Annotated in this window: 59 protein-coding genes; 23 read left to right on the top strand and 36 right to left on the bottom strand. The window is 69.1% G+C overall.

What is annotated here, in order from left to right; all coding sequences use genetic code 11:
- From VG899_03490 to VG899_03480, 3 genes are all read right to left on the bottom strand, one after another.
- Nucleotides 1-1,188: sigma-70 family RNA polymerase sigma factor (locus VG899_03490; GenBank protein ID HWA65417.1), on the bottom strand; the 1,188-nt coding region annotated here is incomplete at its 3' end.
- A gap of 77 nt (nucleotides 1,189-1,265) precedes the next feature.
- The gene (locus VG899_03485; protein HWA65416.1) at nucleotides 1,266-1,643 is read right to left on the bottom strand and encodes a YciI family protein; all 378 of its coding nucleotides are present in this window, start codon (nucleotides 1,641-1,643) and stop codon (nucleotides 1,266-1,268) included.
- A 96-nt stretch (nucleotides 1,644-1,739) separates the two neighbouring features.
- Nucleotides 1,740-2,210, bottom strand: a complete 471-nt coding sequence (locus VG899_03480; GenBank protein ID HWA65415.1) for a lysozyme inhibitor LprI family protein — start codon at nucleotides 2,208-2,210, stop codon at nucleotides 1,740-1,742.
- A gap of 44 nt (nucleotides 2,211-2,254) precedes the next feature.
- On the opposite strand from VG899_03480, the gene VG899_03475 reads away from it, so the two are divergent.
- Nucleotides 2,255-2,833 (top strand): HhH-GPD-type base excision DNA repair protein, encoded by a 579-nt coding sequence (locus tag VG899_03475; GenBank protein HWA65414.1) that lies wholly within the window; start codon nucleotides 2,255-2,257, stop codon nucleotides 2,831-2,833.
- Here the strand turns inward: VG899_03475 and VG899_03470 are convergent.
- From VG899_03470 to tatA, 8 genes are all read right to left on the bottom strand, one after another.
- The gene (locus tag VG899_03470; protein ID HWA65413.1) at nucleotides 2,830-3,837 is read right to left on the bottom strand and encodes a glycosyl hydrolase family 18 protein; all 1,008 of its coding nucleotides are present in this window, start codon (nucleotides 3,835-3,837) and stop codon (nucleotides 2,830-2,832) included. The two genes, VG899_03475 and VG899_03470, sit on opposite strands and share 4 nt — an antisense overlap.
- Nucleotides 3,838-3,847: 10 nt before the next feature.
- On the bottom strand, nucleotides 3,848-4,267 hold the full coding sequence (locus VG899_03465) for a hypothetical protein (GenBank protein HWA65412.1): 420 nt from the start codon (nucleotides 4,265-4,267) through the stop codon (nucleotides 3,848-3,850).
- 46 nt (nucleotides 4,268-4,313) lie between these two features.
- Nucleotides 4,314-4,706, bottom strand: coding sequence for a cupredoxin domain-containing protein (locus tag VG899_03460; protein ID HWA65411.1), 393 nt, complete (start codon nucleotides 4,704-4,706; stop codon nucleotides 4,314-4,316).
- A gap of 11 nt (nucleotides 4,707-4,717) precedes the next feature.
- Nucleotides 4,718-5,458, bottom strand: a complete 741-nt coding sequence (locus tag VG899_03455) for a ferritin-like domain-containing protein (GenBank protein HWA65410.1) — start codon at nucleotides 5,456-5,458, stop codon at nucleotides 4,718-4,720.
- A 50-nt stretch (nucleotides 5,459-5,508) separates the two neighbouring features.
- Entirely contained in the window at nucleotides 5,509-6,213 is a 705-nt protein-coding gene (locus VG899_03450; GenBank protein ID HWA65409.1) for a ferritin-like domain-containing protein, read from the bottom strand.
- 63 nt (nucleotides 6,214-6,276) lie between these two features.
- Nucleotides 6,277-6,522 (bottom strand): sec-independent translocase, encoded by a 246-nt coding sequence (locus VG899_03445; protein HWA65408.1) that lies wholly within the window; start codon nucleotides 6,520-6,522, stop codon nucleotides 6,277-6,279.
- The gene (gene tatC, locus VG899_03440) at nucleotides 6,516-7,304 is read right to left on the bottom strand and encodes a twin-arginine translocase subunit TatC (protein HWA65407.1); all 789 of its coding nucleotides are present in this window, start codon (nucleotides 7,302-7,304) and stop codon (nucleotides 6,516-6,518) included. The genes VG899_03445 and tatC overlap by 7 nt, the downstream gene beginning before the upstream one ends.
- Before the next feature lie 7 nt (nucleotides 7,305-7,311).
- Nucleotides 7,312-7,503, bottom strand: coding sequence for a Sec-independent protein translocase subunit TatA (gene tatA, locus VG899_03435; GenBank protein ID HWA65406.1), 192 nt, complete (start codon nucleotides 7,501-7,503; stop codon nucleotides 7,312-7,314).
- Between the two features lie 181 nt (nucleotides 7,504-7,684).
- On the opposite strand from tatA, the gene VG899_03430 reads away from it, so the two are divergent.
- The 11 genes from VG899_03430 (at nucleotide 7,685) to VG899_03380 (ending at nucleotide 19,613) form a co-directional block, all read left to right on the top strand.
- Nucleotides 7,685-9,574: a primary-amine oxidase gene (locus VG899_03430; protein ID HWA65405.1), complete on the top strand. Its 1,890-nt coding sequence runs from the start codon at nucleotides 7,685-7,687 to the stop codon at nucleotides 9,572-9,574.
- Between the two features lie 130 nt (nucleotides 9,575-9,704).
- A complete protein-coding gene (locus tag VG899_03425; GenBank protein ID HWA65404.1) occupies nucleotides 9,705-9,929 on the top strand; it encodes a DUF2630 family protein in 225 nt (74 codons plus the stop codon).
- A 53-nt stretch (nucleotides 9,930-9,982) separates the two neighbouring features.
- Nucleotides 9,983-10,594: a helix-turn-helix domain-containing protein gene (locus VG899_03420; protein HWA65403.1), complete on the top strand. Its 612-nt coding sequence runs from the start codon at nucleotides 9,983-9,985 to the stop codon at nucleotides 10,592-10,594.
- A gap of 49 nt (nucleotides 10,595-10,643) precedes the next feature.
- Nucleotides 10,644-11,399 carry a hypothetical protein gene (locus VG899_03415; GenBank protein ID HWA65402.1) on the top strand — a complete coding sequence of 252 codons (756 nt, stop codon included), beginning with the start codon at nucleotides 10,644-10,646 and terminating at the stop codon, nucleotides 11,397-11,399.
- A complete protein-coding gene (locus VG899_03410; GenBank protein HWA65401.1) occupies nucleotides 11,396-12,151 on the top strand; it encodes a hypothetical protein in 756 nt (251 codons plus the stop codon). Before VG899_03415 ends, VG899_03410 begins: the two co-directional genes overlap by 4 nt.
- Nucleotides 12,148-12,735: a cytochrome c oxidase subunit 3 gene (locus VG899_03405; protein HWA65400.1), complete on the top strand. Its 588-nt coding sequence runs from the start codon at nucleotides 12,148-12,150 to the stop codon at nucleotides 12,733-12,735. Before VG899_03410 ends, VG899_03405 begins: the two co-directional genes overlap by 4 nt.
- Nucleotides 12,736-12,738: 3 nt before the next feature.
- Nucleotides 12,739-13,035: a cytochrome C oxidase subunit IV family protein gene (locus tag VG899_03400; protein HWA65399.1), complete on the top strand. Its 297-nt coding sequence runs from the start codon at nucleotides 12,739-12,741 to the stop codon at nucleotides 13,033-13,035.
- A 97-nt stretch (nucleotides 13,036-13,132) separates the two neighbouring features.
- Entirely contained in the window at nucleotides 13,133-14,725 is a 1,593-nt protein-coding gene (locus tag VG899_03395) for a hypothetical protein (GenBank protein ID HWA65398.1), read from the top strand.
- A gap of 3 nt (nucleotides 14,726-14,728) precedes the next feature.
- Nucleotides 14,729-17,488, top strand: coding sequence for a branched-chain amino acid ABC transporter permease/ATP-binding protein (locus tag VG899_03390; protein ID HWA65397.1), 2,760 nt, complete (start codon nucleotides 14,729-14,731; stop codon nucleotides 17,486-17,488).
- A complete protein-coding gene (locus tag VG899_03385; protein HWA65396.1) occupies nucleotides 17,485-18,279 on the top strand; it encodes an ABC transporter ATP-binding protein in 795 nt (264 codons plus the stop codon). Before VG899_03390 ends, VG899_03385 begins: the two co-directional genes overlap by 4 nt.
- Entirely contained in the window at nucleotides 18,276-19,613 is a 1,338-nt protein-coding gene (locus tag VG899_03380) for an alpha/beta hydrolase family protein (protein ID HWA65395.1), read from the top strand. The genes VG899_03385 and VG899_03380 overlap by 4 nt, the downstream gene beginning before the upstream one ends.
- Here VG899_03380 and VG899_03375 read toward each other — a convergent pair.
- From VG899_03375 to VG899_03280, 20 genes are all read right to left on the bottom strand, one after another.
- On the bottom strand, nucleotides 19,597-20,316 hold the full coding sequence (locus tag VG899_03375; protein HWA65394.1) for a TetR/AcrR family transcriptional regulator: 720 nt from the start codon (nucleotides 20,314-20,316) through the stop codon (nucleotides 19,597-19,599). The genes VG899_03380 and VG899_03375 overlap by 17 nt on opposite strands.
- Nucleotides 20,313-21,509 carry a thiolase family protein gene (locus tag VG899_03370; protein HWA65393.1) on the bottom strand — a complete coding sequence of 399 codons (1,197 nt, stop codon included), beginning with the start codon at nucleotides 21,507-21,509 and terminating at the stop codon, nucleotides 20,313-20,315. Before VG899_03370 ends, VG899_03375 begins: the two co-directional genes overlap by 4 nt.
- Nucleotides 21,506-21,916: an OB-fold domain-containing protein gene (locus VG899_03365; protein ID HWA65392.1), complete on the bottom strand. Its 411-nt coding sequence runs from the start codon at nucleotides 21,914-21,916 to the stop codon at nucleotides 21,506-21,508. The genes VG899_03370 and VG899_03365 overlap by 4 nt, the downstream gene beginning before the upstream one ends.
- On the bottom strand, nucleotides 21,913-23,124 hold the full coding sequence (locus VG899_03360) for a CoA transferase (GenBank protein ID HWA65391.1): 1,212 nt from the start codon (nucleotides 23,122-23,124) through the stop codon (nucleotides 21,913-21,915). Before VG899_03360 ends, VG899_03365 begins: the two co-directional genes overlap by 4 nt.
- Nucleotides 23,117-24,586 (bottom strand): AMP-binding protein, encoded by a 1,470-nt coding sequence (locus tag VG899_03355; GenBank protein ID HWA65390.1) that lies wholly within the window; start codon nucleotides 24,584-24,586, stop codon nucleotides 23,117-23,119. Before VG899_03355 ends, VG899_03360 begins: the two co-directional genes overlap by 8 nt.
- A gap of 4 nt (nucleotides 24,587-24,590) precedes the next feature.
- Nucleotides 24,591-25,031, bottom strand: a complete 441-nt coding sequence (locus VG899_03350) for a nitroreductase family deazaflavin-dependent oxidoreductase (protein HWA65389.1) — start codon at nucleotides 25,029-25,031, stop codon at nucleotides 24,591-24,593.
- Between the two features lie 8 nt (nucleotides 25,032-25,039).
- Nucleotides 25,040-26,281 (bottom strand): cytochrome P450, encoded by a 1,242-nt coding sequence (locus VG899_03345; protein HWA65388.1) that lies wholly within the window; start codon nucleotides 26,279-26,281, stop codon nucleotides 25,040-25,042.
- The gene (locus VG899_03340) at nucleotides 26,278-27,078 is read right to left on the bottom strand and encodes an SDR family oxidoreductase (GenBank protein ID HWA65387.1); all 801 of its coding nucleotides are present in this window, start codon (nucleotides 27,076-27,078) and stop codon (nucleotides 26,278-26,280) included. The genes VG899_03345 and VG899_03340 overlap by 4 nt, the downstream gene beginning before the upstream one ends.
- On the bottom strand, nucleotides 27,075-27,272 hold the full coding sequence (locus VG899_03335) for a ferredoxin (GenBank protein ID HWA65386.1): 198 nt from the start codon (nucleotides 27,270-27,272) through the stop codon (nucleotides 27,075-27,077). Before VG899_03335 ends, VG899_03340 begins: the two co-directional genes overlap by 4 nt.
- Nucleotides 27,265-28,476, bottom strand: coding sequence for an amidohydrolase family protein (locus VG899_03330; protein HWA65385.1), 1,212 nt, complete (start codon nucleotides 28,474-28,476; stop codon nucleotides 27,265-27,267). Before VG899_03330 ends, VG899_03335 begins: the two co-directional genes overlap by 8 nt.
- A gap of 22 nt (nucleotides 28,477-28,498) precedes the next feature.
- The gene (locus tag VG899_03325) at nucleotides 28,499-29,962 is read right to left on the bottom strand and encodes an aldehyde dehydrogenase family protein (protein ID HWA65384.1); all 1,464 of its coding nucleotides are present in this window, start codon (nucleotides 29,960-29,962) and stop codon (nucleotides 28,499-28,501) included.
- An 84-nt stretch (nucleotides 29,963-30,046) separates the two neighbouring features.
- A complete protein-coding gene (locus tag VG899_03320) occupies nucleotides 30,047-31,111 on the bottom strand; it encodes a PHB depolymerase family esterase (protein ID HWA65383.1) in 1,065 nt (354 codons plus the stop codon).
- A 13-nt stretch (nucleotides 31,112-31,124) separates the two neighbouring features.
- Nucleotides 31,125-31,970 (bottom strand): oxygenase MpaB family protein, encoded by an 846-nt coding sequence (locus VG899_03315; GenBank protein HWA65382.1) that lies wholly within the window; start codon nucleotides 31,968-31,970, stop codon nucleotides 31,125-31,127.
- On the bottom strand, nucleotides 31,967-35,632 hold the full coding sequence (locus VG899_03310; GenBank protein HWA65381.1) for an ATP-binding cassette domain-containing protein: 3,666 nt from the start codon (nucleotides 35,630-35,632) through the stop codon (nucleotides 31,967-31,969). The genes VG899_03315 and VG899_03310 overlap by 4 nt, the downstream gene beginning before the upstream one ends.
- Complete coding sequence (locus VG899_03305) at nucleotides 35,629-37,317, bottom strand: hypothetical protein (protein ID HWA65380.1); 1,689 nt, start codon at nucleotides 37,315-37,317, stop codon at nucleotides 35,629-35,631. The genes VG899_03310 and VG899_03305 overlap by 4 nt, the downstream gene beginning before the upstream one ends.
- Nucleotides 37,310-38,719 (bottom strand): hypothetical protein, encoded by a 1,410-nt coding sequence (locus VG899_03300; protein HWA65379.1) that lies wholly within the window; start codon nucleotides 38,717-38,719, stop codon nucleotides 37,310-37,312. Before VG899_03300 ends, VG899_03305 begins: the two co-directional genes overlap by 8 nt.
- Entirely contained in the window at nucleotides 38,716-39,363 is a 648-nt protein-coding gene (locus VG899_03295) for a helix-turn-helix domain-containing protein (GenBank protein HWA65378.1), read from the bottom strand. The genes VG899_03300 and VG899_03295 overlap by 4 nt, the downstream gene beginning before the upstream one ends.
- Entirely contained in the window at nucleotides 39,360-40,937 is a 1,578-nt protein-coding gene (locus VG899_03290) for a long-chain-fatty-acid--CoA ligase (protein HWA65377.1), read from the bottom strand. Before VG899_03290 ends, VG899_03295 begins: the two co-directional genes overlap by 4 nt.
- Before the next feature lie 51 nt (nucleotides 40,938-40,988).
- Nucleotides 40,989-41,378, bottom strand: a complete 390-nt coding sequence (locus VG899_03285) for a hypothetical protein (protein HWA65376.1) — start codon at nucleotides 41,376-41,378, stop codon at nucleotides 40,989-40,991.
- A 10-nt stretch (nucleotides 41,379-41,388) separates the two neighbouring features.
- Nucleotides 41,389-42,315, bottom strand: coding sequence for a hypothetical protein (locus tag VG899_03280; GenBank protein HWA65375.1), 927 nt, complete (start codon nucleotides 42,313-42,315; stop codon nucleotides 41,389-41,391).
- A 28-nt stretch (nucleotides 42,316-42,343) separates the two neighbouring features.
- Between VG899_03280 and VG899_03275 the strand changes: the two genes are divergently transcribed.
- Nucleotides 42,344-43,297, top strand: a complete 954-nt coding sequence (locus VG899_03275) for a hypothetical protein (GenBank protein ID HWA65374.1) — start codon at nucleotides 42,344-42,346, stop codon at nucleotides 43,295-43,297.
- Nucleotides 43,298-43,362: 65 nt separating this feature from the next.
- Here the strand turns inward: VG899_03275 and VG899_03270 are convergent, their stop codons facing one another.
- Both VG899_03270 and VG899_03265 read right to left on the bottom strand, forming a co-directional pair.
- A complete protein-coding gene (locus tag VG899_03270) occupies nucleotides 43,363-44,163 on the bottom strand; it encodes an alpha/beta hydrolase (GenBank protein ID HWA65373.1) in 801 nt (266 codons plus the stop codon).
- A 38-nt stretch (nucleotides 44,164-44,201) separates the two neighbouring features.
- Nucleotides 44,202-45,104: an acyl-CoA thioesterase domain-containing protein gene (locus VG899_03265; GenBank protein ID HWA65372.1), complete on the bottom strand. Its 903-nt coding sequence runs from the start codon at nucleotides 45,102-45,104 to the stop codon at nucleotides 44,202-44,204.
- Between the two features lie 44 nt (nucleotides 45,105-45,148).
- Here VG899_03265 and VG899_03260 point away from each other — a divergent pair, with 44 nt between their 5' ends.
- From VG899_03260 to VG899_03250, 3 genes are read left to right on the top strand one after another with little or no spacing between them, the layout of a single operon-like run.
- Complete coding sequence (locus tag VG899_03260) at nucleotides 45,149-46,357, top strand: acetyl-CoA C-acetyltransferase (protein HWA65371.1); 1,209 nt, start codon at nucleotides 45,149-45,151, stop codon at nucleotides 46,355-46,357.
- A gap of 12 nt (nucleotides 46,358-46,369) precedes the next feature.
- Nucleotides 46,370-47,563, top strand: a complete 1,194-nt coding sequence (locus VG899_03255; protein ID HWA65370.1) for a CoA transferase — start codon at nucleotides 46,370-46,372, stop codon at nucleotides 47,561-47,563.
- Between the two features lie 28 nt (nucleotides 47,564-47,591).
- Nucleotides 47,592-49,079 carry an MFS transporter gene (locus VG899_03250; protein ID HWA65369.1) on the top strand — a complete coding sequence of 496 codons (1,488 nt, stop codon included), beginning with the start codon at nucleotides 47,592-47,594 and terminating at the stop codon, nucleotides 49,077-49,079.
- Here VG899_03250 and VG899_03245 read toward each other — a convergent pair.
- Nucleotides 49,066-49,968, bottom strand: coding sequence for an SDR family oxidoreductase (locus VG899_03245; GenBank protein HWA65368.1), 903 nt, complete (start codon nucleotides 49,966-49,968; stop codon nucleotides 49,066-49,068). The genes VG899_03250 and VG899_03245 overlap by 14 nt on opposite strands.
- Nucleotides 49,969-50,150: 182 nt before the next feature.
- On the opposite strand from VG899_03245, the gene VG899_03240 reads away from it, so the two are divergent.
- The 7 genes from VG899_03240 to VG899_03210 are packed head-to-tail and all read left to right on the top strand — an operon-like array spanning nucleotide 50,151 to nucleotide 54,607.
- Complete coding sequence (locus VG899_03240) at nucleotides 50,151-50,684, top strand: Na+/H+ antiporter subunit E (protein HWA65367.1); 534 nt, start codon at nucleotides 50,151-50,153, stop codon at nucleotides 50,682-50,684.
- Entirely contained in the window at nucleotides 50,677-50,937 is a 261-nt protein-coding gene (locus tag VG899_03235; GenBank protein HWA65366.1) for a monovalent cation/H+ antiporter complex subunit F, read from the top strand. Before VG899_03240 ends, VG899_03235 begins: the two co-directional genes overlap by 8 nt.
- Nucleotides 50,934-51,272 (top strand): monovalent cation/H(+) antiporter subunit G, encoded by a 339-nt coding sequence (gene mnhG, locus VG899_03230; protein HWA65365.1) that lies wholly within the window; start codon nucleotides 50,934-50,936, stop codon nucleotides 51,270-51,272. Before VG899_03235 ends, mnhG begins: the two co-directional genes overlap by 4 nt.
- Nucleotides 51,269-51,559: a DUF4040 domain-containing protein gene (locus VG899_03225; GenBank protein HWA65364.1), complete on the top strand. Its 291-nt coding sequence runs from the start codon at nucleotides 51,269-51,271 to the stop codon at nucleotides 51,557-51,559. The genes mnhG and VG899_03225 overlap by 4 nt, the downstream gene beginning before the upstream one ends.
- The gene (locus VG899_03220; protein HWA65363.1) at nucleotides 51,556-52,485 is read left to right on the top strand and encodes an MnhB domain-containing protein; all 930 of its coding nucleotides are present in this window, start codon (nucleotides 51,556-51,558) and stop codon (nucleotides 52,483-52,485) included. Before VG899_03225 ends, VG899_03220 begins: the two co-directional genes overlap by 4 nt.
- A complete protein-coding gene (locus VG899_03215; protein ID HWA65362.1) occupies nucleotides 52,482-52,847 on the top strand; it encodes a sodium:proton antiporter in 366 nt (121 codons plus the stop codon). Before VG899_03220 ends, VG899_03215 begins: the two co-directional genes overlap by 4 nt.
- Before the next feature lie 5 nt (nucleotides 52,848-52,852).
- Nucleotides 52,853-54,607 carry a proton-conducting transporter membrane subunit gene (locus VG899_03210; GenBank protein HWA65361.1) on the top strand — a complete coding sequence of 585 codons (1,755 nt, stop codon included), beginning with the start codon at nucleotides 52,853-52,855 and terminating at the stop codon, nucleotides 54,605-54,607.
- Between the two features lie 14 nt (nucleotides 54,608-54,621).
- Here VG899_03210 and VG899_03205 read toward each other — a convergent pair whose 3' ends face one another.
- Both VG899_03205 and VG899_03200 read right to left on the bottom strand, forming a co-directional pair.
- Entirely contained in the window at nucleotides 54,622-55,203 is a 582-nt protein-coding gene (locus VG899_03205) for an AAA family ATPase (protein ID HWA65360.1), read from the bottom strand.
- A partial coding sequence (locus tag VG899_03200; GenBank protein ID HWA65359.1) for a hypothetical protein occupies nucleotides 55,200-55,436 on the bottom strand: 237 nt, incomplete at its 5' end. The genes VG899_03200 and VG899_03205, both read right to left, overlap by 4 nt.

Here is a 55,436-nt window from a genome sequence, read left to right as displayed (position 1 = left end):
GAACGCGCTCGCCGCTTCGGCGTACTGACCGGACAGTTCGAGGAGGTCGCCGCGCACACTCGGGATGAGCGGCGATCCGGCCAGCGACGTCGCGTCCACGTCACGCAGGATCGCGAGGCCCGCAGCAGGTCCTGCGGCGCGCCCGTGTGCGACGGCTCGGTTCACCTCGACCACCGGACCAGGGGCCGCCTGCGCCAGCTTGTCGTAGAGCGCCGCGATGCGACTCCAGTCGGTGTCCTGCGCCCGCGGCGCGCGCACGTGTTGCGACGCGATCGAGGCCTGCAGGAAGTACTTGCCGACCGGACGGCCGCGAGCGGCGAGCGTCTCCGCCTGCCGCAGCGCGGCGAGGCCGCGCCGAATGAGCAACGGGTCCCATCGCGTGCGGTCCTGAGCTTCGAGCAGGACCGGCTGACCGCGCTCGTCGAGGCGGGCAGCCATCCGCGAGTTCTGGATCTCGAGCAAGGCCTGGAGCCCCCACACCTCGGGCTCGTCGGGCGCCAGCATCGACAGCATCCGCGCCAACCGCGTCGCCTCGATCGTCAGATCCGGACGCATCCAGTCCTCGCCGGCGGTGACCGAGTAGCCCTCGTTGAAGATCAGGTAGATCACTGCCATGACGTCGTCGAGCCGCCGGGTGCGGTCCGCGCCGGTCGGCAGCTCGAAGGTCGCGCCCGCATCGGACAACGTCTTCTTCGCGCGGGAGATGCGCTGACCGATTGCGGCGTCGTTGGCGAGCAGGCCGCGGGCGATCTCGCTAGTCGTCAGGCCGCCCACCAGCCGCAGCGTGAGAGCCGCGCGCGACTGCGGGCTCAACGACGGGTGACAGCACAAGAAGATGAGCCGCAGCGCGTCGTCCTCGATGTAGTCGACCTGGCTGTCGAGATCGCGCATCAGCTCCTGCTCTCCCTGCAGCTGGGAGTGACCGAGCTCCGCGGTCTTGCGGCGAAGGTTCTCCGCACGGCGGAAGCCGTCGATCGCACGGCGCTTTGCGGTGGTCATCAGCCAGGCCGCCGGGTTTGCCGGCACACCTTCGCGAGGCCACTGCTCGAGAGCGGCGAGCAGCGCGTCCTGGCCGAGATCCTCGGCCAGGTCGATGTCGCGGGTCATCCGGGTCAAGGCACCGACGAGCCGTGCCGACTCGGCTCGCCATACGGCGATGATCGTCTGCTCGGTCGCCTCTGCCGGCACGAAGCCAGCCTAGGGACGGCTGCCCGAGGGCCGCCGCAGTCACCAGGGTGTGCGGCGGCCCTCACGCCGGTTTGCGCTCAGGCGTCAGCGGCTTCCGGAGGAGCGTCTGAGATCTGACGCATGGTCGCGACCATCGAGCACTCCGGCCAGTGCTTCGCGTGCAGCTCGGCGAACTCGCGCTGGCCGGCGATGGCCTCCTCGACCGTGTCGTACTGCAGGATGGCCCACCCGCCGACGACCTCTTTGGCCTCGGCGTAGGGGCCGTCGACGCGCGTCGTCTCGCCGTTGCGTACCACGAAGTTGACGGCGTCCTCGGTGCCGTACAGGCCCCCGCCGTCGAGGAACACGCCCTTCGCGGCCTGCTCGGCGATGTAGACGTCCATCGCGTCGAACAGCGCTTGCGGCGGTGCCCCGATGCCCTCTTCCATCCGCACGAATCCCATGAATCGCGGCATGTCGACCAGTCCTCCGTCTGTGAGTTTGCTGTTTCGCGGGTACGTCGAACGGGTGCACGGCTCTTCGACATCGAGATGCGAAGTTTTTCGGCGAGGTCAGGGGCTTGTGGATCCGGTAATGGCGTGGAGCGCGGTCAGCTCCTTATTGTCCTGTGTGACTTCGCAGTTCGCGTAGGCGACCGGGGCCAGCGTGCCGCCGGCGTACTTCTGCATCGCCTTGGTGCAGGCGGCGGATCGGGCGGCGATCCACGCCGTCAGCGACTGCACGACCTGCTGCTGCTCGGCGCCGGTCTGCACGCCGGCATAGACCTCGCGGGCGGTCGAGCTGACCTGTGCGTCGAGGGCGACGATTCGATGCTCGGCGCAGCCCTCCAGCGCGAGGGTGGTCTTCGCCGGCGACGGGCACGGCAGCAGCGTGAACTTCTCGGGGATCGTGGGCAGCGCTGCCGCGGCAGGCGGTGCGGTCGACGGGACCGGCGGGTTCCCGCCGCTCGAGCTGGACGCGCACCCCGCGGCGGCAAGGCCGGCGATGAGCAGGACGGCGGGGCCGCTGGCGGCGATACGCATTGCTCCATGATGCGCGCGGCACGATCGGTCTCTACGGTGAGCGCATGCCTGAGTTGTGCCTCGCGCAGCGTCCCGACGCGGACGCGCTGCTCTCACGCGATCCGCTCGCGCTGCTGATCGGGATGGTGCTCGACCAGCAGATGCCACTGGAATGGGCGTTCACCGGCCCGTTGACCCTCACCGAGCGACTCGGCCACGGCCTCGACGTGAAGGAGCTCGCCGACTTCGACCCCGAGGCGCTGGCGAAGATCTTCGCGACTCCGCCGGCGATTCACCGGTTCCCCGGCTCGATGGCCGGCCGAGTCCAGCAGCTGTGCCGGCTGATCGTCACCGACTACGACGGCGACCCGGCGGGCATCTGGACCGGCGCCAAGAACGGCGACGAGCTCCGCAAGCGGGTCGAGGCGCTGCCTGGATTCGGCGCCCACAAAGCGAAGATCTTCGTCGCGCTGCTCGGCAAGCAGTACGGCGTGACGCCCCGCGGCTGGCGCGACGCGGCTGGCGACTTCGGCAAGAAGGGCACGCTGCTGTCAGTGGCAGACATCACCGACGGCGCGACGCTGCTGAAGGTGCGGGAGGGGAAGAAGGCCGCGAAGGCGGCAGCGAAGGTCACGAAGGCCTAGAGCCGCAGCGGGTCTGAGTCGCCGAGGTCCCACACCGCGAGACCGTGCAGGTGCTGCGCCCGGGCCAGCGCCACCCGGAGCCGGAAGGAGCGAGCGTCGGCCCACCACAGCGTCGAGCCGTCCGACAGCTCTGCGGTCCACTCGCCGACCGACGGGTCGAACGTTGCGGTGGCGCGGTCCGCGGCGACCAACCGCCTCGCCTGCGCGTCACTGAGCTGCACGTTGCGATGCGGCCGCCACGCGTAGCCGTAGCCGGCTTGACCGAGGTCGATTTGTCGCGCCGGCACCTCCGCACGCAGGGCGGCGAGGCCCTTGCGCTGCCAGGCCAACGCTCCGACCGGCCCCGGCTGGTCCTCCCAGGTGCCGTGCTCGTCGTAGGCCATGAGGATCACTCGGGCGCCCGATCGCGCGATGCCGGCAAGGTCGTACCCACGGTTGCGGTACTCGGAGTCGGTGAGGGAGTTCGAGATACAAACGCTGATCGATGCCGCCCCGGGTAGCTCCGACCGCAGTGCGTCGAGCAAGCCGACCAGGCCTGCCGCGTCGCCCGCCGACAACGACTCGAGGTCGATCGAGACGCCATCCCAGCCCTGACGCCGGACGTCCCCCGCCAGCTCGGCCGCGACCTGAGCGACGTTGTCCCTGCTGGTGAGCAGCCGCCGCGCGATCCTCGGCGAGAAGTCGTTGATGCGGTCGTCCCAGTTGCTGACCAGGAACTCGGCGCGCAACCCGTCGTGGTGGGCCACCCGCATCGACGCGAGCGCCTTCGCGTCCGGGGGGTGAACGCCGGTGCCGTCAGCGGCCAGCGCAACCCCGTCGACGCCCACCGTGGTGATCGCAGCGGCGCTGCGCGTGATCAGTGAGTTCGGGTCGCCAACCTCCTGAAAGGCAGTCACCGCCGGCCTGTCCGCCGTGGATGCCACAGCGGCGGGCGCGACCGACGCGAACGCGAGCAACGACGCTGCGGCGCTGGCGACGCCCCACCGATGCAGCGCGGGCCTCATCCGCTCGAGGCTACGGTCGGCGGGCGATCAGCATCGCTCGAAGGAAGCCGATCAGCGCCGCGACCGCGGCAGCCGCCTCGGCGTACGCCGACAGAGTCTTCTGACCGAACCAGACCGGCTCGTACATGTTCGGGATCGGGCCGAGCGCCCCGACGTCGACGTAGCGGTAGAGCATCACGCCGCCGAACGCTGACGCCGCGACGAGGAACGCGACGAGGTAGCTCGCTTGGCGCCACGGTCCCACGAGCAGCGCGGCCGCGACGAGCAGGGCAACCGCCGACTCGATCCGGAAGACATCACCTTGCGACAGCGTTCCGCCTATCGGGTCGTAACGGCTTGCAAAGTTCAGGTGAACGACCGCGTCGACCACCAGGCCGGCCGCGGCCAGCAGTCGCAGCACGATGTCGATCGGTCCGTCGTAGCGCCTCATCATCTTGAGTTCACGACCTCTGGCTCGATCCGGTTCACGGCACCCGCTACCGGCGGACGACGATCTCGCCGTGCATGTACTGGTGGATGTCGCAGAGGTAGTCGTAAGTCCCCGGCGTGGTGAACACGTGGCGGTAGGTCTGGCCGTGGTTCAGGTCGCCTGAGTCGAAGCCACCCGAGCTCGATCCCGTCGCGGTGTGCGTGACGCTGTCCTCGTTGGTGAACGTCACCGTCGTGCCGCGCGCCACCGAGATGCACGCGGGACGGAAGGTGAAGCCCACGATCGTGACCTTCGCGGCCGACCCGCTGACCGTCACGCAGGATGACCCGGGTCCGGCGGCGTCCCCGCCGGAGTTCGCTGAGCTACATCCCGCGAGCGCGCTGGCCAGCGCGAGCAGGGTGATAACCACAGCAGGGCGCCGGACCCGGGTCATCGTCATGGTGGCGGCCCCTACGCCGTCAGCGCAGACGGTTGGACCGCGCCGGTGATGCCGATGTCGGAGTTGGGCACCGGGTACTGTCCGAGCACGAACGACAGGATCGAGGCGTGCATCGCCTCGACCGGCGCGATCGACGCCGCCGTCGCGATGCCGCCCGGGTCGGTCACGTTCGCCGCCGCGAAGACGTAGGTCTGCGCCGCGGTGTTCTCGAGCCCGAGCGCGACCTTCGCCACGTCCGGCAGGGTCTTCGCCGACTTGAGCGCCGACACCGCCTGCGGAGCGATCGTCAACGGTGTGCCGCTGACCTGCGGGAGGCCGGCGCTGCGGAGCACTCCGTTCCATGCCGCGGCGTGGTCGCTGTGCTGCTTCTGGACCACTGTGGCGAACTGCGCGATCGCCGGCGGGACCTTGCCGTACACGCCCTTGCCGGCGTTGGCCAGCACGAGTCCGTAGCCCGCGACGGCAAGGTTTTCCAACGCGGCCGCGAGTGCGACGACCTTCAGATCGCCGCTGTACGGCGACGAACCGCTGGGCGAGCTCGTCGACCCCTTCGCTGCCGAGCTGCCGGCACTGCTCGAGCCGCCGCATGCCGCCAAGGCGCCCGCACCCACCACCGCGAACGAGCCGAGCAGGAAGTTGCGCCGGCTCGCGGGTGCCTGCGCGACCGACGCGAGCCGCTCGGTGAGCGCGGCCATGTTGTCGCGGACCTGGCCCATCGACTCCTCGTGCAGCCCGTCGAGGTCGCGAGTCATTCCCGCGAGCTCGCGATCCGAGACCGCGATTTGGTTCCTCGCACGCCGGTTCACTTGACGGCTCCTTCACTGGCCGGGGAGGCCGACTTGGTCGGGTAGAAGGCGTCGGGGAAGCCGACGCTGCCGGCCGCCTTCGGCAGCTTGCCGAGGTTCGGCGGAAGCGCGATCAGCTGCGGTGCGCCACCGGCAAGGAGGGCCTGGACCGCAAGGAGAATCGCCTTGTGCTGGGCCTCGACGCCGGCGACGCCCGCAAACAGCTGCCGGAGATCGCCGGTGGAGACCTGCGACACGTTCTTGGTGTAGGTCTGCGCCGCAACGTCTTCGAGAGCGATGGCCAGTCCGACGACAGCCCCGGCGTTGGTCAGCTTCGGCTTCTGGGAGTTGACGTAAGCGAGGTACTTCGGGTCCGGACTGTTCTGCGGCTTGCCACCGAGGTTGGTGACCGCCGCGTTGAAGCCCTCTGCGTGGTCCTGGTGCTGCTTCATCGTCATCTGGGCGAACGCCTTGACCACACCGTTCGCCGACGATCCACCGATGAACGGCAGGCCGAGTGCGACGCCGTACGTCGCGACGGCCAGGTTCTCGATCGAAGCCGCGGTCTGCAGGACGGCAACGTCGTTGCCGGATGACGAAGCCTTGGCTGCAGCCACATAGTCGTCGAGCTGAAGACGGCTCTCGCGCATCGCGTCCGCATGGAGGTCTTGCGACTCTTCCATGAGGCTCGACATCGCGGCGCCGTCGATGGAATCTGACACCGTGCCTCCTAGTCGACTGTCCCGATAGGAACACTGTGGATTCGTCGCCGAGAGGGAATCGGATCAACCGTCTTTGAAGACGTGCTCCTCGACGAGCCGGCGCGGATGCAGTGATTCGAGGTCGAGGTCGGCGAGCTCAGGGCCGAGCTCGCTCGCCAGCTCAGCCTTCGCGTTGTGTGCGAGCTGCCGGAGCTGCCGGAGCAAGCGGCCCGCCTCCGCGGCCGCCTTCGGTAGTCGCTCGGGACCGAAGACCAGCAAGCCGATCACGGCGAGCAACAGCACTTCCGGCAGCCCGACGTTGCTCAGCATTCGGCCGCGACTCGTCGGTCGTGCAGCGAGGCGACGAGGACCGCGACACCGAAGAGCAGGCACATCGGGACGGCCAGTGCGGACATCGTGAACGGGTCCTGGCTCGGCGTTGCGACTGCCGCGAACACAAAGATGCCGAAGAGCACGCCGCGGCTGGCCTTCCGCAGCCGCTGCGCTGACACCGCTCCGATGCGGTTGAGCATGACGACCACGAGCGGGAGCTCGAACGACACCGCGAAGACGAGCACCATCGCGACGACGAACGAGAGATAGCTGGAGAAGCTCAGCAACGCGGTCACACCGCCGTGCGCGAACCCGAGCAGGAAGTGCAGCCCCTTGCCCAGCGTCAGCCACGCGAACGCGCTCCCCAACGCGAAGAGGGTGATCGACGCGACCACGAAGGAGACGGCGTAGCGCCGCTCGTGCGCATAGAGCCCGGGGGTGATGAAACGCCAGGCCTGGAACAGCCACACCGGAGATGCGAGGACGACTCCGGCGTACAGCGAGAGCTTCAGCGTCACCGTGAACGCATCGAGCACGCCGAAAGCAACGAGGGTGCACCGGTCACCGACCAGCCGGTCGCTCGACGGCAGGCCGCAGTACGGGCGTTCGATCGCATGCAACAGCGTGGCGTGAAACACGTACGCGAGAGCGGTCGCGGCTGCGACGGCGGCCAGCGAGACGAAGACCCGATGGCGCGCCTCTCGCAGATGCTGCTCGAGCGACATCCGCCCGTCGGGGCTGGAGTGGACGCCAGCCCGCGCCGGACGGGGCAGTCTCATCGAGAGGTCAGTGCGCCTCGACGGACGGAGCCGCCGCGACCGGTGCGGGCGTCTCGTCGTGCAGCGCGTGCAGCTCGCTCTTCATGATGCGCGCCGACTTGCCAAGCGATCGTGCCGCCTCCGGCAGCCGTTTGGCCCCGAACAGCACCACGAAGACAGCCGCGAGGATCAGCAGATGCCAGGGACCGAACTCACCCATCACGTACCTCCTGTTGCGGGCCAGCGCAGTCGCGGCCTCGCTGACGTCTTCGTCGGCGCATTACGTTCGGATCACTTTGAGGGGGGCGGTCCTCGGCACGCCCTGGGGGTCGCTGCGCGCCGCCGCGGGAGATGGGATCCTGTGCCGTGCCGAACATGACACGCACGTCAGGAAACTGCCGATGACCTTCGAAGCCCCAGCCGCCGCGCCGCACCCCCTCGACCCGCTGACCGTCGACGAAGTTCGCGCCGCAACCGCGGTCTGGCGCGCGGACGCCCGGATCCCCGCCGACACGATCGTCCACGTCGCCGCGCTGTTCGAGCCAGACAAGGACGAGCTCGCGGCGCACTCGCCGGGATCCCCGGTGGATCGCCGCGTGCAGTACCTGCTGCGCTCGCCGAGCAGCCGGGTCGCCTACGTGGTCGTCGTGTCCGCCACGCGCGGCGAGATCACCAGCTTCGAGGAGGTGCTCGACTCACACCCGCCGTACGGCGCGATGGAGCTCTACGCCGCTGGCGAGGCGGCCCGCAACGATCCGCGGTTCATCGCCGCCTGCGCCGCCCGTGGCGTCGAGGACATGAGCAGCGTGCAGATCGACCCGTGGCCCGCCGGCCGGTTCGACGAGCCATGGGAGCTGCTCGCCGACGGCACGACCCGAAGGATCGCCCGCGCGGTCGCGTACTGGCGCGCGGACCGCACCGACAACGGGTACGCGCACCCGCTCGACGGACTGGTCGCGACGATCGACCTCGACACCGTTGAGGTGATCGACGTGCTCGACGTCGACGCCCGCGAAGTGCCGCGGACGCAGAGCCGGTACGACGGCGAACATGCCCGTACGCCGCGGGGATCGGCCAAGCCGATCGAGATCACGCAGCCGCACGGGACGTCGTTCACCCTCGAGACCAACCACGTGTCGTGGGAGGGCTGGAGCTTCCGCTTCACCATGCATCCCGTGACCGGCCTGGTGATCCACAACGTCACCTACCGTGGCCGATCGATCGCTCACCGGCTGTCGGTGTCGGAGATGGTCGTCCCGTACGGCGGCCTGTCGCCGAGCACGCGCTGGAAGAACACCTTCGACGCCGGTGAGCTGTCGATGGGCAAGTTCGTGAACTCGCTGGAGCTCGGCTGCGACTGCGTCGGGGACATCACCTACTGCGACGTCGTCATGGCCGACGACTGGGGCAACCCTTATGTGCAGCGCAACGCGATCTGCCTGCACGAGGAGGACCACGGTCTGGCGTGGAAGCACACCGACCTGCATTCGGGAGACGTGCAGTCCCGGCGCAGCCGGCGCTTCGTCGTCAACTGCGTGATCACCGCAGGCAACTACGAGTACGCCTTCCGCTGGTACTTCTACACGGACGCGAAGATCCAGCTCGAGGTGCAGCTCACCGGGATCATCCAGACCGAGCGGGCCAAGGACGACGGCACTGCGCCGGTCGGCACCCGGCTCGTCATGCCCGGGCTGGCCGGTGCCCACCACCAGCACCTGTTCTGCGCCCGGCTCGACCTCGACATCGACGGCAACACCAACCGGGTGGTCGAGACCGAGGTCACACCGACCGGCGGGCACGCCTGGGAGCTGGCCGAGACCGTGGTCGAGACCGAGGGACCGCGTGACGCCAACAGCGCAACAGGACGCCGGTGGAAGATCACGAACCCGCTCGTTCACAACGGCGTCGGCGAGCCGGTTGCCTACGAGCTCATCCCGGCCGCGACGCCGACGATGATCGCCGCACCCGACAGCCACGTCGCCCGGCGTGCCGCATTCGCGACGCACGCGCTGTGGGTCACGGCCTACGACCCACGGGAGCTTCATGCCGCGAGTGACTACGCCAACCTGAATCCGGGACACACCGGCCTGCCGACGTGGGTGAAGAAGCAGCGACCGGTGGTCGACACGGACGTGGTCCTGTGGCACACCTTCGGCTCCACCCACGTCGTACGCCCCGAGGACTTCCCGGTGATGCCCGTCGAGGTCACCGGCTTCACGCTGCGGCCATACGGCTTCTTCGACGAGAACCCGGCGCTCGACATAGATCCGCCGGATCACTGCCACCACTGACACCAGCGCGTCGTTTCGGCCGGCGCAGGCAGCAGTCCGAACACCTGTCCGGGATACCAATCGCCAACTAGGTGTTTGGGTGCGCAGTGCGTGTGGGATTCTCAACCGTGCTGACCCCGGAAGGCAGACGATGACCACGGACGCGGACATCCTGAGCCAGATCAAGGCGCTCGTCGACGAGGAGCACTCTCTCGCCGGCGGTAGTGAGAATCACGAGCGCCGCCGACACCTCGAGGAACAGCTCGACCAGTGCTGGGACCTGCTGCGCCAGCGACAGGCTCGCCGCGAGGCCGGCCAGAACCCGGACGAGGCGCAAGCGCGCTCGATCGGCGAGGTCGAGGGCTACCTGCAGTAGCACCTCGTACGCCGTGGGGCGACGAGCCTGACCGGTGTCGTAACGTCCTGCGCATGGCTACGCGTGCCGCCGCTGTGCCTCCGAGCCGGCGGTTGCGCGACAAGGAGCGCAGCCCCGCCCAACTGCGGGTTCTCGAGGCCGCGCTCGCCTTGTTCGCTGAGCACGGCGTGAGCGGTACGTCGCTGCAGATGATCGCCGATCACATGGGCGTCACGAAAGCGGCCGTCTACCACCAGTTCAAGACGAAGGACGAAATCGTCCTAGCCGTCGCCCAGCACGAGTTCCGCCACCTCGAGGCTGCCCTAGAGACCGCCCAGCGGGAGCCGTCGAAAACCAAGGCGAGAGCCGCGCTCCTCGTCGCGGTCGTCGACATGGCGGTAGCACGTCGCCGATGGGTGCGAGCGTTACAGAACGACCCGGTGATGATCCGGCTGCTCGCCAGCGACGAGGAACTGACGTTCGTCCTCACGCAGATCTACGGAACGCTCATCGGCGGAAGCACTACCCCGGAGGCTCGCGTCTCCGTCGCGCTGCTCGCCGGCGCGATGGGTGTCTCGCTCGTACACCCCCTGGTCGTCGATCTCGACGACGCCACCCTCCGGAAGGCCCTGCTCAAGGTCGCCCGCCGCACGTTCGAGATTCCCGGCCGACCACCTGGCGAGTAGCCGTTAGGCTAGCCGCGCATAGCCGATCGGCTACGCACCAGGAGGGACCGTGGACACCTCGACCAGCGAGCTACGAGCCACCCGCGCGATCGCTCCTGCGGCATCGACTGCAGCACAATCGATCAGTCTCTGGATCTCTGCGGTGTTCGGCGGGTTCCTGCTGCTGGCCTTCCTGCTCTTCCCGGGCTTCTTTCCCCCGATGCCGGCGAGTTGGTCGGCCACCCGAGTGGCGCAGTTCTACGTCGCGCACACCGATCGCATTCGCGCCAGCATGATCATCTTCAACGTCTGCGCAATCATGCTGGTCCCGTTCTTCACCGTGATCGTGCACCAGCTCAAACGCATGGCGACGGACACCCAAGTGCTGGCCTACTGCTACTTGTCGGCTGTTGTCAGCGGCGCGACCCTCCTGGCGATCGCAGACCTGTTCTGGCTGATCGCGGCGTTTCGTCCAGATCGTGATCCCGCCATCACGCAGATGCTGAACGACTTCGCCTGGATCGTCTTCACCGCACCGGTGGGGATGATCATCGGGCAGTGCATGTGCATCGCGATCGCGGTGTGGCTCGACGCGGGTGCGACCCCGATCTTCCCGAAATGGGTGACGCCCTTCTGCGTAGTGATCTCGGTCCTGATGGCTCCTGCCGCGGGCGCCGCCGCGATGCGCAGCGGACCGTTGGCCTGGAACGGCTTCATCGCGTTCTGGCTACGGATCGTGTCCTACGGCGCGTTCCTGGTCGTCATGTTCTTCGTGCTGCGCCGTGCCATTGCGAGAGAGCAAGCCGAGATCGACGGTGTGGCATGACGAGCGCCGCGTCAGCCGCCGTCGTCGGACAGCCAGAGAAGCTCCGTCGACCGAAGGTCAATCGCGACCTGTGGCTGTGCTGGTGGGTGATGCCGTTCTTCTACCTGATCTTCGGCATCGTCTTCGTCCCGCTCACCCGTGTGATGCCACCTCAGTCGCCGACGAAGTCAACAGCCGGCGTGGTCCACTTCTTCGCCGCGCATCGCACCGGAATCCAGATCGGGTTCGTGCTGCTGCTCATCTTCATCAGCGGTGCGGGCATCTGCGGCGGACTCGTCGCCTATCAGATGAAGCGGATGTCGGTGAACCCCGTGCTCGCCTACAGCTACATCGCCACGCTCGCGGTCGGCGGAATCCCGGGCTGCCTGCTCGGAGCGTTCTCCTTCCTCGTCGGCGCATTCCGGCCTGACCGCGACCCGCAGCTGCTCCATCTCCTCTACGACACGACCTTTTTGACGTTCGTCGGCTCACTCGGCTGCTTCGCGACTAACTACCTTGTGCTCTCGATCGCAATCCTGCTCGACAAGAACGGGATCTATCCGCGATGGCTGGCGTACGTCGGCATCTGGCAGATCGTCACGGAGGTCATCGCCATCCCGTGCTTCATCTACCGCACCGGGCCCTTTGCCTGGAACGGCGCGCTCGCGTTCTACGAGGGGACGCTCATCTTCGGCGTCTTCCTCGTTGCGCTCATCTACACCACGCGGCAGGCGATCGAGACCCAACCGGCTGGCGAGACGATCCAGGCGTGACGGCGATCGCAGGCCTCGCCGTACCAGCGACGGAGGATGAGGAGCGCATTCCGGGCGACGTTCACATGTGGGTCTTCGTGCTCGGCGACCTGGTCATCTTCGGCGTCTACTTCGTCGTCTTCATGGCCTACCGGGTCAAGCAGCACGCGGCCTTCGTCCTGGCGCAGCACGATCTCAACGTCACCACCGGTGCGCTGAACACGCTCGTCCTGCTCACCAGCTCGTGGTTCGTCGCCGGCGGTGTGCGGGCAGTCACCGGCGATCACCCGGCTCGTGCCGCGCGTCTGATTCGCGCGGGCGCCGGATGCGGTGCGCTGTTCGTCGCCATCAAGATCGCGGAATGGAGTGTGGAAGTCCACGACGGCCACACTCTCGGCAAGGGCACCTTCCTGGCCTGTTACTTCATGTTCACCGGGGTGCATCTGCTGCACGTCATCATCGGCCTGATCATTCTCGGAGTCGCGCTCCGCGAGCTTCGCCAGCCGGATCCGCGCAGGTGGCTCACCGAAGCCTGCGGCATCTACTGGCACATGGTCGATCTGCTCTGGGTGCTGATCTTCGTCGTGCTCTACGTAATGCGGTGACTGATGACATCCCCATCACGCTCAGCCAGCCACCCGAGTCATCGCCTGACAACCACGTGGCTGGTCGCCGGCGTGCTGACCGTCGCGTCGTGGGCAGTCACTATCTCCTTCGACACCGGACGTGCGAAGGCGAACACGACCGTCGCCGTCATCGGGCTCGCGCTGGGAGCCGTCAAGGTGCGGCTCATCGTTCAGCAGTTCATGGACGTTCGCACCGCACCGCGGTGGCTCAGGATGTTCACTGATGTGTGGCTTGCCGTACTGGCACTGACCCTGCTCGCGACGTATCTCGCCTCGTGAGCTGTCGCGGGCCGCTGTGCCGGAAGGTCTATTGACTGGAAGCACCTAGTTTGCTGAGGTAGAACCGCGTTCTACCTTTCGAGGACGGGAGCTCGGGGTGCCGCCGTTCGCGCAGTTCCGGCTGTGGCTGAGAGAGGGGCCGCGCGCCGAGCGCTGGGCCGCGGTCTTGGCCACTGCCGTCGTGCTGACTCTTCTGGCGTTCGCGTTGGTGCCAGTCGCCACCTCCTCGTCCTCGACCGGCTTCCCCGTGAGCGGCCCGACGAGCGTCGTCGTACCACCGGGCCCGGGTTCGCACCACCACAACGCCGGTCCGACCTCTCCCGCGCAGACCACCCCGACCACCCCCGCCCTGCCCGGAGGCCCGACGACCCCGCCGGGAACTGCCGTGAGCGGCGGTCGGTCGGCGACGACGCCGGGCTCCCGTACCCCCGAACGGGCCACGAGCGGGCACCCCGCCAAGCCGGGCAGGTCCGCCAAGCCGGCGAGCGACTGCGCCGGAGCGACCTTGACGAGCGGTGATGGGATCACCCCGACCGAGGTCAAGGTTGACGTGGCGACCGTCCAGCTCGCCGGTGCGATCGGGGACGCCGCGTTCAACATCCCGTCGGACCAGAACGGGATCATCGAGGCGATCGCGAACTACATCAATCACCACGGTGGCGTCGCCTGCGGCCGAAAGCTGGCGGTGAAGATCTACCAGGTCAACCCGCTCGACTCGAACAACCAGCAGTCCTCCTGCCTGAAGATGGCGCAGGACAAGCCCATCGCCGTCATCAACCTCGGCAGCTATGTGACGCCGGTCTCGCAGCAGTGCTTCATCAGCAACCACGTGCCGCTGGAGACGAACACCTCCCCCGGAGCGACGCAGGCGCGCGAGGCGTACCCGTACCTGTTCAGCCCGATCGCATCCTCCGAGGAGCAGGTGCGTGACGGCATTCTCGGCGCAGCGGCGCACGGGTTCTTCGAGGCACCGAAGTTCAAGAAGCTCGCGATCATCGAGGACAGCTGCCTGCCGTCGGCCAACGCCGAGATCGCGAAGGATCTCGCCAGCGTCGGCGTGAAGTCCAGCCAGATCGTGGTCTACACCCTGTCGTGCGAGCTGATCGGGTCGCCGACGCAGATCCTCGCGGCTGTCATCAAGGCACACGCCGCGGGAGCGAGCACCGTCTTCCTCGCGTCGACCGTGTTCAACAACGAGAACTACGTGGGCTACGCCAACCAGCAGCACTGGTATCCGACCTGGCTGACCTCTGACTACGGCACCACCACCACCGGCAACGGCGCCTCGAAGTGGACGAAGAACTTCAACGGCGCGATCGCGATCACGAGCACTCGCTCCGGCGAGCTCAACTCCGGCATCCATTCGCCTCGCGAGCTGCTCTGCAACAAGATCCTGCTGGCCAACAAGCTGCCCGGCATCAAGAACGAGAACACCGACGACGGAGCCAGCAGCTTCTGCGACCTGATCTTCTTCCTGGCGCAGGCGATCAACAACGACGGGGTGAACCCGTCGCCGACCAGCATGGTCGAGCACCTCGGGACCATGGGCCGGTTCCGGTCGGCGTACGACGGCGACTCGGTGTGGAACCGACCGGGCCAGCTCACCGGCGGCAGCTTCCAACGCGAGATCGAGTACCACTCCTACTGTCGCTGCTGGAAGACGGTCACTGCGTTCGGACCGGCGTACTAGACCATGGAAGGCGGGCTGGTTCTCGGCTTCATCAGCGGTCTCACCTACGGTCTTCTCGCCGTCGGCATCGTCCTGGTCTACAAGACGAACCGGTTCCTCAACCTCGCTCATGCGCAGTTCGGCGCCCTCTCGGCGTTGCTGCTGTCGAAGTTCGTGCTCGACGACGGTTGGAGCTGGTGGGCGGCCTTCCCGACAGTCATCGCGGTCGGGGCATTGGTCGGGATCCTCGTCGAACGGCTGATCATCCGGCGGCTGATCACGCAGCAGCGCAGTCCGTCGACGATGCTGCTCGTCAGCGTCGGGGTCTCCGAGCTGCTGCTGGCGCTCAACTACATCCCCGCGGTCCAGCCGGACGTGACGAAGCTGGAGTTCAAGGGATATCCGCTGCCGCTGCACAAGAGCTTCACCGTCGCCGGCATCGTGCTCGGCGGGCAGCACATCCTGATTCTCATCCTGGTGCCGGTGCTCGTCATCGCGCTGACGGTCTTCCTGCGGCTGAGCATCTGGGGGAAGGCGATCCGCGCCTGCGCCACCAACCCCGATGCGGCCCGGCTGTGCGGCATCCCGCTGCGTGGCGTCAACGCGTTCGCTTGGGCGCTCGCCGGCGGTCTCAGTGCGGTGACCGCAGTGCTCCAGGCGCCCAGCCAGGGCACCGACAACGCCGCGGGTTTCGGTCCCGACCTGCTGCTGCGCGCGCTGGGTGCGGCCGCGCTCGGCGGTTTCACCAGCGTGCCGATGGCGCTGCTCGGCGGGTTGCTCATCGGCGAAGCGGAGCAGATCACGTTGTCGCAGACGAGCAGCAGCGGCCCGTCCGAGCTGGTGGTGTTCGGACTCGTCGCGCTCATCGTCATCGTTCGCGCCAGGGCACTCGGCGCACTGCGCTCCGGAGAGCTCGCGGCAAGCGAGGAGTTCCGGCCCACGCTGATACCAGCGGCGGTCCGCGACCGGTTCGTCGTGCGGGCGCAGGCCCCGCTGCTGGGCCTGTTCGGGCTGGCGATCGCGGTGGTGATCCCGGTCGTGCCGTTCTTCAACTCCCTCAGCAGCCGTTTCGACCTGCTGGTCGTCGTCGTGATGGCGATCGCGAGCGTTTCGCTGACGATGCTGGTCGGCTGGTCCGGCCAGGTGAGCCTCGGCCACTTCGCGTTGCTCGGGCTGGGCGCCTATCTCACCGCGAAGCTCGGCGCCCACCACCTTTCGCTGCCGCTGATCCTGCTGATCGCGGCAGTGGCCGGTGCCGTGCTGATGCTGATCGTGGCCATTCCAGCCGTGCGCAGCGGCGGGCTCGCTCTCGCGGTGACGACGCTCGGCCTGGCGGTGGTCGCTCCGACGTGGCTGTTCAACCAGTCCTGGATAGGCACGCCGGGCAACGCCGCGGTCATCGTCAACGACGTCGGGCTCTCACCCTTCGGGATCCTGCATTCCCAGCTCGGGCTGTACTACGTCGCGGTTGCGCTGCTCGTCCTCGTCGCGGTCGCGAGCCGCGCGGTACGCCGATCACTGCCCGGCCAGCTCATGGTGGCTGCTCGCGACAACCCGCGTGCGGTGTCCAGCTTCGGGGTCACGCCGACGTCCGTGCGACTCGGGGCCCTCGCGCTCTCCGGGGCAATGGTCGCCGCGGCCGGTGTGGTCTGGGGGCTCGCCTGGCAGACCATGTCCATCGACCTCGTGCCCGCTCAGCTCTCCCTCGTCCTGCTTGCTCCGGCGGTCATCGGCGGCCTCGGCTCCGTCGCCGGTGCCATTGCGGGAGCGCTGGTGATCTACGTACCCGCCTTCTTCATCAGCCCCCACCTGACTGCGGTGTTCGGTTCGTTCGGTCAGCAGATCGGGTTCCAGCTGCTGCTCGGCGGCATCGGCCTTGTCGTCATCCCGCTGATCCGCCCGGGCGGGATCGCGAGCATCGCGCAGAGCGGATGGGAGCGCTTCCTCGCATCGGTCGCGCGCGACGTCGAAACCGTGGCCGAGACCGCCGAGGGTGCACCGCTCGAAGTGGCGGGCCTTGCCACGAAGCTGGGCGGCCGGGTGATCCTCTCTGACGTCGACCTCGAGGTCCGCACCGGGGAGATCGTCGGCCTGATCGGACCGAACGGCGCGGGCAAGACGACCTTGATGAACGTGGTGTCCGGCCATCTCGCCGCCACCGCCGGCAGCGTCCGGGTGTTCGGCCGCGCTGTCACGAACCTCGCTCCTGACCAGCGGGCGCATCTCGGGCTCGGCCGCAACTTCCAAGAGGCGCGGCTGTTCCCCGGGCTGACCGTCCGCGAGGCGCTGCGGGTCGCCCTCGCATCGCGCCAGCGGTCGAGTCTGTTGTCGAGCGCGGTTGCCGCGCCGTGGAGCCGGATGACCGAACGGCGAGCGAAGGCGACGGTCGAGGAGATCATCTCGACGCTCAATCTCGAGCCGTGGGCCGACACCCTCACCGGCGAGCTGTCGACCGGCACTCGCCGAGTCTGCGAGATCGCGACGCAGCTCGCCGCGGCGCCGAAGGTGCTGCTCCTCGACGAGCCGACCGCGGGCCTCGCGCAGCGCGACGCCGAAGCGTTCGGACCGTTGCTTCGTCAGGTCCGCGACTCGCTCGGCTGCAGCGTGCTGGTCATCGAGCACGACATGCCCTTGCTGATGGGCCTGTGTGACCGGGTCTACGCGCTGTCCGGTGGCCGGGTCATCGCATCCGGAAGCCCGGAGGAGATTCGCCACAACGAGCTCGTCGTGTCGTCCTACCTCGGCACGAATGAGATCGCCGTCGCCCGGTCCGGTGCGCGATGACGAGCGCTCTCGCGGTGCGCAACGTCGACTTCTCCTACGGGCGTCTCCAGGTGCTTTTCGACGTGTCGCTGGCGGTCGCCCCCGGTGAAGCCCTCGCGTTGCTCGGCACCAATGGCGCGGGCAAGTCGACGCTGCTGCGGGTCGCGGCGGGGCTCGAGCGGCCGAGCCGCGGCCGGGTCGAGCTGTCGGCCCGTGACGTCAGCGCAACTTCGGCCGAGCAGCGAGTGCGAGACGGCCTGGCCCTCGTCCCGGGCGGAAGGGCGATCTTCGGCGATCTCACCGTCGCGGAGAACCTGCAGATGGCCGGCTTCGTGTTGCGGCGCGACACCCGGCAGCTGAAAGCGCGGCTGGACGACGCCTATGCGATCTTCCCTCGCATCGCCGAGCGCCGCGACCAGCGGGCGGGCACGCTGTCCGGCGGCGAGCAGCAGCAGCTGGCGCTGTGCAAGGCGCTGATCCTGCGACCGACCGTGCTCTGCATCGACGAGCTCTCGCTCGGGTTGGCGCCGACCGTGGTCGCGACACTGCTCGAGTCGTTGGAGTCGATCCGCGCGACCGGTGTCGCCCTCGTGCTCGTCGAGCAGAGCCTCAACGTGGCCGCGTCGATCTGCGAACGTGCGGTGTTCATGGAGAAGGGCGCGATCAGGTTCGAGGGTCGTACGGCGGACCTGATCGAGCGCGACGACCTGGCTCGCGCCGTCTTCCTCGGGGCAACGCCCACGGAGTCACCGGCGCCGCGCCAGCGTTCCCGGCGTACGACGAGGGCCGCCACCAAGAAGCCGGCGCGATGACGCGGCGGCCGCTCAGCACCGCGTGCCTGCTACTGGCTCTCGTGACGCTCAGCCTGGCAGTCGTTGCGACGATCAGCTCCGCCGCGCCGGCTCCGGCACCGCATCTGCGAAGCGGTCACGGCCTGCACGTCACCGCGGTGCGCCGGGTCGACGCGCGCGAGGTCAACGCCACCGTCGACACCGCCGCGCTCGGCAAGCCGGTGAATGTCCGAGTGCTCCTGCCGACCGGCTACGCCTCTCACGTCGCTCGCCGCTATCCCACGCTCTTCCTCTACGCGGGGACCGGCGAGAACGCCAACTCGTGGACGGCGTACGGCGACATCGAAGGTCTCACCCGGAGCCTGCCGCTGATCGTCGTGATGCCGGATGTGGGCTTCGGTGTCGGCGACGGGTGGTTCTCCAACTGGCTGGACCGGCACACGTCGTTGGGGCCGAACCAGTGGGAGACGTTTCAGGTCCGGGAGCTGATCCCCTGGGTCGACGAGAACTTCCGAACCGTGGCTGACCGCTCGGGACGTGCGGTCGCGGGTCTTTCGCAAGGCGGGTTCGGGTCGATGGTCGCTGCCACCCGGCATCCGGACCTGTTCGTCTCCGCTGCGGCGTTCTCGGGTGCGGTCGACATCGCCTACGGCAACCTCAAGCCGCTGTTCCAATCCTTTCCGATCAGCACGACCATCAGCGACTTCGTCCCTCCGTTTTCCATCTTCGGATCGCTCCCGCGGCACGAGGTCAACTGGCAGGGCCACGATCCGACCACGCTGGTCACCAACCTCCGCGGCATGGACGTACACCTCTACACCGGCAATGGCCTGCCGGGACCGTACGACAAGCCGCAGTTCATCCCGCTCGGCGCCGTCGAAGTGCTGGCGCACGCCGAGACCCACCAGATGTACGACCACGCGGTCGCTACCCACGTCCCGATCAAGCTCACCGACTACGGCGCAGGGACGCACAGCTTCCCGTACTGGATCCACGACATGCGCAGCTACCTGCCGGAGCTGATGCGCGTGTTCGCCCGCAACGCGCAGCCGCCGCGCGAGGTCAGCTATGAGGCCACGGCGCCGCGCTGGAGCCAGTGGGGCTGGTCGGTTGCCGACCGCCGCACGGTCGCGGAACAGTTCACCGCGCTCGAGCACGCCGGCCGGGCCGGCTTCACCCTGGCCGGGCACGGTACGGCGACGGTGACGACGCCGGTGTTCTACGGGCCGGGCGAGGAGATCGCGACGACAGTGCGGCATGGTGCGAGCGCGCGCCACCTGACGCTGATCGCTGACGAGGCCGGCCGCCTGAGGCTACGGATCGCCCTGCCGGCGGAAGTCAGCTTCGACGTCTGACGGACCGCCTGGACGACACCGGCGCGGCACCGTCAGCTCGGCCGCCGAGTGCCGCGAAGCAGAAGTCCCAGAGCCGGTCGCCGATCGTCTCCGCCGACTCCGGGTGCGAGGCGTACTCGTAGTGGTGGAACACCGATATCACCAGCTGCTGGATCAGCCACGCGTCGTACTCCGCGTTCGCCGGTCGCAGCGCACCGGTCTCCTGAGCGGCACGGATTTCCGGCAGCAACAGCCGGGCGAACCCACCGGTCGCGCGCGCCAGCTCAGCCGGGTAGAGCTGATGCAGCCGCCAGTGCTCGCTGGTGATGAACCGCGGACCTCCGTCGCCGCGATCGTTGATGGCGAGCACGATCGAGCGGATGTAGAAGCGCAGCCGGGAGACCGGGTCCGGCAGCTCGCGCGCGGCCGTCTCGAGGCCGGCGCACGCCTCGGAGATGAGCTCTTCGAAGACCGCGAGCAGGACCTGGTCCTTGCCTTCGAAGTACTTGTAGAAGGTCTGTACGGCGATGCCCGCCTCTTTGACCAGCTCCTGCGTGGTGAACGCCGAGCCTTTCTCCAGCACCAGCCGCTTCGCCGCCTCGACGAGCTGCTGAGCGCGCTTGACGCTGCGGGTTCGCGATCGCTGCACCGACGGCGAGCGGTCCGCAGCGCGCTCGACCCACGAAGCCGACGTGGCTTCGAGCGGCTCGAGCGGCTCGGTCATAAGGCGGACTCCGAGGAGTAGACGACGGCCCCGCCCAGGTGCGGCGAGGCATGGCAGGCAAGCCCGACGCTAGCGCCCGGCCGCTGCCGGCCGGCGGCGCGACCCGACAGCTGCAGGTAGCACTCGAGCATCTGCGGTACGCCGTGCATCCGGCCGTTGCCCAACGCGCCGCCGCCGGAGAGCACCGGAAGGCCATCAGGCGAGTCGGCGTCGAGGCCGCCCGAGGCGGCGAGCTCGTGCGCCGTTCCGACGGGGCAGAAGCCGAGACACTCCAGCCAGAAGTAGACGAACGGCGAGAACCCGTCGTAGAGCTGCGGCAGGTCGACGTCGTCGTGACCGAGCCCGGAGCTCTCCCACAGCCGGCGCGCCACGTCGGCGCCGACCGCCATGACGTCGTCGAGCGGCCAGTGCGTCGGCAGCCGTCGCCGGTTCGGCTGGCCGGATGCGATGCCGGTGACGTAGACCGGCCGGTGCGGCAGGTCACGCGCCCGCTCTGCCGAGGTCAGCACGAACGCCGCGACGCCGTCGATCGGCAGGTCGCAGTCGTACCGGCAGATCGGGTCGCTGATCAGCGGTGCGGCAAGGTAGTCCTCGATCGAGACCGGCTTGCCGTGCCAGCAGGACCACGGCAGGCGCGAGCCGTTCTTACGAGCCTCGACGACAACGTGTGCCATCGCCTCCCGCGGCGCCGAGTAGCGCTGCAGGTATTCGTTGTAGGTCAGGCCGATCATCGAGATCGGACCGAAGAAGCCGAGCGGGCCGGTCCATTGCAACGGACCGGCGATCTCGGTCATCGGGTTGGCGTGATAGCTGCCCTGCGGGTTGTGCAGCGCACGATGGACAAGCACGTAGTCCGCTGATCCCGAGACGATCGCGTTGACCGCCATTGCGACCGAGCCGGGAATCTGGCCGAAGCCCTGGAAGCCTGCCGCGTAACGCGGGTGAGCGCCGAGGTGCTGCGCGAGCCAGTCGGCGGTCACGACCGTCCGGCCGTCCTCGACCAGGTGGGCGCCGGCGGTCGGGAACAGGCTGCCGGTGACGAAGCCGTCGACCTGCGCAACCTGCAGACCGGCGTCCGCAATGGCGGCGCGCGCGGTCTGCACCGCCAGCGCCCCGAGCGGCAGCGCGCTGTGCCGCTCGATCACGCTCTGGGCGTAGCCGGCGATCGCAACCTGGTTGCGGGCGAATGTCATGGCGCCAACCGGAACGCGGGCACGGACACGCCGTCCGCGATGTCTTCGAAGCTGACCCGGACTCGCGCACCGATCGTCAGCTGGACGTCGAGGTCGTCGAGGAGGCGGGCGACGAGCCGCAGGCCGGCCTGGGCGTCGAGCTCGACGTCGACCAGCCGGTACGGCGTGTCAAAGCCCGGCAGGAACGCCTGCCGCACGACCGTCCACGACCTGACCACCCCGGCGCCGTCGACGGGCATGAACCGGAACTGCGGTGTCACCGAGCCGCAGTGCTCGCAGACCACGTCCGGGGGATGGCTGAACGAACCGCACTCACTGCACCGGGCGATCGTGAGCTGATGGTTGGCAGCGGCCTGCCAGTGTGGCGCGGACACCTCGTCCGGGACGGGGACCGGCCGGTCGCTCACAGGATCGCCCCGGCGTCCTTCATCGCGATGATGGCGTCCCAGTCGTAGCCGAGCTCGGCCAGGATCGCCTCTGTGTGCTCGCCGTGCTCGGGGGCTCGACGCTGCTGTGCGGGCTCGCCGTCGAACTGAACGGGAACGTTGGGCAGCCGGTAGGTCGTGCCGTCATCGAGGGTGACGTCGCCGACATAGCCGTTCGCGGTCACCTGCGGATCGTCGACCAGCTCGGTCACCGCCTGGACGGGTGCCCAGGGCGCGTCGAGACCCGAGAGCAACGACTTCCATTCGGCGTACGTCCGCTCGGCGAACACCGCGTCGAGCGCGTCCACGCACTCGGCACTGTGTTGCCGGCGTGCCGCAAGGTCCGCGAAACGCTCGTCGCCGGCAAGGTCCGCCCGGCCGATCAGGTCGCAGAACGCCGACCAGTACCGGTCACCTTCGAGGAAGACCAACTGGATGTGTCGGCCGTCCTTGGTGCGGTAGACGCCGACCAGCGGGTTGGGGGTCGATCCACGACCACTGACCCGCACCGGCTCGTCACCACCGAGAGCGGCGAGTACGTCGGAGGACAGCGTCCACATCGCCGTGGCGAGCAGCGAGACGTCGACGACACCGCCCTCGCCGGTCCGCTCGCGCCGCAACAGTGCCGCCGAGATCGCAAACGCCAGCGCCATGGCGCCGTTGCGGTCACCCATCGCGCCGCGCTGGCTGATCGGGTAGTCACTGTCCTGCGGCGACAGGATGTGGGCCAGTCCGCCGCGCGCCCAGAACGCCGACGCGTCGTAGCCGGCCTGATCGGCATCGGGCCCGCGCGCTCCGTACCCGTGGCCCCGCGCGTACACCAGCCTCGGGTACCGAGCCCGGACCTCCTCGGCGTCGAGCCCCAACCGCGCCAACGCCCGCGGCCGCAGGCTGGTGAGCAGGACGTCCGCCGACTCGAGCAGGCGGCCGAACACCTCCCGGCCTGACTCACTTCGCACGTCGATCGCCAGCGAGCGCTTGTTGCGGTTGGCCAGCGCCATCGAGAGGTTCACCCCGGCGCGCCCGGCACCGATGCCCTGCGTCATCAGCCCGCGATACGGGTCGCCGGTCAGCGGCTCGATGTGGATGACGTCGGCGCCCCAGTCGGCGAGCAACGCCCCGGCAGAGGGGACGAACACCCACTGGGCCAGCTCGACGACCTTGATGCCGTCGAAGGCGAGCTCATCCACCGCGCGCCTCCACGAGCCGGGACCGGTTGACCTTGGTTGCCTCGCTCCGCGGCATCGACTCGACGATCTCGACGGTCTTCGGGACCTTGTACGCCGCGAGCCGCGACTTGGCGTATGCGATGACCTCGTCCGGCGACGGCGGGTCGGTGACCACCGCGGGCTCGATGATGGCGTGCACGCGTCGCCCCCACTGCGGGTCACGCAGCCCGACCACCACGACGTCGGCGATCTTCGGGTGGTCGATCAGGGCGTGCTCGACCTCGGCGGGGAAGACGTTCGCGCCGCCGCTGATGATCATGTCGACCCGGCGATCCGCGACGTAGAGGTAGCCGTCGTCGTCGAGGTAGCCCATGTCGCCGACGGTCCGGAAGCCGTCCGGCGTCTCCCGCAGCTGGGGCACGTCGCCGACGTACGTCGATCCGCCGTACGACGGCGCCCGCATGTAGATCTCACCAATCTCACCGACAGGAAGGTCGTTGCCGGCGTCGTCGAGAACGCGAACCTCAGTGCCGCGCATGCCGACGCCGACGCTGCCCTCGTGCTTGAGCCACTCGTCGCCACGCAGTGCAGTGATGCCGACCGCCTCGGTCATCCCGTAGGCCATGACGATCTTCTCCGGCCCGACCAGCCCTGCCCAGCGATGCACCAACGACGGCGGCATCGGCGCGGCGCCCTGCTGGATCCACACGATGCTCGACAGGTCGCGGTCGTCGACACCGGGTACGTCGGCCATCCGCTGCAGCATCGTCGGCGTCGCGGTGAAGGTCGTGATGCGATGCTTCTCGATCAGCTCGACGGCTCGGGCGGCGTCGAACCTCTCCAGCACGACGAGGTCGTCACCGGCGAGCAGGTTGTGCAGCGCGCTGAAGGCGTTCACGTGATACATCGGCGCGAGCACCAGGATCCGTTGCGGGCGCGGGATCGGCATCCAGTTGTCGGCCATCGGCGTGCTGTAGAGCGGGTTGAACACCCCCGGCATGGCGCTGAGAATGATCTTCGGCGTACCCGTGGAGCCGCTGCTGCAGATCCCCTGCAGATGCGGCGAGACCGTGTCCGCAAGCTCGGGCACCGGCCGATCGGCGGTTTCGTCGATCCACGGGATGTCGTCGGTCGTGAAGAACACCGGCGCGTCGATCACCTCGCGCAGCCGCGTCAGCTCCCAGTCCGGCAGGTCCCAGCGAACCGGGACGGGGACCGCTCCCAGCTTCCATGCGGCGAACGCCGCCAGGGCGAACTGTGGGGAGTTGCGCAGGCCGAGGGCGAGCCGGTCACCGTGACCGACCCCGCGCTCGGCGAGCGCGCCGGCAAGCTGGCTGGATCGTCGATCGAGCCAGGAGAACGTCACCGCCTCCTCGCTGCCGTCGAGTCGCACCTGCAGATAGCCGGCCGCATCCGGCCGCTCCTGCGCGACGGCCGCGATGCGCGACGCCTGTGACGGGGGCGGCGTTGCGGTGTCGGTCACGTCACTACCCGCCGGCCGGGCTCAGCACCACGACGGGGATCACCCGCTCGGTGCGCGACTGGTAGGCGTTGTAGTTGGGCCAGGCCGCGCAGACGAGGTCCCAGAGCCGCCGTCGCTCGTCGCCTTCCGCCACCCGAGCGTGCACGTCGACGTGATCGGCGCGCACCTGCACCCTCGCGGTGGGGTTCGCCTCGAGGTTGAGGTACCACTGCGGGTGCACCGGTGCACCCCCCATCGAGGCGACGACGACGTAGTCCTCACCGTCCGCCGCGAAGATCAGGGGCGTCGTGTGCGCCTTACCGCTGACCCGACCGGTGTGGGTGAGGAGCAAGGTCGGTACGCCGTTCCAGATGTAGCCGACCTCGCCGTCGCTCTCCTGGTAGGCGGCGACGTGGTCCGGCCCCAGCAGGCTGTAGTCCGGCTGGACGTATCCGTCTTCGCTCACGCTGACCCCTAGCCGAACACGACAGGGATCGCGGTCGCTCCCCGCTCGTAGAAGCCGATGTAGCGCGGCGGCTCAGCCTGCGGATCGAGGCGCAGGTTGGGCAGCCGGTCGAGCAGGGCGTTGATCCCGGTCAGCATCTCGGCACGCGCGACGTGCATCCCGAGGCAGATGTGCGATCCGCCCCCGAAGGCGTGTGACGCACGCGGCGGGCGCCGGATGTCGAACTCGTCAGGCCGTTCGAAGCGCTCGGGATCGCGGTTGGATGCGCCGAGGCACAGGTGCAGCACCGAACCCTTGGGCAGGTGCACACCGAAATGGTCGACGTCGCGCGCCACCCAGCGGGAGAACATCGGATCGGTCGCCTCCCATCGCAACGACTCCTCGATCGCCGGCTTCACCAGCGACCGGTCGTCGCGTACCGCCGCCAGCAGCTCGGGTCGCTGCAGCAGCGCGGTCAGCGTGATGCCCATCTGCTTCCACGTCGTGCCAGAACCGGCCGCGAGCAGGAGCAGCGCGAACGAGTAGATCTCCGGATCGGAGAGCCGGTGCAGCGTCCCGTCCTCGTCTTTCAGCTCGGCCTCGACCAGGACGCTGATCAGGTCGTCTCGCGGCTGCTCGCGACGAGCCGCCACGATCGGCCGGATGATCTCGAGCACCTTCTCCGGGTTGCTGGTCGCCTCACGAACGTCCAACGCCTGCTCGATCGGCACACCGAAGCTGCCGGTGATCGTCAGCACCGGGATCGCCGCACAGAAGTCGACGTTGAGCTCCGCGCGACCGTCGCCCTCGAACTCGTCGATGAGAGCGTTGACGGTCTGGGAGATCCAGTTCTGCATCCACCACTGCGCCTTCGCAGGGATGAACGACGGCTGGACGAGGGCGCGATACCGCCGATGCCGGTTGCCGTCCATCGACAACATGCTGTTGAGCAGCGACGGCGGGCGGTCGAAGTCGACCGGTTCGCCGCCCGACACGAAGACCTCCGAGTTGCGGTACGCCGCGTCGTTCGAGGCGTAGCTGAAGGAGGTGAAGTGCGGCCGGTCGGGATAGGGCAGGCCGTGGAAGAACAGGTCGTCGGTGATGCCCGACAGCGCGTGCAGCGTTCCCTCGTGGACCGGCGCCTGCTCCCGCAGCCGGGCCCAGATCGGGTACGGGTCGTCGGTGTAGGTGCCGCCGAGAAAGGACGTGAAGCTGTTGCGCAGGTCGAACAGCTCCCGCATGCGGCCGACGTCGAGCAGTCCTTGACTCATCTCGCGACGTAGCCGCCGTCCACCGGCAGCAGGACGCCGGTGATGTTGGACGCTGCGTCGGAACAGAGGAACACCGCCGCCTCCGCGCAGTCCTCGGCGAGGATCGGCCTGCCGAGCGGATGGGTGGAACCGACCCCGGCCGCGATCTTCTCCAGGTCCTCCGCAGACGCCGTCAGCCCGCCGGCGCCCATGAAGCCGGTGTAGGGCATCCCGGCCGGGCAGATGGCGTTGACCCGGATCCCGTCGCCGGCGGCTTCAACCGCGATCGCCTTGGTGAGCTGGTGGACGGCACCCTTCGTCGCGCCGTACACGGTCCCGCCCCAGCCGACGAGGCCGGCGACCGACCCGGTGTTGAGGATCACGCCACCGCCGCCCTGCTCTTTGAACTTGAGTACGGCGTACTTGCAGCCGAGGAACACGCCCTTGAAGTTGATCGACGTCAGCCGGTCGAAGTCCTCGACCGTGTGGTCTTCGAGCTTCGACCCCAGCCGCGGCGTCGGGACGCCGACGTTGTTGAAAAGGATGTCGAGGCGCCCGTACGCAGACACCGCAGCATCGATCATGGCAATGACGTCCGACTCGACCGAGACGTCCGTGCGGACCGCGGTCGCAGTGCCGCCCTGCTCCTCGACGAGCTTGACCGTCTGCGCGGCGCCCTCCGCGTCGATGTCGGCGCAGACCAGCTTGGCGCCTTCCTGCGCGAAGCGCAGCGCGGCGGCGCGGCCGACGCCGCTGCCTGAGCCGGTGATGATGGCGGACTTGCCTTCGAGGCGCACGCTGCCTTCACGACCTTTCATTTGCGGACCAGACTGAGGGCGCCCATGGGGCAGGCGTTGACGGCTTCTTCGATGGTGACGAGGTCATCGCCGGTCGGGTCGATCACGACGGCCCTGATCTCGGCGTCCTGGGCGAACGTCGAGGGCGCGAGCGCCACGCACGTCCCGCTGCCCATGCACGCGTCGCGGTCGACGACGATCTCGGCGTCAGGCATGAACCAGCGCCGGTGGCTCGGCAGGCGTGAACCGGTAGAGCCGCTCGGCGTTGCCGCGCAGCAGCTTGTACTGCACCTCCGGCTCGAGATGGGCGACGAGCTCCTTGGCGACGTCGATGCAGCGCGGCCAGGTCGAGTCCGAGTGCGGGTAGTCCGTCTCGCACATGACGTTGTCAACGCCGATCTCGTCGAGGCTTGCGATGCCGTGGTGGTCCTCGATGAAGCAGCCGTAGACGTGTTCCTTGAACAGCGCCCGGACGTCGAGGGTGTCCATGTCCACATCGGTCGTCGCGTGGTCCATGAACTTCTGGCCTTTGGCCACCCAGTGCCGCTGCTTGTCGACCACCTGCTCGGCCCGTTCGAGGAAGTACGGCATCCAGCCGATCTCGCCCTCCGACAACGCGATCTTCAACCCCGGGTGGCGGGTGAACATCCCGCTGAACAGCCACGACAACATCGCGCCTGAGGTACGGATCGCACCCCAGGCGAGGTTGGCCATGAACGGCGAGTCGGGCGCGATCTGCGGCACCTGGGACGACGAGCCGACGTGCATCGAGGCGACCATCCCGATGTCGGACGCTGCCGCCATCACCGGGTCCCAGTAGCGACCGGGGTCGTGAATCGTCGGCAGCCCGAGCGGCGCCGGGTTCTCCGAGAACGCGAACGCCGTCGCGCCCTTCGCCGCGCACCGTTCCATCTCCTTGACCGCGAGCGGCGGGTCCCACATCGGGATCAGGATGAGCGGGATGTAGCGGCCAGGCGCCGCCGCACACCACTCGTCGAGGATGAAGTCGTTGTAGGCCTGCAGGCAGACGAAGCCGAACTCCCGGTCACTCGCCTCCATGAACAGCTGCCCGCAGAACCGCGGCAACGTCGGGAAGCACAGCGAGGCGAGGATGCCGGCGCGGTCCATGTCCTCGATCCGCGCCTTGGCGTCGTAACAGCCCGGTCGCATCTCGGCGTAGGTGACCGGCTCTGGGCTGAACTCCTCCTTGGACTTGCCGGCGACGGCGGACAGCCCGGAGCTGTGCATCTTCTTGCCGTCATAGGTCCAGTACTCCTGGTCCCCGTCCTGGACGAGCTGCGGAGCGCGGTCGCGGTCCTTGGCGGGGACCCGGTCGACCCACAGGTGGGCCGGCTCGAGGATGTGATCGTCGACGGAGATGAGCCAGTCGAGGTTGAGCTCGGTTGCCTGATTGGTCATGAGGGCGACTCCATCCGGTTCGTCACTGCCCGATCGTCATGTGCTTGAGCTCCTGGAAGGCACGAATGCCATCGGTGCCGCGCTCTCGGCCGAGGCCGCTCTCCTTGTAGCCGCCACCCGGGGCGTAGGCACTGAACATCCCGGCGTTGACGTTGACGGCACCGGTCCGCAGCCGACGGGCGACCGCGGTCGCCGCCGCGACGTCCGCGCTGTAGACCTGAGCCGACAGGCCGAACGGGCTGTCGTTGGCGATCCGCACCGCTTCGTCGACGTCGGAGTAGCCGATCACCGACAGCACCGGACCGAAGATCTCGTCGCGAGCGGCCGGGTTCGAGTTGTCGGGTACGTCGAGCACCGTCGGCTGGTAGTAGTAGCCGCGGTCGAGGTGGTCGGGGCGGGCGCCGCCGAGGACCACCTTGCCGCCGTGCTCCTGCGCGAGCTCGACGTACTGCTCGCAGCGGGCCCGCTGAGCCGCCGAGATGACCGGGCCGATCATCGTGGTGGGCTCGGTCGGCGGGCCGACCGCGAGCATGCCGTACATGCCGGACACCGCCGCGAGGACGTCGTCCTTGGTCTCGTGCGGGACGAGCATGCGGGTGGCGGCGACGCAGGCCTGCCCCGACGTCATCGCCACGACTGCCGCCGCGCCGACCGCCGCCTTCTCGACCGCGTCGGCGAGATAGATCTGCGCCGACTTCCCGCCGAGCTCCAGCGCGACCCGCTTCACGGTGGCCGCACCCTGGGCCAGAATCCGCTTGCCGACACCCGTCGACCCGGTGAAGGACACCATGTCGACCGCGGGATGGGTGGTGAGCAGCTCCGCGGCGGATGAGCCCTCCTCGATCACGACGCTGAGCACTCCTGGCGGCAGGCCGGCCGCGTCGGCCGCCTCACCGAACGCGAGCGAGGAGATCGGCGTCAGCGGACTTGGCCGCAGCACCACCGAGTTCCCGGCGAGCAGGGCGGGGATCACTTTCTGGAACGCCATGATCAGTGCGGCGTTGTACGGCGTGATCGCTGCGACGACACCGACCGGTTCGTAGCGCCGCACGCTGAGCAACACCTTGCCGGCGGTGACCTCGTCGACCGGGATGTCGTTGAGGTGCTCGTCCGACATCGTGGCGTAGATGTCGATCATCCCGCGCGCCAGACCGAGACCGCTTTGGAACTGACTGCCGTCGGCGAACCGCGTGGGCTGGCCGGCTTCGGCGATCATCGTGTCGACCAGCGGCTGGTGCAGCGACTCGATGTGGTCGCACAGCGCGCTGACGACCCGGACGCGCTCGGTGCGCGGCAGGTCGGCCCAGGTCCCCGCGTCGAAGGACTCGCGGGCTGCCAGGATCGCCCGCTCGGCGTCGGCCGCGGTCGCGCTCAGGACCTCACAGACAGCTTGCTCGTCAGCGGGGTTCTCGACCTCGAACGGCTCGCCCGCTGTGCTCCACTCACCTGCGAGGTACGACGTGCGTTGCGCGAGCAGTGTCGACATTCACCGCATCCTCTGCAGGAGTAGAACCAGGTTCTACCTTTTCAGCACACGTCGCTGCTGTCAACCCGTGTGCCGGTCGCAGCCTCAGCGCAGTGCCGGCCCGCCCGCGGTCGCGCACGGCATCGCAGAGCCGCGCAACGTGAAGTGCTTGAAGAAGTTCCACGCGGTCTTCGCACCGCTGGGCGCGGTCGGATCGCTGTAGCCCTTCCACTGCGGTGCCGCGCTGCCGCCCGGCCACGCATGCGGCATGCCGTCGATGATCGTCTGCTGGCCGATCAGGCAGCCGCTCGGGTCGCGGAACGTGCTCACCGTGTAGGACCTGCCGTTCGGCACCTTGCCGCTGCGAACCGCCGCGGGCTGCAACGAGATCGGTGCCGTCTGGCTTCCGCTGATCACCAGGTTGTCGGTACGCAAACCCTGCTGGAGCGCCTTCTCCTCGCACGCCGCCGGGAAGGCCAGGTCGCCGGTCGATCCCATGACGAACAGCGGTACGACGCGGGCGCGCGGCCCCATCGCGATCCTGGCCAGCTCGGCGCTGAGCTGCACCGGGATGCCGGTACCGGTCCCGAGACAGAACCCGTCGACGTCACCGGCCGACTCCACGATCCCGACTGCGGCGTACAGGTCGGGATAGGCGCCGGCGGAGGCAGAGGTGATCAGACCGCCGCCGGAGACGCCGACGAGATAGACCCGCTGCGCGTCGATGCGCCGCTCGCGGATGACGCTGCGCGTCATCTGCGCGATCGCGGCGGTGTCCGCGAACCCGCGGAAGTAGACCGGCGGGTAGAAGAACTTGAAGCACTGCTTGATCGGCCCGGGCAGATGCTGGCTCAGCGCGTCGTCCTCCGGGTAGAGCACGACGAAGCCGTTGCGGTCCGCCAGCTCGTCGAACCCGGTGATCTGCTCCTCCTGCGCTGCCGTCGTCTGACAGCCGTGCGCGACGACGACGAGCGGCTCGCCCGGGCGGTACGACGACGGCGTGTAGAGCCGGTAGGGGTAGCGGTCGCCCTTGAAGTTGGTGACGCCGAGCGTCGTGGTGCCCTTGGCGATGGACGTCGCCGGGCCGGTCCCACCGGCGGCCCGTCCGGCGACGCAGGGCATCAGGGCGAGCACGAGGGTGACCACACCCCACCTGGCGAGTCCACGCATCCCGAAGGGTTCGTCAGACGAGCGGACTTCCCTTGCGCTGGCGTCGACGCATGTCCCACAACAACGCGCTGAACGGGAAGACCTTCACACTCGTCGGCAGGCGACGGTCCATCCGCCCGAGCCGCTGCAGCTTCTTGGTGAACAGATCCTCGTCGTCGTCGGACCACGCGTAGCCCATCTGCTCGCGGAACAGTGGCGGCAGGAAGCCCTTCGTGTAGAACAACGACCGCTCGGCGCCGAGCCGCTGGACCGCCTTCGGCAGGTTCTCCATCAGGGTGAGCGAGTGGAGGTAGCGGCGCATCGCGTCGTCGATGTTCGCTCGCTTGACCCCCGCCTCCCAATACTCGGCGAAGGCGGCCCGGTCCTTCGGCCACATGCTCTCGCGCACCTGAAGCGTCGTGCCGAACCGGGCGCAGTACGCGTAGAACCGGTCGGACTCAGCCTCGTCGTTGATCGGACCGTGCATCCGCTCGTACAGGTCGAGGGTGCCGTAGTAGAGGCAGGCGGCGACCCAGAGCTGAAGCTCCGGATTGAGCGCGTTGTAGCTCACCGGGCTCTCCTCGGTCGATCGCACCTGCGCGTGCTGCCCGTTGACGGCCTTGGCGAAGTTGCGCCGGTCGTCGTCGTTGCCGAGCATCGCGACGGACAGGTACGTGAACGTCGTACGTGCCCGCTTGTACGGATGCTTCATGGCGCTTCCCGACTCGACGCGGCTCTCCATCACGCCGTAGCCGATCTCCGGCCAGCTCAGCTGCATGATCACGTTCGCCGGCCCGGGGAGGTCGCCGCCGATCCCCACGAGATAGCGCCGGATGTCGAAGCCTTCGAGCGACGTCGTCGACTCGGTCGTGGCGGTCATGACACTCCTCTACTCAGGGTAGGCGTCTCGGTGCCGAGATAGCTGGCGATGACGGCGGGATGCGCAAGCACGTCTGCGGGCTGGCCTTGCGCGATGACCGCGCCGAGCTCGAGGGCGACCAGGCGATCGCAGATGCTGCTGATCAGCGCCATGTCGTGCTCGACGACCAGCATCGCGCAGCCGGTCTCGTCGCGGATCTTCAGCAGCAGCGGCGCGAGCGCCTCGGTCTCGCGCTGCGCGACGCCGCCTGACGGCTCGTCGAGCAGCATCACGCTCGGCGCGTGCGCCATGACGCAGGCGAGCTCGACGATCCGGCGGGTGCCGGTCGACAAGCTTCCGGTCGGCCGGTGCCGGTACGCCCCGAGCCCGAACTCCTCGATCAGCCGGTCCACGCCTGCCGCGAGCGCCGACTCGCTGGCGGTCGCGGCCGGCATCCGCAGCGCCGCGGCGACCGGGTCCCGGCTCTCGAGGTGACGCTCATAGGCGACCGACAGCGTCTCGGCGACGGTGAGGCTGCCGAACAGCCGGGCGTCCTGGAACGACCGGCCGAGGCCGACCGCCGCGCGACCCCAAGCCGGGTACGACGTGACGTCGTCCTCGCCGAGGAACACCTGACCGCCGTCCGCCGCGGTGAACCCACAGATCAGGTCGAAGATCGTGGTCTTGCCGGCGCCGTTGTGGCCGATCAGCCCCACGATCTCGCCGGCGGCGACCGACAAGCCGACCCCGTCGACGGCGACGACGCCCCCGAACGACTTGCGCAGGCCCTCGACGCGAAGTGCCGGCCGGGCGCCGCTCGCCGAGGCAACGGATCGTGCGCTGCGCCTCGACGGCTTCTTCGCGGGCTTCGCGGCTTGGCCGATGAACACCGCGCGCAGCAGCTCGTCGTGGCGGAGCAGCTCCGCAGCCGGTCCGGCGAAGCGGAGCTGGCCCTTCTCGAGAAACGCCGCACTCTGCGCGATCTGCACCGCGACGTCCACCGACTGCTCGACCAGGACAACGGTGACGCCGGAAGCGTGGATCCGCCGGACCGCATCGAGCAGTCGCGTCACCACGGCCGGAGCGAGGCCAAGGCTGAGCTCGTCGATGCACAGCAGCTTCGGCCTGATGAGAAACGCCATCGCCAGCGAGAGCATCTGCTGCTGACCGCCGGAGAGATCACCGGCGACAGCGTCACGCCGGTCGGCGAGGACCGGGAACAGGTCCTCGACTTCCGCGATCGCTTCGCCGAACGCGGCGGCGTTTTTGCGGTGGACCCAGCCGGCGATCCGCAGGTTCTCGGCGACGGTCAGCGTCGGGAAGATGCCTCGCCCGCCGGGCATCATCGTCAACCCCGAGGTCGCGATCGCCTCGGTCGCGTCACTGGTGATGTCACGACCGGCGAAGCGAACCCGGCCGGCGTGCGCCGGCAGCAGCCCGGTGATGGAGCGGAGCAGACTCGACTTGCCGGCGCCGTTGGTGCCGAGCAGCGCGACGATCTCACCCTCGTACACCGTCAGGTCGACGCCGAACAGCACCTGCATCGATCCGTACGACGCGCTGACCCCAGCGCACTCCAGCAACGGCGTCCGGCCGGGCGCCGGCGGCGGGACCGCGACGGGTTTCACGGGTTCGACGGCCGTCGGGGACGAGTCCGCCCACACGCTGGTGTCCCAGCCACGCCGGCGGGCGAGGCCGACGAGCAGGCGGTCCCGGATCCGCTCGGCGACACCGGCCAGACCCGACGGCACGACCAGCAACACCACCAGCAGTCCCACGCCGGTCAACAGGAGCTGCGACTTCGGGAACTCGATCGCGACCCACTGGATCAGTGCGACGCCGGCAAGCGATCCGCCGACAGAGGCCGTGCCGCCGATCACCACCATCGACAGCACAGCGACGCTGTCGGTTGCGGGGAAGGTCTGGTAGCCGACGCCACCGAGGGCGACGACGTAGAGGGCGCCTGCGGTCCCGGCGATCATCCCGGAAACGGTGAACGCCATCAGCCGGGTCCGGACGCTGGCGACCGCTGATGCCTCTGCGCCGATCCGGTTGTCCCGTACCGCGATGATCGCGCGGCCGGGCCGACCCCTCCGCAGCCCGGTCAGCAGGACGATCCACGTCGCGAGCACGCCGAGACAGAGCAGGTAGATGTCGCCTTGCCCGGCGAGCGGGAAGCGCTTCCAGAGCACCGGCCGCACCACGGTCGCCGGGATCTGGCCGGCGAAGTTCGAGGGGTTGAAGAAGAAGTCGTTGGCGGCTACCGCGAACGCCATCGTGGTGACCGCGAGGTAGAGCCCGCGCACCCGCAGCGCCGGCAGCCCGAGCAGCACCGAGACGATCCCGCCCGCGACACCGGCGGCGAGCATCGCCTGGAACAGGTCCAGGTCCAGGTGGGCAACCAGGTCTCCGGCGACGATCGCGCCCACCCCGACGAGGCCCATCTGGCCGAGGCTGACGGTGCCCGACCAACCGGTGAGCACGACGAGTGACAACGCGGCGATGCCGAACACCAGCGCGACCGTGACCTGCGACAGCCGGGCGTCGGACAGCATGCCCGGCAGGGCCACCGCGAGCGCGGCGATCCCTAGGAGCCCACCTGCCCGTGCGACGCGCACCGCCGGGAGCCGGCGCAACGCGGCCGGTAGCGGCTGGGTCGCGCCGATGGCGGTCCACGCCTGGTCGTCGGCCGCGTCCGCCCGGCTCTGTCCCCGGTGCTGGGCCAGGAGAGCCAGCAAGATCACCGCGAGGAAGATCGGCTCCTCCACCGACTGCTTCGACACATCGAGGCGGACGACCGCCTCGATGACGCCGAGACCGATGCCGGCGAAGAACGCTCCCGGCAGCGACCGCATCCCGGCGACGATCGCGGCGGCCAGCGGTGCGAGCAGGATCGCCGGGCCGGCAGCGACATCCAACGGGACGCCGGCCGACGGCGCCTGCAACGTGACGGCGAGCGCGGCCACACCGCCGGCGATCGCCCAGACCAGCAGCATCAGGCGGCGCGCCGGGACGCCGGCGAGCCGGGCGCGTTCGGGGTTGTCGGCGATCGCACGTACCGCACGGCCGGCGTCGGTTCGCAGCAGGAACCATGCGACGGCGAGGACCACCAACGGGACCACCACGAGGACGACGAGATCGTTGCCGTTGAACAGCACCGGGTTGATCTCGGTGTGCCAGCCGGTCAGCCGCGTCGCGAAGCTCGGGATCAGCGCCGGCCCGTGAAACCAGCGGGGAACGTAGACCGCGATGCCGCCGAGCAACTGCGCGAGGCCGATCGTCGCGACGGTGAGCACGAGCCGCGGCGAGCGGGAGAACCGCCAGTTGACCAGGGCGCCCGTCGCGAGACCGACCACCAGCCCGAGGCCGATGCTCAGCGCGATGCAGGCTCCCCACGGCACCCCGTGCGAGAGATACAGCGAGGCCGCGATCCCGGCCGGCAACCCGCCCATGGCGCCGTAGGCGAAGTTCAGCGCACGCGTCACGCGGTAGAGCAACACGAGCCCGACGGCGAGCAGCCCGTTGAGGCTGCCGTACAGCACGCCGTACAGCACTGTCCCCATCGGGACGTCGTGGGAGTCGAGCTGCGTGAGCAGCAGTACGGCGACCGCGCCCGCCGCCGCGGCGGCGGCGGGGAGTCCGCCGCGACGGGCGGACCTGGACAGTGACGCGACCGCGGTCATTGCGGGCCGTTGGGGAAGACCGGCATGACCGCGCCGGAGGACTGATCGAGCCCGTACCAGTTCTTGCCGACGACCCACCGACCCGGCTGACCGTTGAACGGCGAGGGCAGCTTCGGGTCCCACCACTCGTCGCGGTACTCGTACTGCGGGGTCCAGGTGTCCTGCCCGTTCGGGTGGAACGACCACGGCCCGTACTCACCGTTGCCGCCTTGATAGCTGAACAGACCGCGCTGGAACGTAGCCGGTGTCAGGTCCGGCCCGGCCAGATCGATGCCCAACGCGAGGATGTAGAGGTCTTCGTAGAAGATGTCGACCTCGTGCGCCGGGATGTGGGTCGGATCGACCGACTTGGCGGCGAAGTAGCCGAGGGACGAGCCGAACGGCGGCGTCGTCCCGTCGAAGGTCTCGCCGGCGGCGTGCGCCCAGACGTCCTGGTCGAACAGTTGCGCGACCACATCCTCGTCCGTGAACGCGCCACCGCTGTTGAGAATCTCGGGCTCGAAGTTCGCGTTGTCCAGATCGCCGGTGAGGTAGATCAACGTGATCGGATCGCAGGCGCAGATGACGGTCGTGATCTTGTCGTTGACCATCCGCTGTTCCATGCTCGCCGCTTCCTGGGAGAGCTCGGAGAGGTTGGCGGTGTAGGTGAGGTCGTCCGCCGGCCGGTGCCCAGCCGCCGACATCGCGTCCTTCACGATGTTCATGCACGACTGGTAGACCGGGTTGTCCGGAGCGATCAGGGCGACGCGGCGCGTCTGCCCGTCCGTGACCCCCTGGCCGGCCCAGGTGACCTTCTGGTGCAGCAGCTGGCGGGTGACGTTGGCCGCCCCGCCCTGGGTCGCCGTGGTGCAGTTCGGGAAGAAGCTCCACGCGTACGGCGAGTACTGCTGGTACCAGCCCAGCGACATGTACGGCGAGCCGATGTTGACGACGTGCTGCTCGGACAGCGCCTGCGCGAACGGCTGCGAGAACGCCGACACGTCGGCGAACGCCTTGATCGAGTCGGCGTCGGTGAGCGCATCGGCGTTGGCCTGGGTCTGACCGCCGCCGGTGATCTCGTTGGTCAGCGTCCCGTGACCGCTGAAGTAGCGCAGCACGAGCTTGCGGCCGTAGAACTGGAAGTTGCGGTTGAAGTAGGTGACGAGGTCGGCGATCGTGCGCTTCACGTCGGCCTCGGTGTCGTTGAACGCCGCGGTGTTGTACTTGCCGGCGAGCTGTTGGACCGCGGCGTCGATGCTCGTCAGGTCATCGGCCGGGATCCGGAAGCTGACGGTGATCTGGTTGCCGGTCACCCCTCGGCTCGTCGCCCCGCCGTTGGACCCGTGGAAGCTCACGCACGGCGGCGAATAGCCGTCTCCCCTCACCTGTGGGCCAGAACAGTTCGTCGTGGTGCCGCCGGTGACCGCCGATGCGACACCGCCCCGAGCCGCCGGCGCCGTAGCGGTCGAGGCAAGCGGGTGCCCCGGCTTTCCCGAGCCGGGGCCAGTGGCCGTGGCGGGCTGACCCGTGACGGCGACGACGCCTGAGTCCGCCGCGGACGTGGCAGACACGTTCTGGTCGGGTGCGATGGTGGGGACCAGGACCGACATCAGCAGGAAGGCCGCGACCAGGAAGATCCCCGGCCCGTAGCCGGCGAGCAGATGGCGGTCGGCCACCGGCAGCTTGAACCGCGAGCCGTCACTCACTGGCTTCAGCGCTCCTCAGTTCGGGGTGGCCGCGGCGACGGCGGGTGACGAACGCGTCGGTGACCAACAGGACGACACCGAGGGCGAGCGCGCCGCCCGACGCGATGGTCGCGATGCCGCGCCAGCAGCCGTGTGAGCGCGACTGGCTCTCGCTCACACAGCGGACAGTCCCGGAAGCGAGCACGGGCGCCACGTCGGTCGGTGCGCTGCCGTCCCGGCTCTCGGCCGCAGTCGACCGTGTCGTCGGCGGTCTCCGGGCCGCGACTGCGGCGGTCGCTGCGGGGTTCGGCGCGGCCGGCGCGGCGCCCGCGAAGGGGTTGCGGAAGCTCGCCTGGTCCTGTGCCGCCGCAGCCACCCCGCCGAGCTGCACGTCGAGCACGCCGGCGCCTTCGGAGATCTCCAGCCCGACGTTGACGAGGGTGTCGACGTTGTCCCCGATGTTGTCGATGAGCTCCCGCAGGTTGGCGCAGTTGGTGCCTTCGCTGCCGATCTTGCGGAGCAGGCTTTCCAGCGCGATGACCGATCCGACCCCGGGGCCGAACACCTTGCGTTCGGGCGCGGAACCGCTGAACCGCACGATGAGCGGCCCGATCGCCACCGAACCGGTGTGGTCGTTGGTCGACAACGCCGGTCTCAGCAGACTGAGCCCCAACGGTGCGAGCACCTTGTTGATCGCCGCGATCGTGGACCCCTGCGCAGCGTCCGGCGCCGCGAGGTGTCTGCCGGCGATGGTGACGTCGCCGAAGGAGAACCGCGTCGCGCGCTTCGTTGTGACGCCGCTGCTCCGGGACGCCGACCAGCGCATGCCGTCAAGTCGCACCAGCCCGCCGAGCAGGGTGACGGTCTCGGTCACGCTGCTCGACGCGGCTTGCTCGACTCCCGGGACGTAGTGCACGCCGGCGCGGGAGCGGCCTCGCACCGACACGACGCCCGGAATGCTCTCGTTGATCGTGGTGGTGGTCGCGCTCGCCGACTCGGGCTGGGGCGCGACCGCGACCTGCTCGGTACCGACGCCACCACCACCCCGGGTGAGCTGCTTCGCGCCGTCCTCGGAGTCCGCGGCGAGCGGCTGCGGCTGTGCGCTCATCGGCAGGTCGGGGTGACCGCAGAGCTGGCTGGTCGCGAGCACCAAACCGAGCGAGCCGAGGTCGACAGTGGCGGACTTCGCCTGCGTCTCCGAATGCTGGAACGCCGCGCTCGACTCGCCGACGGTCGTGGTCAACGTCAGACCGGCGACACCCGGAGTGACGCCGAGAACGTCGGCGGTGGCCGCCGCCGTACCGGGTGGAATCGGGTGGCTGTGGTGAGCGGCACTGGCCTGCCCCGCCGGCTCGACGACCGTCAGGACGAGCGCGCCGACCGGGATCAACACGTAGCCGGCGAGTCGGCGCAGGCCGATCACTTCGCGGCTCCGCGCTTCTCGATGACGCCAGGCAGGAGCTCGGCGACCATGCCGGGCAACGCTCCGACGAGCAGCACTCGCGCCTGTTCCTTCGACAGCCGCCGGCGCTGTAGCCACTCGCGGGTGATCTCCTCGGCGAATCCGCCGAATCCGCGAACCAGTGCGCGTGCCTCCGGCATCCGTTTCTCGTCGAGGCCGAGCACCCGGATGACCTGGTCCGCGGTGCGCTCCCGGGACTCGTCGAGGATGTCGTGCATCGCCCGGTCGCTGCCGGTCTCGCCGGCGCTGATGGCCACCAGCCACGCCTCCTGGTTGGCCTCCACGACGTCCATCCAGAGCGCGACGCTGTCTTCCCAGCTCGGCGTCGCCGCGCCCGCTGCCGGGGTCGCGGTGAGGGCATCGAGCACACCGATCACGGGTGAGTCGACGAGCTCCTTCACCACTTCCAGATAAAGGGCGCGCTTGTTGCCGAAGTAGTGATGCAGCAGGCCGCGCGTGACGCCAGCCGCCTCAGCGATCTCGATGGTGGAGACCGCGCCGTAAGGGCGCTGCGTGAACAGCGCCCGTGCAGTCGAGAGGATCTGCTCCCGCCGGGCGTCGTGCTCGAGCCGGCTCCAACGCGGGCCGGCCTTCGTGGTGGTCACTGGACGGCCAGCTCGCCTCTTGCATGGCTCGCGCGAAGCTCGTGCTTGAGCACCTTGCCGGACGCGTTCCTCGGCAACTCGGGAAGCAGGGCCAGCAGGGTGGGCTTCTTGTAGGACGCGAGCTTGTCCCGCGTCCACTCCGTCAGGTCGTCGAGGGTCGGCGGGGCGACCGGATCGGCAGGGACGACGACCGCGACCGGAGTCTCGCCCCATCGCTCGTGGGGTACGCCGATGACGGCCACGTCGGCAATCCCCGGGTGTGCCGCGAGGACGTTCTCGACCTCGGCGCAGTAGATGTTCTCCCCGCCCGAGATGATCATGTCCTTCTTGCGATCCACGACGTAGAGGAATCCCTCCTCGTCGGCGCGGACCAGGTCGCCGGAGTGGAACCAGCCACCGGCGTAGGCCTCGGCGGTCGCTTCGGGGTCGTTCCAGTAGCCGGCCATCAGGGTCGGACCGCGGTAGACGATCTCGCCGACCTCACCCGGTTTGACGTCGTTCATCTCGTCGTCGACGACCCGCGCGACGATCGTCGGGATGACCTTGCCGACCGAACCGATCTTGCGCACCGCGTCGGCGCCGGGCAGCGACGTCGTGACCGGGGACATCTCGGTCTGCCCGAACACGGAGATGATCTCGGTGTGCGGGAAGACCCGCGCCATCTCCTCGAGCAGGCTCACTGATGCGGGGGCGGCTCCCCAGGCGATCGTCCGCAGCGAGGCGCAGCGCTGGGTCGCGTCAGGTGCCGCACAGAGCACCTGCCACTGCGCGGGAACCAGGAACAGCGAGGTGACCTTCTCCGACTCGACGATGCGCAGCGTCGACTCGGCGTCGAACAGGCCGGTCGGCATGATCACGGTCTTCGCCCCGACCATCAGCGACACCGGCATGCCGCCGATGCCGGCGATGTGGAACAACGGAACGTTGCACAACGTGACGACGTCGTCGCCTTGGATCCGTGACGTGCGGATCGAGGTGATCGCCTGCATCAACAGGTTGAGGTGGGTGAGCATCGCGCCCTTGGGCCGGCCGGTCGTGCCGGAGGTGTACATGATCAGCGCGACATCACGCTCGTCGATGACCACGTCGGGCAGCTGTCCGTCGGTGTCGGCGAGATCCTCGTAGGCGACCACCCCTGCTGGGGCGGCGTCGTCGAGGCCCGTCACCACCAGCAGCGGAGGGTTCTCGGTCGCCGCTGTCGCGGCGGCTGCGAGCGGCTGGAGCAGGGCGTCGGTCACCAGCACGCCGGCTCCGCTGTGACCGAGGATGTAGGCGACCTCGCCGGGCGCCAGCCGGAAGTTCACCGGCACCGCGATTGCGCCGATTGCCGTCGCCGCGATGGCGGTCTCGACGAACTCCGGCCGGTTCGTCATGAGGATCGCGACGCGATCGCCCTTGCTGACTCCTCGAGCGGCCAGGCCCGCGGCGACCCGGCGGATGCGGTCGTCGAGCTGCGCCCAGGTGATGGCCGCGCCGTTGAACTTGATCGCGACCTCGTCGGGGATCGCGAACGCGTGCCGACCGATGTGGTCAACCCAGTGCGCGCCGTCCAGTGGCAGCCGTAGAGCGTCCATGGCGGCACCCTACGACTCTTACTGGCAAACTGCCAATAGTGGTTCCGAGCGCTACTCCAGGGTGGCGCCGTACAGCGCGTCGATGACGCGGTTGACCGCATCGCTTCGCCGCATGTCGATCACGCCGCGCAGCTCGAGGATCTCGAGCAGCGGGTAGAAGGTGTCGAACATCGCCCACGTGCGCTGGTAGTCGTTGCGGGTCATCGGCAGCGACGAGGTGATGGGTGATGCGTTGCTGCCGGCCTTGTTCACGTCGGTGCGGACCTGGGCGATGATGCGCCGCCAGAAGGTGAGCAACGACTCCACTCCCTCGTCGTCCGGCACCCGGCCGTCGCTCTGGAGCTTCGAAATCTGCGGAATCGCGCCCTGCATGTAGTCGAGGAACTCGCGCGCCTCCGCCGGCACGTACGGCAACGTCGTCAGGGTCTGTGATTCGGTCATCGGCTGCTCCTCAGCTGGCTACTGGCGGTTGGTTCCACTCAATCCAGCCGACACCTGCTCGCCCGTCCGCTGTCTGTAGCCGCGCGGCGGCCCGCGGGAAGTAGCCGACCCTGCCGTCCGGCGCGGTCAGCAGGATCGGACCGAACGCGATCGGCTCGAACGTGACCGCCAGGTCGTCGTGATGCACCGTCGCGGCCGTCGGCAGGCCGCGGCTGCCGAGGTCTTCCGACGCCCAGCCGCGAACCACCGGTCGGAGGTCGTTGCCGCGCTGCACGTAACCGGGGGCCAGCTCCATGCCGGGGATGCGCACATCCGTGAGGTGAGTGTGCGTGCCGTCGGCGAGGTGCCCCGACGACCAGCACCAGCCGAAGCTCCACCAGTCGCGCACCCCCCACGAGTGGTCACGCTGACCTGGCGCGTCGACGTGGCAGACCTCGCCGTCGACGGTCACCGACCCGGTCACCGTGCACGGGATCTCGTAGCGCGGCGTCACCGCGTAGTGGAACGGGACACCGTCCGTCGTCCACGTCAGGTCGAGCCCGACGTCGACGGCAGAGCCGGGCGTGCCGTCGTACACGTCGGTGGCGCTGTGCAGTTGCTCGCCCGTCATCGCGGCGCGCACCGAGAAGGAACGGAGCGCTTCGTCGGTCGTGAGCGTGCCGTCGACGCCGGGTCCGCAGACGCCGGTCCCGTGCGCCGGTACCGGCAGGTCGGTTCGCTGGCACACGACCGGCCGCCGGTCTGGCCCGACGACCGCGACGTGCCACCAGGTCGTCCCGAGGTTCGGGTAGTAGCCGAGCCGGACGTAGCCGGCGAGGGTGCCGTCGGAGCGGACGAAGTCGGCGTACCAGGACTCGTTCCACAGCTGCTCGTCGTCGCAGTCGTGGCGGTCCTCGTCCTCCGGAGCAACCGCGTAGCCGGGCGGATCGGAGGTCACGGCAGCAACACCTCCGCGTCCAGGTCACGTGCTGGGCGTGCCGGCGGAACATCTCGGCGAACATCGCGTCACCGCGTTCGGTCTGGACGACCAGGATGGCGGACGCAAACGCCATCACGACGCCGCCGAACGACGTCAGCCGGACGTCGTGGTCGAGCTGCTCGCGCGAGTACGACGCGACCCCCTCCGCCACCAGCGCCCGGTGGTAGACGTCGAGCAGCTCGGCGGAGTGGGCGCGACGGTCGGCTGTGGTGAGGCTGCCACCGATGAAGTACGCGACGTCCATCGCCGGCGGCCCCCAGGAGGCGGTCTGCCAGTCGACGATCATCGGTACCGTCGACCCTTCGGGGAACAGCATGTTGTCCAGCCGGTAGTCGCCGTGCACCAGCGTCTTCGGCCCGTCGTACAGGTCGAAGATGTTCGCGATCTGGGGAACCAGGCGCTCGATGAGTCCGCGGTACTCAGGGGTCAGGTGGGCGTCGAAGCGCTCGATGAACGACGGTGCGAGCATCGTGACGACCGCGGTCATCATCGCGGTGTTCTCCGGCGACGACCGGTTCAGCCACGGCCGCGCCGCATGCGCCGGGTTCTCCCAGGCGAATGCATGCAGCTTTGCCAGGCGTTGCAGCGCCTCGGCGGCAATCTCCGGTGTGCACCCGGCGATGTCGTCACCCTGGCGGCACGGCGCGAGGTCGGCGAGCACCACGGTGTAGGCGTCGGTCTCGGGCACCCGCCCCGCGAAATAGTGATCCGGCACGCCGGGCAACGGCGCGAGCTCGGAGTAGATGGCGACCTCGATCTCATAGCAGCGCGCGACCTGACCCGCGGCCCGACTGTTCGGGTCCGACGACGCGAACTTCGCGACCACACTCGACGGCCCGGCGCCGGCGGGCTCATACGTCAGCGCGATCCGGACCGTGTCGGCCATCTGGCCGGTGCCGACGGGGGTGGCCGTGAAGCCGCTGACCCGCGCTCCGGCTGACAGTGGGAGCGCCGCCGTCAGCCACTCGTTCGTGAGATCTGACGGGGAGTCGAGCACGGGCGCGGTCACGCTCCGGTGTGTACCACGCCTTCGAGGAAGTCCGCGACGTCCTTGACGGACTGCGGAACCTGGTAGAGGAAGCCGTGGCCGCCGTCGTACACCTTCAGCGTCGAGCCGGGAATCTGGGCCGCGATCGCCTCGCTGTTGGCGAGCGGCGCGATCCCGTCGTACCGGCCGGCGCTCACCAGCACCGGTACGGCGATCGTGGCCAGCCGGTCGAAGGTGTCATGACGACGGCGGGCCTCCAGCTGCGCCAGGTTGCCCGCGTCCGGCTGCGGTCGCGAGGCCAGCATCGTCGCGAGCAGCTCCCGAAGCGGGTCGTCGTACGCCGGATCGGCCCAGCGGGTGTCCATGATCGGCAGGAACGCCGCAAGGTAGTCCGCCGCGTCCAGACCGACGAGCTCGTGCAGCGGGTACGACGCACCACCGCTTCCCCCGCTCGAGGTGCAGACGAGTGCCGCACGGCTGACCCGCGACGGATGACGGACCAGCAGCTCCTGCGCCACCATCCCGCCGAAGGAGACCCCGACGACCGCTGCGTCGTCCCACCCCGCCCAGTCCAGGATCCGGGCGGCGTCGTCCGCGTAGTCGGCCATCGACCAGGCCGCGCCAGGCGCCGGGCGGTCGCTGCGTCCCAGACCGCGCTGGTCGTAGCAGACCACGTCGTGGCTGGCGGCGAACGGCAGGTCGAAGCCGCGAGGCCGGGCGTCGAGGGTCGCGCCGGTACCGCTGATGAACAGCAACGGTGGCCCGTCGCCCGCTCGCTCGGCGTAGAGCCGGACGCCGGCGCCAGCTATGTCAGGCATGCCGGCATCCCAGCACAGCCTTCATCATGGGCGGGCGGCTAAAGCGCGGTCTGCGGGTCGGCGGCCGCAGTCGGGGACGAGAACCCTCGCACCATCCCGTCGACGGTGAACGACGCGACCAGCCGGTCGTCCTCGTCGTACACCCGGCATTCAGCGTGGGTCATCCCGTCGCCGGCGAACGTCGACTCGTGGTGGTAGCGCAGCCACTGGTCGACTCGGACGTCGGCATGGATCGACAGCGAGATGGCGTTGATCGCCGTCGAGATCGTGTGATGCGCCGCGGACTGCCCGATCCCACCGTGCGGCCGCAGCGCAGCGGCAATCGGCATGTGGCCGGTGAACTGCGCGAGCAGCCCGGCGTGCATGGCCGGGCCTGCTGAGGGCAAGTCCCGGTAACGGACCCACGCGTCGATCACCGGGTCGCCGACGGGGGCGTCCGGATCGTCGGTGTACGCCCCGTCGGCCACCCGGATCTCCCGACCGACCACCCCCATGTCGACCGGTTCGCAATCTTGCGGCCGGGCGCACGGCGCAGCGGCCACGCTGTGGCGGATCAGGTCCGGCGCGGTGACGTCGAGCAGCAGCACGCCCAACGCACACAGCCGTTCCCCCTGGCTCACCCGCACTCCGAGTGAGGAGAAGCTGCGGCCGCTGAACGCCTCTTCCAGGTCGAAGGTCATGGGCAGCCGTGAGTCGGCCACGCGCATGAAGTTCAGGTACGCCGAGACCACGCGGCGACCCGGCGCGAGCTCGCCTGCGGCGACGATCGCCTGGCCGAGCATCTGACTGCCTTCGACGACCGGCCGACGCTCGTCGGGCACGTCGCGTCCGACGAACTGGCGCTCGCCGACTCGGCGGACCGACATGACGTCGAGCATCAGGTCGGCGTCCCCCCACGGCTGCGGCAGCTCGTCCGTGGCGGCCTGCGTCGTTGAATCCATGTCCTTCGTCTACCACCTCGGGCGCCGTCTGCTCGAATACAGACATGCCCGAACACGTCATCTGCTCGCCGCTTCGCACTCCGGTCGGCCGGTTCGCCGGCAGCCTCAAGCCGCTCGCCGCACACGAGCTCGCCGCACAGCTGTTGCGCGCGCTGCTCGACCGGACGCAGCTGCCCGCCGACCGGGTCGACGACGTGGTGTTCGCGCAGTGCTACCCGTCGATGGAGGCGCCGGCCGTCGGCCGGGTCGCCGCCTTGGACGCGGGTCTGCCGATCAGTGTCGGCGGGATGCAGCTCGACCGTCGCTGCGGGAGCGGGTTGCAGGCCGTGATCCTCGCCGCGATGCAGGTGCAGACCGGGGCCGCCGATCTGGTGATCGCGGGCGGGTGTGAGTCGATGAGCAACGCGCATTTGTTCACCCACGACCGGTGGGGAGTGAGCGGAGACGGGATCGTCCTGCACGACGCGTTGTCTCGCGGCCGGGTCACCGCAGGCGGCAAGAACTTCCCGGTGCCCGGGGGGATGATCGAGACGGCCGAGAATCTGCGCCGCGAGTACTCGATCGGCCGCGCCGAGCAGGACGAGTTCGCGGCGAGGTCGCACGCGCGCGCGGTCGCCGCGCAGGACTCGGGGGCATTCGCCGACGAGCTGGTGCCCGTCGTCGTACCCGGCCGCAAGGGGACCACCACCGTCGAGCAGGACGAGCACCCGCGCCGCGACACCACCGTCGAGGCGCTCGGCTCACTCACGCCGCTGCGGGTCAAGGCGGATCCGGAAGCGACCGTCACCGCGGGCAACGCGAGCGGCCAGAACGACGGCGCGGCCGCCTGCATCGTCACGACGCCGGAGCTCGCCGCGGAGCTCGGGCTGACGCCCATGGCGCGGATCGTGTCGTGGGCGACCGCCGGCGTCGAACCGGCCCGGATGGGCATCGGGCCGGTGCCCAGCACCGCGAAAGCCCTCGGCCGCGCCGGCCTCACCCTCGACCAGATGGACCTGATCGAGCTCAACGAGGCGTTCGCCTCGCAAGTGCTTGCCTGCCTGCGCGAGTGGGGGCTGAAGGCGGGCGACGTCGACGAGCGGCTCAACGTCAACGGCTCCGGGATCTCCCTCGGCCATCCCGTCGGCGCAACCGGCGGGCGGATCCTCGCGACGCTGCTGCACGAGATGCGGCGGCGCGGCGCCCGATACGGGCTGGAGACCATGTGCATCGGCGGCGGGCAGGGCATCACCGCCGTACTGGAAAGCGTCTGAGCCCGAGCCGACATGAGCGAGCTGCCTCTCGCCGGACGCACGGTCATCGAGATCGCGTCGTTCGTGGCCGGTCCCTCGGCCGGCATGACGCTGGCTCAGCTCGGCGCCGAAGTGATCCGGATCGACCCGATCGGCGGCGCGGCCGACGTCAACCGCTGGCCGATCGCCGAGAACGGCGCGAGCGTCTACTGGGCCTCCCTCAACCGCGGCAAGCGGTCCGTCGAGCTGGACCTGCGCTCGGAGACCGGCCGCGACCTGGTACGCCGGATGCTTCGCACCCCGGGTCCGGGTCACGGGATCCTCATCGACAACCAGCCCGGTCAGGACTGGCTGCGCCAGGAGTCGCTCAGCGCCGTACGACCCGACCTCGTCCACGCGCACATCGAGGGCCACCGCGGCGGCCGGCCGGCCGTGGACTACACCGTGAACGCCGAGGCGGGGATCCCGTTCGTGACCGGCCCCAGTGGGTTGACCGATCCGGTGAACCACGTGCTGCCGGCGTGGGACCTGCTCTGTGGCATGACCGTGGTCTCGGCGGTCCTCGCCGCGCTGGTCCGGCGCGACCGCACGGGCGAAGGATCGCGCATCGACGTCGCACTCGGCGACGTCGCGCTCGCCGGAGTCGCCAACCTCGGCTGGTTCACCGAAGCCGCCGCAGGCGTGGAGCGGCCCCGCAATGACAACTCGATCTACGGCAGCTACGGCGACAGCTTCAAGACCTCGGACGGAGGTCACGTGATGGTCGTTGCGCTCACTCCCGCGCAGTGGCGCTCGCTGGTGGCCATGACCGACACCACCGACGCGATCGCCGCGCTCGCCGCGAAGACAGCAGCCGACTTCGAGCACGACGAAGCCGCGCGTTACGTGCATCGCGAGGCGCTTGCCGGGATCTTTGCGCCGTGGTTCGCGGCGCGAGACCGGAGCAGCGTCGAAGCCGAGCTGGCCGCGAACCGCGTGCTGTCCGCGCCGTACCGTGACTTGCGGGAAGCCGCCGCGCGCGGCGGGGGACCGCTCGTGGCGCTCGACCAACCCGGGATCGGCGAGGTCATCAGCGCCGAGTCGCCGATGCGCTGGCACGAGCTACCGCTCCGCAACGAGCCGGCCGTGGGACGCGGCGACGACACGCGCGCCGTTCTGCAGGCGCTCGCCGGCGTCGGCGACGCCGCCTACGACGAGCTGATCCGCGATGGGGTCGTGCGGGCCTAGACACGCCGGAAGTGGGTACCAGCGGTTCGTGGCAGACGGCGAAACGGTCACGACGCTCATCCCGGCACGGCTGGACCGCTTGCCGTGGTCGCGGTTCCACACCCGGTTGGTGAGCGCCCTCGGCGTCGCGTGGATCCTCGACGGTCTCGAGATCACGTTCGCGAGCAACTTCACGACCAACCTGCAGAGCAAGGCGTCGCTGCACCTGTCCTCGCGCGCCGCCTCCGACGTCGCGAGCTGGTATCTCGGCGGGGAGGTGATCGGCGCGCTGCTGTTCGGCCGCCTTTCCGACCGGCTCGGCCGCAAGAACCTGTTCGTCTACACGCTCGGTCTGTATCTGCTGGCGAACGGGCTGGCCGCCTTCTCCCCGGACATCTACTGGCTGGACGCCTGCCGAGTGGTGGCCGGGATGGGGATCGGCGGCGAGTACGCCGCGATCAACTCCGCGATCGACGAGCTGATCCCGTCGAAGCATCGCGGCCGGGTGGACATCGCGGTGAACGGCACGTACTGGAGCGGCGCGGCGATCGCGTCACTGGCGGGTGTCTACCTGCTCAACCCGTCGCACGTCAGCGACAACCTCGGCTGGCGCATCACGCTGCTGATCGGCCCCGCCCTCGGTGCCGTGGTGTGGTTCGTACGCCGCACACTGCCTGAAAGTCCACGCTGGCTGATCACCCACGGTCGGGGCGAGGAAGCCGAACGCAACGTCAAGGAGATCGAGGAGTGGGTCCGCTCGAACGGACACGACCTCCCCGACGTCGACGAGGACAAGGCAGTCGAGATCGACCCGTCGAAAGCGCGCCCGTCGTTGTGGGGCGTGACGCGGGTGCTGATCGCTGAGTATCCGCGGCGCTCGCTGCTCGGCGCCACGCTGATGATCACGCAGTCGTTCCTCTACAACGCGATCTTCTTCACCTACGCCCAGGTCCTCACGACGTTCTTCCACGTCCCGAACGGACACACCGCCTACTACTACCTGGCGTTCGCGGGCGGGAACCTCGCGGGAGCGCTGCTGCTCGGCCCGCTCTTCGACGTCCTCGGCCGTCGCGTGATGATCGCCGGCACCTATCTGACGGCGGCCGTCCTCCTCGTCGTCTCCGCGGTGCTGTTCGACCACGGCGTGCTCAGCGCCGGAACGCAGACGGTGATGTGGACGGCGGTGTTCTTCTTCGCCTCGGCCGGCGCGTCGTCGGCGTACCTGACGGTCAGCGAGATCTTCCCGATCGAGCTGCGGGCGCAGGCGATCGCCGTGTTCTTCTCGATCGCGCAAGGCGTCGGCGCGCTCGGCCCGGCGGTGTACGGCGGGTTCGTCGCTTCCAAGAAGCCGCACGAACTGATGCTGGGCTACCTGCTCGGCGCAGGGGTGATGGCGGTCGGCGGCATCGTCGCAGCGATCTTCGGCATCAAGGCCGAGCGCACCGCACTGGAAGACGTCGCGAACCCGTTGTCGCTGGTCAGTCGTACGCCGAAGGCCCAACCAACGCTTGCCGGGCCGGCGGTCAAGACCGCCTGACGCCGTCCATGCCGGCGTTCGGCGCGGCTTTGGCGACCAGGTCGGGAACCACCTCGGAGAGCGCGGCCGGGTCCCAGATCCCGTCAGTCTCGGCGTACGGTCCGTTCACCCAGCCTTCGAACACCGTGATCCGCCCTCCACGGACGCCGAACACGCGGCCGGTGACGCCGGCGGAGGCCGAGCTCGCGAGCCAGACGACCAGCGGGGAGACCGCCGCCGCCGGTAGCTCCTGCGCCGCTTCGTCACGCTTGAACCGCTCGAGGTCCTCCGTCATGCGGGTCAACGCGGTGGGCGAGATCGCGTTGACCGTGACGCCGTAGCGGGCGAGCTCGCCGGCCGTGATGATCGTCATCGCGGCGATCCCCGCCTTCGCGGCGCCGTAGTTGGACTGGCCGATGTTGCCGAACACGCCGGAGGCGGAGGAGGTGTTGATGATGCGGGCATCGACTTCCTTGCCGGCCTTCGACTGGTCGCGCCAGTAGGCCGCGGCGTGATGCATCACGCCGTAGGTGCCCTTGAGGTGTACGGCGATGACCGCGTCCCACTCGTCCTCGGTCATGTTGACGAGCATCCGGTCACGCAGGATGCCGGCGTTGTTGACGACGGCGTGGATGTCGCCGAACTCGTCGATCGCCTGGTCGACGAGCTCCTTCGCGCCGGCGTGAGTCGCGATGTTGCTGGTGTTGGCGACCGCCGACCCTCCCGCCGCGACGATCTCGTCGACGACGGACTGCGCCGCGCCGGCGTCGCTACCCGTGCCGTCACGCGCGCCGCCGACGTCGTTGACGACGACCCTGGCGCCTTCACGCCCGAACAACAGGGCGTGCTCTCGGCCGATGCCGTTGCCGGCGCCGGTGACCGCCACAATCCGTCCGTCGCAGATCCCCATCAGGTGAACAACCTTCCGTCGACTCGCCGTAGTGGGTTGATTCTTGCAACCTCTCAGACGACGGTGCCCCGCCGCAGTGCTCGGTGGGCCGCTTCCCAGCGAACGAAGCGCCTGTCAGACCACGAAGCGGATCCGGTCCGACGCCGATCATTACGGCGGCTACGACTGGGCAGTGGTCGGGCGTGACCTCTCCTCGCCGCCGCCGGGCGGCGGCGCTCAGCCACTCGCTCTGGCTCTTCTGCTTCTGCGAGGCCGTCTGGACGCTGCTCACCTGGACGACCAACGTCGAGTCCGACGTCACCGGCGGGTGCGTCAGCGTCGCGGTCACCGCTGCCTTGTTGCCGATCTTCCGCGACACCGCCACGATCCGGCTCACCCCGGCTCGGCTCGTCGCCGCCGGTTCACTGGCGGCGCGGTCGCTGGTCGGCGTGGTGACAGCCAACGTGAAGCTGGCGCGCCGAATCTGGTCACCGAGCATGCCGCTGCGCAGCGGCATGGTGGAGGTGGCGACGAAGGCGCGCAGTGACGCCGGGCTGGCGGCGGTTGGCCTGGTCACCTCGCTGATCGTCGACAACCAGATCGTCGACATCTCCCGCCCTCGGAACCGGCTGCTCTACCACGCCGTCCACGTGCCCACGGGCGGTTCGGCGTACGACGAGATCAACGGCCCGGTGGACCGCCGGGTCGCCGCATTGGAGGCGACGGTCGATGGGTGATGTCCTCCTGTTCGCCGCGATCGTCGAGGCCTTCGTGGCCGTCCTGCTGATGGGACGAGTCGCGCGCGGTCCGACGGTGGCTGACCGGCTGGTGGCCGTCAACGCGACGTCGACCCAGGTCACCTTGAGCATGCTCTGCTTCGCGGCGTACGAGAACGAGTCGATCTATCTCGACGTGACCTTGTGGATGGCCGCGTTCAGCTACCTCGCCACGTTCGTCTGGTCGCGGCTGATCGAACGGGAGCTGCTGTGATCGTCGCGGTCGCCGTCCTCGTCGCCATCGGTGCCTTCTCCTCGTTGTCCGGCGCGATCGGCATCCTGCGCCTGCCTGACGTCTACTGCCGGGTGCAGGCCTCGACCAAGAACGTCACCCTCGGCGCGCTTCCGGTGCTCATCGCCGTCGTGCTGGCTCGCGGTTGGGACACTCCGTACAGCCCGCGGGTGCTGATCGTCGCGGGCTTGATGCTGGTCGCGAGCCCCGCCGCGTCGCATGCGCTGATCCGCGCGGCGTGGAAGATCGGGGTGCCGCAGTGGCGCGGTGCCGTCGGACCGAGAGTCAACCCGGCGGTCGACGAGGCCGAGCGGTGACCGGCTTCTGGATCCTCGACTACCTGTGCCTCGCCGCGATCCTCGGCGCTGCGCTGCTGGTGCTGCGGCTGCCGAATCTGACCGGCGCCGTGATCGCGCTGTCCGGCCTGACCTGCTTCCTCGCACTGCTGTTCATCGTCCTGGGCGCACCAGACGACGCCCACTCAGAGGTGGTCGTCGGCACGATTGCGTTGCCGGCGCTGTACTTCGTGGCGATCGGCAAGGTGCGCACCGCCGTACGTGACCGCGGGCAGCTCGGTGGTGAGAACGGGAAGTCGGACCGATGAGCCGGACGGCGACGTCTGCCGGCGAACCATTGCGCCGTCCCCGCATCGGGCTGGCGGTCGTGGTGCTCGTTGCGGCCGGTCTCGCGGTCGGGCTGCTCGGGCTGCCGCGGGAGAGCGCAGCCCTTCCGGCGATCGCTCGGGAGGCGATGCGTGTCGCGCTGCCGCAGTGGCACACAACCGAGCCGGTCAGTGAGGTCGTCTACGGCACTCGCGGCACCGACACGTTCGGAGAGACGTTCCTGTTGCTGGCCGCGGTCGTCAGCGTGGTGCTGTTCTGCCGCGACCGGGAAGGCAGGCGCGGCTTCGTCGGCGAGGCCGCGGCGGCCGTCGAGGAACAGGTCGCGGAGGATCCTGCCGAACGGCCCGACCATGCCGAGCGGCTGGCCCGCGAAGCCGAGGCCGCGGAGTGGGACAGCGAGCGCAGCCGGCGACGCCCTACGCCCGACAGGGAGCGGCTGGGCGAGGCGGCGCCGGAGACGGCGGAGACGATGACCGTCGTCGTCAGGATGGCGGTTCGTGCACTCGCGCCGGCGTTGGCGACCGCCGGCGTCTACCTGTTCGCCGAGGGCTACTCACCGGGCGGTGGCTTCCCGGCTGGTGTGGTGGTCGTCGGCGTACTGCTGTTCGTCTACGCGGGGCTCGGCTACCGCCGCATCGCGCCCGTGGTCGGCGGTGGTCTCATGGAGGTCATCGAGCTCGTCGGTGCGTTGGCGCTGATCGCCATCGAGACCCTCGGTCTGGTGCTGGTCGGGTCGTTCTCCGGCAACTGGCTGCCACTCGCGCCCCGCGAAACGCTGGCCAGCGGCGGGGTGATGCAGGCCTTCTCGGTGTCGGAGTTCTTCGAGGTCGGGACGGGGCTGGCGATCGCGATCTTCGCCGTCATGACGATGCGGCACGACTGGGCGCCGGACGGCGACCGAACATGATCCTCGCCAACTATCTGGCGGCCGGCGCAGTGTTCTGCATCGGTCTCTACGTGGTCGTCAGCCGGCGCAACCTCATCAAGATCGTGATGGGGCTCTCGCTCATGGAGTCCGCCACCTATCTGCTGCTCATCTCGCTGGCCTATCGGCGCGGCTCGGTGGCACCGATCCTCTACGAACCGCCCCACGGCAGCTCGTCATCGCTGGCGCACGGCAACGTCGCCGACCCGGTGCTGCAGAACTTCTGCCTCACCGCAATCGTGATCGGGGTCGCGGTGACCGCGGTCTTTTTGTCGGCGGCGGTGCGGATCGCGCAGCACTACCGAAGCGTCGACTCCGACCACATCCGGGGCATGCGCGGCTGATTGCGATGACCGAAGCGGGGCGTGCGGCACTGCTGCCGTTGCCGGTGGTAGCGCCGATCGTGGGCGCCGTACTCTCCCCGCTGGTCGGGCGGGTGAGCCGGCGCGGGCCGCTCGTGCTGTCCGTGCTGTCGCTGTGCGGCAGCCTCGTCGTCCTGCTGCTGGTCGCGCCCGACGTCTACCACGGTCGCCTGCTCACCCACTTCCTCGGGCACGTCGGGCCGGTCGACGGGCACGAGCTCGGGGTCGCCTTCGTCGCCGACCCGTTCGGCCTGACGTACGCGCTGGTCACCGCCGCGGTCGGCGTACTGCTGCTGGTGCACACCCTCTCCGAACTCGGCGGGCTCGGGCACCGTGAGCTCGGCGGCTACGCCTGCCTGTTCCAGCTGCTGCTCGCCGCCCTGATCGGGGCGTCTTTGACGGCCGACTCGATCGACCTGTTCGTGTGGTTCGAGGTCGCTGCGCTCGCGTCGTACGGCCTGACCGGGTTCTTCCTGGAGCGACCGCTCGCCCTCGAGGCCGCCTTCAAGATCATGGTGCTGACCAACGTCGCGTCGTTCGCGGTGTTCGTCGCCGCTGCAGCGCTCTACTCGGCGACCGGGGCGCTCAACTTCGGCCAGCTCCACAACGCCCTCGCCGGCGGCAGCCATCCGGTGGACCTCGTCGCGATGGGGCTGCTGGTGGGCGGGTTCGCGACCAAGGCGGGCATCATGCCGTTCCACGGCTGGCTCGCCGACGCGCACACCGCTGCGCCGGGTCCGGTGTCCGCGCTGTTCTCCGGCCTGATGGTCAATCTCGGCGTGTTCGCGATCGCCCGGCTCTCCCTGGATGTGTACGCCGCCGAAGGCAGGCCGGTTCTCGGCCTGCTCACCGTGCTCGGCGCGATCACCGCCATCGCCGGCGCGGTCATGGCGCTGGCCCAAGAGGACCTGAAACGGCTGCTGGCCTACGACACCGTGTCGCAGATGGGGGTGCTGCTCGTCGGTGCCGGCACCGCGACGAGCAGCGGGCTGGCCGGGATGGTCTACCACCTGCTGGCGCACGCGCTGTTCAAGTCGCTGCTCTTCCTCGCGGCCGGCGCAATCGTGCATGCGACGGGGATGACGAAGATCTCCCAGATGGGCGGCCTCGCCCGGCACCGTCCGATCACCACGATCGCGTTCGTGGTGGGGGCGGCAACGATCGCCGGAGTACCACCGTTTGCCGGGTACGTGTCGCTGGGACTGATCCACGACGCGTTACGAGACAACGACCCGGCGGCTTTCGCCGCGATGCTCGTCGCCCAGGTGGTCACCGTCGCCGCGCTCGGCCGGGCGACCTACCTCGCGTTCTTCCGTCGCCGTGACGACGACTACGACAGCCTGGAGCGATCGAGCCCAGGCATGCTGGCGTCATTCGGCGGGCTGGCTGCCGGCTGCGTCGCGTTCGGGGTGTTGCCGACGCTGGTGCTGGATCACGTGGTCGCCCCAGCCGCCGCGATCCTGCGCCAGCCCGCCACCTACGCGCACGCCGCGCTCGCACCGAACGTCAGCCTCCCGGTGACCGCCATTTCGTTCGACTACGCCGATCCGACCGACCTGGTCATCGCCTTCGGCACCATCGCGGCCGGCCTGTTGCTGGCCTGGTGGTACGTCCGCCGCGACCGCGAACCGACGGCGGTGACCTGGTTGCGGGACCTGCACACCGGATCGGTCAACGACTACGCGCTGTACGCCGCCGCCGGGTTCGCCGTGGTCATCGGCGTACTGCTGATCGGGCACTGAGCCAGGGCCGACCCTCACCCCGGCAGCGAGTGCAGGGCCTCCGGTGTCCAGGTCGGCCAGTCGGCGGGACCGGCAGACCGGCCATGGTCATAGCGGGCGACGATCCGGTAGGGGTGCTCGGCATCACTGTTGTCGTAGAACCGCGTGGTGTCGGCGCCCACCACTGCTTCGACGATGTGGTGCCACAGCCGGTCGTAGCGCGCACGGATCTTCTGTTCAGGAACGTCGTGTCCCCCCGCCTGGACGCGGAGCGCCACTCGGACGACCGCCAGCTCGACCGGGATGAGCATCACGTGAAGCGTCACCTGGTAGTGCGCTTCGGAAGCGGCGCGCAACAGATCGATCTTGGAGGGGTGGGAGAACACCGTCTCGGCCGCGAACGACGTACCCGCAGACAAGTAGTGCTCGCGCAGCTTCGCGGCGACCTCCGCCGCTTCGTAGCCATGGGCAAGCTCCTCGCCCGGCCAGCGCAGCTTGGCGATCTCGTCGGCGTTGACGAAGGGCAGGTGCGTGGCGGGGGCGATCACACGGTCGTAGAAGGTGGACTTCCCGGACCCGTTCGGCCCCGCGATCAGATGCAGAACCGGGGTGGTCATCCGTTCCGGATGACCACGTTCCCCGACTCGTCGAGCTCGGCGTACGGACGGCCCGCCAGCACCTTGCGCATGTCGAGGTCACGGTGGAGCTGTTCAATGCGCTCCAACCAAGTCGCCCGCACGATCGCCTGCTCCTGCGGGTGGTCGAGCGTGTCGTAGCTGCGCGCACCCCGCAGCACCTCGCCGATAGCGCCGCTCGAGACATCGGCCGACGCCTCGAGCTCGCGACCCAG

It is taken from the genome of Mycobacteriales bacterium, assembly GCA_035550055.1.
Classification (GTDB): domain Bacteria; phylum Actinomycetota; class Actinomycetes; order JAFAQI01; family JAFAQI01; genus DASZTV01.
Note: the sequence above shows the minus strand (reverse complement) of the source record. Positions and strands in the feature narration are given on the sequence as shown.

What these genes read in the sequence shown, in the direction of transcription:
- VG899_03485 (HWA65416.1), bottom strand. Translation starts at nt 1,643, where the DNA reads ATGCCGCGATTCATGGGATTCGTGCGGATGGAAGAGGGCATCGGGGCA.
- VG899_03480 (HWA65415.1), bottom strand. Translation starts at nt 2,210, where the DNA reads ATGCGTATCGCCGCCAGCGGCCCCGCCGTCCTGCTCATCGCCGGCCTT.
- VG899_03475 (HWA65414.1), top strand. Translation starts at nt 2,255, where the DNA reads ATGCCTGAGTTGTGCCTCGCGCAGCGTCCCGACGCGGACGCGCTGCTC.
- VG899_03470 (HWA65413.1), bottom strand. Translation starts at nt 3,837, where the DNA reads ATGAGGCCCGCGCTGCATCGGTGGGGCGTCGCCAGCGCCGCAGCGTCG.
- VG899_03465 (HWA65412.1), bottom strand. Translation starts at nt 4,267, where the DNA reads ATGAGGCGCTACGACGGACCGATCGACATCGTGCTGCGACTGCTGGCC.
- VG899_03460 (HWA65411.1), bottom strand. Translation starts at nt 4,706, where the DNA reads ATGACGATGACCCGGGTCCGGCGCCCTGCTGTGGTTATCACCCTGCTC.
- VG899_03455 (HWA65410.1), bottom strand. Translation starts at nt 5,458, where the DNA reads ATGACTCGCGACCTCGACGGGCTGCACGAGGAGTCGATGGGCCAGGTC.
- VG899_03445 (HWA65408.1), bottom strand. Translation starts at nt 6,522, where the DNA reads ATGCTGAGCAACGTCGGGCTGCCGGAAGTGCTGTTGCTCGCCGTGATC.
- tatC (HWA65407.1), bottom strand. Translation starts at nt 7,304, where the DNA reads ATGAGACTGCCCCGTCCGGCGCGGGCTGGCGTCCACTCCAGCCCCGAC.
- tatA (HWA65406.1), bottom strand. Translation starts at nt 7,503, where the DNA reads ATGGGTGAGTTCGGTCCCTGGCATCTGCTGATCCTCGCGGCTGTCTTC.
- VG899_03430 (HWA65405.1), top strand. Translation starts at nt 7,685, where the DNA reads ATGACCTTCGAAGCCCCAGCCGCCGCGCCGCACCCCCTCGACCCGCTG.
- VG899_03425 (HWA65404.1), top strand. Translation starts at nt 9,705, where the DNA reads ATGACCACGGACGCGGACATCCTGAGCCAGATCAAGGCGCTCGTCGAC.
- VG899_03420 (HWA65403.1), top strand. Translation starts at nt 9,983, where the DNA reads ATGGCTACGCGTGCCGCCGCTGTGCCTCCGAGCCGGCGGTTGCGCGAC.
- VG899_03410 (HWA65401.1), top strand. Translation starts at nt 11,396, where the DNA reads ATGACGAGCGCCGCGTCAGCCGCCGTCGTCGGACAGCCAGAGAAGCTC.
- VG899_03400 (HWA65399.1), top strand. Translation starts at nt 12,739, where the DNA reads ATGACATCCCCATCACGCTCAGCCAGCCACCCGAGTCATCGCCTGACA.
- VG899_03390 (HWA65397.1), top strand. Translation starts at nt 14,729, where the DNA reads ATGGAAGGCGGGCTGGTTCTCGGCTTCATCAGCGGTCTCACCTACGGT.
- VG899_03385 (HWA65396.1), top strand. Translation starts at nt 17,485, where the DNA reads ATGACGAGCGCTCTCGCGGTGCGCAACGTCGACTTCTCCTACGGGCGT.
- VG899_03380 (HWA65395.1), top strand. Translation starts at nt 18,276, where the DNA reads ATGACGCGGCGGCCGCTCAGCACCGCGTGCCTGCTACTGGCTCTCGTG.
- VG899_03375 (HWA65394.1), bottom strand. Translation starts at nt 20,316, where the DNA reads ATGACCGAGCCGCTCGAGCCGCTCGAAGCCACGTCGGCTTCGTGGGTC.
- VG899_03370 (HWA65393.1), bottom strand. Translation starts at nt 21,509, where the DNA reads ATGACATTCGCCCGCAACCAGGTTGCGATCGCCGGCTACGCCCAGAGC.
- VG899_03345 (HWA65388.1), bottom strand. Translation starts at nt 26,281, where the DNA reads ATGAGTCAAGGACTGCTCGACGTCGGCCGCATGCGGGAGCTGTTCGAC.
- VG899_03340 (HWA65387.1), bottom strand. Translation starts at nt 27,078, where the DNA reads ATGAAAGGTCGTGAAGGCAGCGTGCGCCTCGAAGGCAAGTCCGCCATC.
- VG899_03335 (HWA65386.1), bottom strand. Translation starts at nt 27,272, where the DNA reads ATGCCTGACGCCGAGATCGTCGTCGACCGCGACGCGTGCATGGGCAGC.
- VG899_03330 (HWA65385.1), bottom strand. Translation starts at nt 28,476, where the DNA reads ATGACCAATCAGGCAACCGAGCTCAACCTCGACTGGCTCATCTCCGTC.
- VG899_03325 (HWA65384.1), bottom strand. Translation starts at nt 29,962, where the DNA reads ATGTCGACACTGCTCGCGCAACGCACGTCGTACCTCGCAGGTGAGTGG.
- VG899_03320 (HWA65383.1), bottom strand. Translation starts at nt 31,111, where the DNA reads ATGCGTGGACTCGCCAGGTGGGGTGTGGTCACCCTCGTGCTCGCCCTG.
- VG899_03315 (HWA65382.1), bottom strand. Translation starts at nt 31,970, where the DNA reads ATGACCGCCACGACCGAGTCGACGACGTCGCTCGAAGGCTTCGACATC.
- VG899_03310 (HWA65381.1), bottom strand. Translation starts at nt 35,632, where the DNA reads ATGACCGCGGTCGCGTCACTGTCCAGGTCCGCCCGTCGCGGCGGACTC.
- VG899_03290 (HWA65377.1), bottom strand. Translation starts at nt 40,937, where the DNA reads ATGGACGCTCTACGGCTGCCACTGGACGGCGCGCACTGGGTTGACCAC.
- VG899_03285 (HWA65376.1), bottom strand. Translation starts at nt 41,378, where the DNA reads ATGACCGAATCACAGACCCTGACGACGTTGCCGTACGTGCCGGCGGAG.
- VG899_03270 (HWA65373.1), bottom strand. Translation starts at nt 44,163, where the DNA reads ATGCCTGACATAGCTGGCGCCGGCGTCCGGCTCTACGCCGAGCGAGCG.
- VG899_03265 (HWA65372.1), bottom strand. Translation starts at nt 45,104, where the DNA reads ATGGATTCAACGACGCAGGCCGCCACGGACGAGCTGCCGCAGCCGTGG.
- VG899_03260 (HWA65371.1), top strand. Translation starts at nt 45,149, where the DNA reads ATGCCCGAACACGTCATCTGCTCGCCGCTTCGCACTCCGGTCGGCCGG.
- VG899_03255 (HWA65370.1), top strand. Translation starts at nt 46,370, where the DNA reads ATGAGCGAGCTGCCTCTCGCCGGACGCACGGTCATCGAGATCGCGTCG.
- VG899_03245 (HWA65368.1), bottom strand. Translation starts at nt 49,968, where the DNA reads ATGGGGATCTGCGACGGACGGATTGTGGCGGTCACCGGCGCCGGCAAC.
- VG899_03235 (HWA65366.1), top strand. Translation starts at nt 50,677, where the DNA reads ATGGGTGATGTCCTCCTGTTCGCCGCGATCGTCGAGGCCTTCGTGGCC.
- VG899_03220 (HWA65363.1), top strand. Translation starts at nt 51,556, where the DNA reads ATGAGCCGGACGGCGACGTCTGCCGGCGAACCATTGCGCCGTCCCCGC.
- VG899_03215 (HWA65362.1), top strand. Translation starts at nt 52,482, where the DNA reads ATGATCCTCGCCAACTATCTGGCGGCCGGCGCAGTGTTCTGCATCGGT.
- VG899_03210 (HWA65361.1), top strand. Translation starts at nt 52,853, where the DNA reads ATGACCGAAGCGGGGCGTGCGGCACTGCTGCCGTTGCCGGTGGTAGCG.
- VG899_03205 (HWA65360.1), bottom strand. Translation starts at nt 55,203, where the DNA reads ATGACCACCCCGGTTCTGCATCTGATCGCGGGGCCGAACGGGTCCGGG.